This is a genomic window from Thiohalocapsa sp. ML1 (assembly GCF_001469165.1).
In the GTDB taxonomy this organism is placed as follows: domain Bacteria; phylum Pseudomonadota; class Gammaproteobacteria; order Chromatiales; family Chromatiaceae; genus Thiohalocapsa.
This window is the reverse complement of the sequence record NZ_JABX01000032.1, coordinates 1-57,671: the sequence shown is the minus strand read 5'-3', so window position 1 is coordinate 57,671 and position 57,671 is coordinate 1. Positions and strand designations below refer to the sequence as shown.

49 protein-coding genes and 3 pseudogenes (1 of these 52 running past the window's edge) are annotated in these 57,671 nt (G+C 67.0%); 26 read left to right on the top strand and 26 right to left on the bottom strand.

Annotated features, from left to right (window positions below; translation table 11 throughout):
- The 7 genes from ML01_RS18590 to ML01_RS18580 all read left to right on the top strand — a co-directional run.
- Positions 1–1,018 carry the 3' portion of an ABC transporter permease gene (locus ML01_RS18590; RefSeq protein ID WP_058556896.1) on the top strand. The gene continues 797 nt to the left of window position 1, outside the view, so only the last 1,018 of its 1,815 coding nucleotides appear in the window; the start codon falls outside the window, past its left edge; it ends in the stop codon at positions 1,016–1,018.
- A 149-nt stretch (positions 1,019–1,167) separates the two neighbouring features.
- Positions 1,168–3,315 carry an SUMF1/EgtB/PvdO family nonheme iron enzyme gene (locus ML01_RS27585; protein ID WP_162268058.1) on the top strand — a complete coding sequence of 716 codons (2,148 nt, stop codon included), beginning with the start codon at positions 1,168–1,170 and terminating at the stop codon, positions 3,313–3,315.
- A 93-nt stretch (positions 3,316–3,408) separates the two neighbouring features.
- On the top strand, positions 3,409–3,876 hold the full coding sequence (locus ML01_RS28990; protein WP_156427834.1) for a hypothetical protein: 468 nt from the start codon (positions 3,409–3,411) through the stop codon (positions 3,874–3,876).
- 33 nt (positions 3,877–3,909) lie between these two features.
- A complete protein-coding gene (locus tag ML01_RS27580) occupies positions 3,910–4,596 on the top strand; it encodes a glycine zipper 2TM domain-containing protein (RefSeq protein WP_216819226.1) in 687 nt (228 codons plus the stop codon).
- Between the two features lie 241 nt (positions 4,597–4,837).
- A complete protein-coding gene (locus tag ML01_RS28985) occupies positions 4,838–4,981 on the top strand; it encodes a hypothetical protein (protein ID WP_156427833.1) in 144 nt (47 codons plus the stop codon).
- Positions 4,982–5,157: 176 nt separating this feature from the next.
- Positions 5,158–5,682 carry a hypothetical protein gene (locus ML01_RS18585; RefSeq protein ID WP_058556895.1) on the top strand — a complete coding sequence of 175 codons (525 nt, stop codon included), beginning with the start codon at positions 5,158–5,160 and terminating at the stop codon, positions 5,680–5,682.
- A gap of 379 nt (positions 5,683–6,061) precedes the next feature.
- Positions 6,062–8,020, top strand: a complete 1,959-nt coding sequence (locus tag ML01_RS18580) for a tetratricopeptide repeat protein (protein WP_058556894.1) — start codon at positions 6,062–6,064, stop codon at positions 8,018–8,020.
- A gap of 172 nt (positions 8,021–8,192) precedes the next feature.
- Here ML01_RS18580 and ML01_RS29695 read toward each other — a convergent pair whose 3' ends face one another.
- Complete coding sequence (locus ML01_RS29695) at positions 8,193–8,399, bottom strand: hypothetical protein (RefSeq protein ID WP_162268057.1); 207 nt, start codon at positions 8,397–8,399, stop codon at positions 8,193–8,195.
- Between the two features lie 53 nt (positions 8,400–8,452).
- Between ML01_RS29695 and ML01_RS18575 the strand changes: the two genes are divergently transcribed.
- The 3 genes from ML01_RS18575 to ML01_RS18565 all read left to right on the top strand — a co-directional run bounded on the left by ML01_RS18575 (position 8,453) and on the right by ML01_RS18565 (position 12,710).
- On the top strand, positions 8,453–10,381 hold the full coding sequence (locus ML01_RS18575; RefSeq protein ID WP_058556893.1) for a DUF294 nucleotidyltransferase-like domain-containing protein: 1,929 nt from the start codon (positions 8,453–8,455) through the stop codon (positions 10,379–10,381).
- Between the two features lie 100 nt (positions 10,382–10,481).
- A complete protein-coding gene (locus tag ML01_RS18570) occupies positions 10,482–11,183 on the top strand; it encodes a PolC-type DNA polymerase III (protein WP_058556892.1) in 702 nt (233 codons plus the stop codon).
- A 354-nt stretch (positions 11,184–11,537) separates the two neighbouring features.
- Positions 11,538–12,710: a putative zinc-binding metallopeptidase gene (locus tag ML01_RS18565; protein ID WP_058556891.1), complete on the top strand. Its 1,173-nt coding sequence runs from the start codon at positions 11,538–11,540 to the stop codon at positions 12,708–12,710.
- Positions 12,711–12,917: 207 nt separating this feature from the next.
- Here ML01_RS18565 and ML01_RS18560 read toward each other — a convergent pair whose 3' ends face one another.
- The 4 genes and pseudogenes from ML01_RS18560 to ML01_RS18550 all read right to left on the bottom strand — a co-directional run bounded on the left by ML01_RS18560 (position 12,918) and on the right by ML01_RS18550 (position 16,229).
- A complete protein-coding gene (locus tag ML01_RS18560; RefSeq protein WP_058556890.1) occupies positions 12,918–13,331 on the bottom strand; it encodes a globin domain-containing protein in 414 nt (137 codons plus the stop codon).
- A gap of 207 nt (positions 13,332–13,538) precedes the next feature.
- Positions 13,539–15,551, bottom strand: coding sequence for a S9 family peptidase (locus ML01_RS18555; RefSeq protein ID WP_082674424.1), 2,013 nt, complete (start codon positions 15,549–15,551; stop codon positions 13,539–13,541).
- 258 nt (positions 15,552–15,809) lie between these two features.
- Positions 15,810–15,935: pseudogene (locus ML01_RS27575) on the bottom strand (DUF333 domain-containing protein); the annotation flags it as partial.
- Positions 15,936–15,947: 12 nt separating this feature from the next.
- Positions 15,948–16,229, bottom strand: coding sequence for a DUF333 domain-containing protein (locus tag ML01_RS18550; protein ID WP_058556889.1), 282 nt, complete (start codon positions 16,227–16,229; stop codon positions 15,948–15,950).
- A 225-nt stretch (positions 16,230–16,454) separates the two neighbouring features.
- Here ML01_RS18550 and ML01_RS30740 point away from each other — a divergent pair, with 225 nt between their 5' ends.
- The 9 genes and pseudogenes from ML01_RS30740 to ML01_RS18505 all read left to right on the top strand — a co-directional run bounded on the left by ML01_RS30740 (position 16,455) and on the right by ML01_RS18505 (position 23,555).
- Positions 16,455–16,688, top strand: a complete 234-nt coding sequence (locus tag ML01_RS30740; protein WP_058556888.1) for a hypothetical protein — start codon at positions 16,455–16,457, stop codon at positions 16,686–16,688.
- Positions 16,657–17,184: a transposase gene (locus ML01_RS18540; protein WP_058556887.1), complete on the top strand. Its 528-nt coding sequence runs from the start codon at positions 16,657–16,659 to the stop codon at positions 17,182–17,184. The genes ML01_RS30740 and ML01_RS18540 overlap by 32 nt, the downstream gene beginning before the upstream one ends.
- Before the next feature lie 101 nt (positions 17,185–17,285).
- A complete protein-coding gene (locus tag ML01_RS18535) occupies positions 17,286–18,284 on the top strand; it encodes a prenyltransferase/squalene oxidase repeat-containing protein (protein WP_058556886.1) in 999 nt (332 codons plus the stop codon).
- A 56-nt stretch (positions 18,285–18,340) separates the two neighbouring features.
- Positions 18,341–19,381, top strand: coding sequence for an extracellular solute-binding protein (locus ML01_RS18530; RefSeq protein WP_058556885.1), 1,041 nt, complete (start codon positions 18,341–18,343; stop codon positions 19,379–19,381).
- A 3-nt stretch (positions 19,382–19,384) separates the two neighbouring features.
- Entirely contained in the window at positions 19,385–20,920 is a 1,536-nt protein-coding gene (locus ML01_RS18525; protein WP_058556884.1) for an iron ABC transporter permease, read from the top strand.
- Positions 20,921–20,926: 6 nt separating this feature from the next.
- Positions 20,927–21,343, top strand: a pseudogene (locus ML01_RS31435) (ATP-binding cassette domain-containing protein); the annotation flags it as partial.
- A gap of 265 nt (positions 21,344–21,608) precedes the next feature.
- On the top strand, positions 21,609–21,923 hold the full coding sequence (locus ML01_RS29685) for a TOBE domain-containing protein (RefSeq protein ID WP_058556882.1): 315 nt from the start codon (positions 21,609–21,611) through the stop codon (positions 21,921–21,923).
- 194 nt (positions 21,924–22,117) lie between these two features.
- The gene (locus ML01_RS29680) at positions 22,118–22,282 is read left to right on the top strand and encodes a hypothetical protein (RefSeq protein WP_162268051.1); all 165 of its coding nucleotides are present in this window, start codon (positions 22,118–22,120) and stop codon (positions 22,280–22,282) included.
- Positions 22,275–23,555, top strand: a complete 1,281-nt coding sequence (locus ML01_RS18505; protein WP_058556880.1) for a radical SAM/SPASM domain-containing protein — start codon at positions 22,275–22,277, stop codon at positions 23,553–23,555. The genes ML01_RS29680 and ML01_RS18505 overlap by 8 nt, the downstream gene beginning before the upstream one ends.
- A gap of 263 nt (positions 23,556–23,818) precedes the next feature.
- Here the strand turns inward: ML01_RS18505 and ML01_RS18500 are convergent, their stop codons facing one another.
- The 17 genes from ML01_RS18500 to ML01_RS18420 form a co-directional block, all read right to left on the bottom strand.
- The gene (locus ML01_RS18500; protein WP_058556879.1) at positions 23,819–25,204 is read right to left on the bottom strand and encodes an alkaline phosphatase family protein; all 1,386 of its coding nucleotides are present in this window, start codon (positions 25,202–25,204) and stop codon (positions 23,819–23,821) included.
- The gene (gene eboE, locus ML01_RS18495) at positions 25,201–26,454 is read right to left on the bottom strand and encodes a metabolite traffic protein EboE (protein WP_058556878.1); all 1,254 of its coding nucleotides are present in this window, start codon (positions 26,452–26,454) and stop codon (positions 25,201–25,203) included. Before eboE ends, ML01_RS18500 begins: the two co-directional genes overlap by 4 nt.
- A gap of 11 nt (positions 26,455–26,465) precedes the next feature.
- A complete protein-coding gene (locus tag ML01_RS18490) occupies positions 26,466–27,347 on the bottom strand; it encodes a TatD family hydrolase (protein ID WP_058556877.1) in 882 nt (293 codons plus the stop codon).
- A gap of 46 nt (positions 27,348–27,393) precedes the next feature.
- Positions 27,394–28,230 carry an EboA domain-containing protein gene (locus tag ML01_RS18485; RefSeq protein ID WP_058556876.1) on the bottom strand — a complete coding sequence of 279 codons (837 nt, stop codon included), beginning with the start codon at positions 28,228–28,230 and terminating at the stop codon, positions 27,394–27,396.
- Positions 28,231–28,312: 82 nt separating this feature from the next.
- A complete protein-coding gene (locus tag ML01_RS18480; RefSeq protein ID WP_058556875.1) occupies positions 28,313–29,206 on the bottom strand; it encodes a UbiA family prenyltransferase in 894 nt (297 codons plus the stop codon).
- Entirely contained in the window at positions 29,193–30,065 is an 873-nt protein-coding gene (locus ML01_RS18475; RefSeq protein WP_058556874.1) for a sugar phosphate isomerase/epimerase, read from the bottom strand. The genes ML01_RS18480 and ML01_RS18475 overlap by 14 nt, the downstream gene beginning before the upstream one ends.
- Positions 30,066–30,069: 4 nt before the next feature.
- A complete protein-coding gene (locus tag ML01_RS18470) occupies positions 30,070–30,630 on the bottom strand; it encodes a cytochrome b/b6 domain-containing protein (RefSeq protein WP_254045309.1) in 561 nt (186 codons plus the stop codon).
- A complete protein-coding gene (locus ML01_RS18465) occupies positions 30,627–32,993 on the bottom strand; it encodes a VWA domain-containing protein (RefSeq protein WP_162268055.1) in 2,367 nt (788 codons plus the stop codon). The genes ML01_RS18470 and ML01_RS18465 overlap by 4 nt, the downstream gene beginning before the upstream one ends.
- Positions 32,994–33,220: 227 nt before the next feature.
- Positions 33,221–34,552 (bottom strand): hypothetical protein, encoded by a 1,332-nt coding sequence (locus ML01_RS18460; protein ID WP_156427830.1) that lies wholly within the window; start codon positions 34,550–34,552, stop codon positions 33,221–33,223.
- Between the two features lie 254 nt (positions 34,553–34,806).
- Positions 34,807–35,757 (bottom strand): DUF58 domain-containing protein, encoded by a 951-nt coding sequence (locus ML01_RS18455; RefSeq protein WP_058556871.1) that lies wholly within the window; start codon positions 35,755–35,757, stop codon positions 34,807–34,809.
- Between the two features lie 62 nt (positions 35,758–35,819).
- Positions 35,820–36,857, bottom strand: a complete 1,038-nt coding sequence (locus ML01_RS18450; RefSeq protein WP_058556870.1) for a MoxR family ATPase — start codon at positions 36,855–36,857, stop codon at positions 35,820–35,822.
- The gene (locus ML01_RS18445; RefSeq protein WP_216819225.1) at positions 36,854–38,104 is read right to left on the bottom strand and encodes a hypothetical protein; all 1,251 of its coding nucleotides are present in this window, start codon (positions 38,102–38,104) and stop codon (positions 36,854–36,856) included. Before ML01_RS18445 ends, ML01_RS18450 begins: the two co-directional genes overlap by 4 nt.
- Positions 38,089–38,550 (bottom strand): hypothetical protein, encoded by a 462-nt coding sequence (locus ML01_RS18440; protein ID WP_058556868.1) that lies wholly within the window; start codon positions 38,548–38,550, stop codon positions 38,089–38,091. Before ML01_RS18440 ends, ML01_RS18445 begins: the two co-directional genes overlap by 16 nt.
- On the bottom strand, positions 38,547–39,203 hold the full coding sequence (locus ML01_RS28975) for a hypothetical protein (RefSeq protein WP_162268054.1): 657 nt from the start codon (positions 39,201–39,203) through the stop codon (positions 38,547–38,549). The genes ML01_RS18440 and ML01_RS28975 overlap by 4 nt, the downstream gene beginning before the upstream one ends.
- Positions 39,204–40,041: 838 nt before the next feature.
- Positions 40,042–41,181: a prenyltransferase/squalene oxidase repeat-containing protein gene (locus ML01_RS18430; protein ID WP_058556866.1), complete on the bottom strand. Its 1,140-nt coding sequence runs from the start codon at positions 41,179–41,181 to the stop codon at positions 40,042–40,044.
- Positions 41,178–41,918, bottom strand: a complete 741-nt coding sequence (locus tag ML01_RS18425; protein ID WP_156427828.1) for a hypothetical protein — start codon at positions 41,916–41,918, stop codon at positions 41,178–41,180. Before ML01_RS18425 ends, ML01_RS18430 begins: the two co-directional genes overlap by 4 nt.
- A 14-nt stretch (positions 41,919–41,932) precedes the next feature.
- Positions 41,933–43,177: an inositol-3-phosphate synthase gene (locus tag ML01_RS18420; RefSeq protein WP_216819224.1), complete on the bottom strand. Its 1,245-nt coding sequence runs from the start codon at positions 43,175–43,177 to the stop codon at positions 41,933–41,935.
- A gap of 609 nt (positions 43,178–43,786) precedes the next feature.
- On the opposite strand from ML01_RS18420, the gene ML01_RS18415 reads away from it, so the two are divergent.
- From ML01_RS18415 to ML01_RS18400, 3 genes are all read left to right on the top strand, one after another.
- Complete coding sequence (locus ML01_RS18415; RefSeq protein ID WP_156427827.1) at positions 43,787–44,668, top strand: hypothetical protein; 882 nt, start codon at positions 43,787–43,789, stop codon at positions 44,666–44,668.
- 239 nt (positions 44,669–44,907) lie between these two features.
- On the top strand, positions 44,908–47,844 hold the full coding sequence (locus tag ML01_RS18410; RefSeq protein WP_162268053.1) for a hypothetical protein: 2,937 nt from the start codon (positions 44,908–44,910) through the stop codon (positions 47,842–47,844).
- Positions 47,845–48,080: 236 nt separating this feature from the next.
- Positions 48,081–49,034, top strand: coding sequence for a YdjY domain-containing protein (locus ML01_RS18400; protein WP_156427825.1), 954 nt, complete (start codon positions 48,081–48,083; stop codon positions 49,032–49,034).
- 57 nt (positions 49,035–49,091) lie between these two features.
- On the opposite strand, the gene ML01_RS18395 is transcribed toward ML01_RS18400, so the two are convergent.
- From ML01_RS18395 to ML01_RS18380, 4 genes are all read right to left on the bottom strand, one after another.
- The gene (locus tag ML01_RS18395) at positions 49,092–50,555 is read right to left on the bottom strand and encodes a sigma-54 dependent transcriptional regulator (protein WP_058556859.1); all 1,464 of its coding nucleotides are present in this window, start codon (positions 50,553–50,555) and stop codon (positions 49,092–49,094) included.
- Positions 50,552–51,868: a HAMP domain-containing sensor histidine kinase gene (locus tag ML01_RS18390; RefSeq protein WP_156427824.1), complete on the bottom strand. Its 1,317-nt coding sequence runs from the start codon at positions 51,866–51,868 to the stop codon at positions 50,552–50,554. The genes ML01_RS18395 and ML01_RS18390 overlap by 4 nt, the downstream gene beginning before the upstream one ends.
- A gap of 180 nt (positions 51,869–52,048) precedes the next feature.
- Complete coding sequence (locus ML01_RS18385) at positions 52,049–52,666, bottom strand: hypothetical protein (protein WP_058556857.1); 618 nt, start codon at positions 52,664–52,666, stop codon at positions 52,049–52,051.
- Between the two features lie 21 nt (positions 52,667–52,687).
- On the bottom strand, positions 52,688–52,957 hold the full coding sequence (locus ML01_RS18380; RefSeq protein ID WP_162268052.1) for a DUF3303 domain-containing protein: 270 nt from the start codon (positions 52,955–52,957) through the stop codon (positions 52,688–52,690).
- A gap of 441 nt (positions 52,958–53,398) precedes the next feature.
- On the opposite strand from ML01_RS18380, the gene ML01_RS18375 reads away from it, so the two are divergent.
- From ML01_RS18375 to ML01_RS18360, 4 genes and pseudogenes are all read left to right on the top strand, one after another.
- Complete coding sequence (locus ML01_RS18375) at positions 53,399–54,256, top strand: hypothetical protein (RefSeq protein WP_058556855.1); 858 nt, start codon at positions 53,399–53,401, stop codon at positions 54,254–54,256.
- A 130-nt stretch (positions 54,257–54,386) separates the two neighbouring features.
- Positions 54,387–55,628, top strand: coding sequence for a radical SAM protein (locus ML01_RS18370; protein ID WP_156427823.1), 1,242 nt, complete (start codon positions 54,387–54,389; stop codon positions 55,626–55,628).
- On the top strand, positions 55,621–56,640 hold the full coding sequence (locus ML01_RS18365) for a methyltransferase (protein WP_156427822.1): 1,020 nt from the start codon (positions 55,621–55,623) through the stop codon (positions 56,638–56,640). The genes ML01_RS18370 and ML01_RS18365 overlap by 8 nt, the downstream gene beginning before the upstream one ends.
- A 589-nt stretch (positions 56,641–57,229) precedes the next feature.
- Positions 57,230–57,671: pseudogene (locus ML01_RS18360) on the top strand (hypothetical protein); the annotation flags it as partial.

Here is a 57,671-nt window from a genome sequence, read left to right as displayed (position 1 = left end):
AGAACAACTATTGTGGGAGACCGTGGGCAATCGCATTTCGGAGTACGAGATCTCCGAGCTTGCTGATTGGTACGCGGAAGAGGGCTTTGCCGCGGAGCTGGTGCCCTTTATCCATCCCTTCTCGATCGATTTACGGATAGGAACGCGGACGACGTGCGTGCGCCCCGTGATCTTGCCCCAAGATCCCATCTGCACTTTGCGCCAACAGTCGAATGTTACCTTATCTTGCGTGGCGGTGTCCGCCGTGATGGACGGGCCTTCCGGTAAGGACGCAATGATAGCTTTCATGTCTGGCGCTGGCGAGACCATCGAGGTACCTGTACAGCTCATCCATACGCCCGATTTGCACGCGGGCCGCATTGCGATACCACGCGGTCTTGCAGGGCGTCTCAATGCCGCCCGTCAGCGCGATGCCCGGTACGACGCCCCCACTGATCAATTCCACGCCATCGCTTCTGGAACGCGCTTCTTTCGCGCCTACGCCAGCTCGATCGACAGCCTTGAGGAGCTCGTTGCGTTCATCATCAAACAAGGCAAAGACACCGGTGAGCCCGCATTAATCGAGCCGGCCTCACGCATCAAAGATGTTCGCCAAGTACAGTGGGTCGCTGACTCCCTTAACCAACTTTATCTACTCATCGCGGCTGTGTCCGGCGTTTCTGGCTTATTCGCTGTCGTCGCCAACGTCTACGCGGGCATCCAACGTAACCGAGTGGATCTCGCGTACCTGCAGCTTCTGGGACTGCCGCGCATTGTTCTCATTCTTTATCCATTGTTGAAAAGCGTGTTCCTGGTATTCGGTGCGATTCTCGTCGCACTACTCGCCTTCTGGCTGTTCGATGAGTCCGCCTCTCGTGTCGTCGCCAACATCTACCGGGTAAATGCCACTTTGACGCGTCTAGACCTTGGTGCGGCGGGATTGCTGACGGCCGTCATTCTCGTAAGCGCAACAATTTCCTCTCTCTTAGCTGCTATTGCTGTTCTAAGAATCGAGCCAGGCGACTATATCCGCGAATAATGGGTCGTGGGAGAATGCTTCAGACTGCGACTAGACACCACGTCACGAGAGCATGCGCGTTAACGATAGCTGCCTTTGTGCTGCTTTTCGCGTCTTTCGTAGCTAGTGCCTCAACCGACGGCAGTGCATCCATCACGGTCAGCATACCCGTGCCGGGCGCAGACCCCCTCGTATTCAAATCGGTTTTTCTCGGGATCGACGGAAGCCGGATGTTCAACAGTAGGCACATCCGTTTGGGCTCGAGAGAAGAAGGGGACTCCAACTACAAAACAAGACTGGTCGATACCTTGTTAGCGGGCGGGTTCGTCGCCGAACGCGACGGCACCTTGGAATGGCTCTATTACCTCTCCAGCACTGAGGTCCAAAAAGGCCAGTGGCGGGCCTTTATGATAGAGGAAGACGGCGATAGCCCAGATTCGGCGAAGGGCTGGCGTAAACGCCCGAGACCAGTGGCATCAGCCTCGCGGATGGCTGACGACCGCGAACCACAAACCGGCATCACCATCGCCGAGATTCACCTTTTCATTGAAGCACTTAATACATGGATGTTGTCCCAGCGCCGGAACCAATTACCCTCCTATCGTGGAGCGATGGCATTCGCGCGGTTACCCACTGAGGCGGAATGGGAGTTCGCCGCCCGGGGCGGTCTCGTCACGTCAAAGGCGCGTCCTCTACTGTTTGATAGCCGCCATCCCTATGGGGACGCCATTGCGGCGCACGAGTGGCTCGGTCTCAACAGTGGCGTAGGAGCACACGCTCAGGAAGTCGCGAAGAAAGAACCCAACCCGCTCGGCTTGTACGACATGCTGGGCAATGTCCAGGAGTACACGATCAATCTATTCGGTCCTGAGTATCAACAAGGCCGCTTTGGGCAGTACGCGATTCGTGGCGCAAAATACAACGACACGCCCGCTAACGTCTCCGTTGCGAGCCGGACTGAGGCACAGCCGTATTTTGACGACGGTACTCTGCCACGTGAAGACTGGATCGGCTTTCGACTCGCCCTTGGCACCGCGATCTCCGCATCCCACGGCGGCCCTGCCGAATTCGATCGAGCTTTCGCCGCCTACGCCAGAGAGAACGGGTTGCCGCATCCTGGCCCCACAGGCGAGAGCAGTCCAGCGAGCCAAGCGACGCAAGATGCCGTTCGGCTACTTCAAGAGGAACGCGAGCAACTCCGCAGAGACAACAAACGCTTGTCCGCCGAGCTAATGGCACTCCAGCTCGGTGCGTCGGCGGGGCCCGCGCCATCTGCGCAAGCTCATAACGTCGATGCGTTGCGAACCGCAGAACGACGCATCCAGGAGTTGCAGCGTGAAAGAGATGCCTTGCAAGCCACGCTGGGGTCTTCCACCGACCAGCGCCGACGCCTTGAGGCGGCATTGCGCACCGCAAATGAGCGCAATGCCGAAATGGAAGCGGATACTTCTCAAGTAGCCACGCTACGAGACCGCCTATCTGAACGCGAAGAGGAGTTGGCCAGGCTTCGCGACCGCGTTGCACAAGTCGCTACACGTTCGGAGTATGGCAGTGAGGACGTCACTCACCACTCGGTAGAGGAAAAACAGCTAGGAGCACTCGTCGTAAGCCTTAAGTCAGAACTCAAACAACGCTCATCTTCGAACATAGAACTTTCATCCATGAACGATCAGCTGCGGGATACCATCGCCGGCGCTCGTCGGGAGATCTCTCATTTGACTAGAGAACGTGACGCCCTCAAGAGCGAAGTCACCGAACTCTCGGGGCAGAACGCAGCTTTCAGGCCGGATATGGAAATCTTGAACTCCGAAGCGGCAACACGTCTTCTTGCGGATAAGGAGAAGGAGCTTGAGCGTGCGCGACAGAGAATCGCGATAAAGGACCAGGAGATCGTCAAGAATCTGGGTCGCGTTCGCTTCGGAGAGCGCCGGTTAGTCGAAGCCCTGTTGCGCCAAGCCAGCGCCAACGCATACCTGGGTTTTCGATCGTTGGTGCAGGCCGAAGAAATTTTGAAGTTGCGACCATCTCCAGTGCGAGATAAACGGTATCTTGAAAGGCACAACGAAGGGCAGCAGATGGTTCGCGATTATTGGAGGATCGTCGTCGAGATCGCACAAGATACAGATCCTGCTCTATTCGATGCAGTGAAGCGCGAGGTTGAAGATTGGCTCGCGGATAGAGAGGAATCCGGGGATCCGGGAAGACAGCGGCGTTCTCTCGATATGATTGCTAGACACGTGAGTATGGTAAGAGGTGGAGTGACGCTTAGGCCACCGGACTTGGTGAGAAGCTTTACGCAGCAGCCGGAGTTCCGTTAACCATGGCATTGGCTCGGAGAAGGGCTACGGATAAGGGAATCCAAGCAGCGGCTGCGCGAACCTAGGCTCGCGCGACCGCCGAGTCGAGAGCCGGTGCGCTCTTATGACGTTACGAGCGAGAATGAATCCATGCAAAATTGCGGTTTCTCCGGTGCGCACGGTCATCCGATGGTGGGCGCATTTGCTGTTTGCTTAATGCTTGCCGCGTTAGCCGCGTTATCCGGCTGTGCGTATCAGCGCTACATGGACGAAGAGCGTGGACGGGAGACGTCTTTAAATAGCCAGCTTCGCCAAGAGAAGGTCACGACAAGAGGACTTGAAGCGCGTTCATCCGAACTCGAAAGATCAAGAGATCAGAAGCGGCGCGAGCTACAGAAGTCTAAGGCATTACTTGCTGCTAAGCGGGAGCAACTCCGGAGACTTCCCCCGGTTGCTTCGATTCCCGCTGCACCCAATCGGGAAAAGATTGCAGCAGAGAATAGGCGGTTGCAGTCAGATATCGCGACGCTCGAATCAGAGGTCGCCGCCAGGCAACAAGAACTGAATACTTTAACCCACTGACCTTTTCACAACGAAGATACGAGACACCTGACCATGAAAAGTAGATTTGCGATGTCGGCCTCGGTGGCCTTTATGGTGGCGATCACTTCCGCAGGCTGTGTGACCACGGAACTCGGAAGCACCAGCCCGCAGAACCCGAAAGAAGAAGAGATTTTCCTTCAGGCCGTGATGGCGGGAACGGCGATTGGAGCGGCCGCCGGCGGGGCCATCGGTAACCAGGTAGCAGGGAAAGACGAGCGTACGCAAGGAACAATAATCGGCGCGGGCATTGGAGGATTGGTGGGGAATCTAGCTGGTCGAGAAGTAGCGAGGCAGCAACTTTTGACCTACCGCAATCTGCGGCTCAGCAACGATTCGATGGAGCAACTACTCTCCAGCGCCAAGGCTTATAACAGGCAGGTCGCCGATTATAACAAGACGTTAGAACGAGAGATCGCGAGCCTGGAACGCCAAGGCGCAGCGCAACGCGCCGAACTCGCGAGAGCTAATCGCGACGTCGCGGAGAAGCAGCGTCAGGGTGTCTTGGCGCAATTGAACAAGCGTAAGCAGTTGGCGGCGACCTTGGAGCAGGGGCAGCAAAGAGAGTATCGAAGCACCATTAATACTTTGCAAGCTGAAAAGGATCAACTCGATGCCGGCATCCGTCGTCTTGATTATATAGAGGAACGAGTGAAAGTTGGCAGTAGAGTTCTCCTACCTGTTGAGAGGTCACCCGCATAGGCGTCTTCGGGGGCGGTGTTTGTCAAGGTAGTTGGCGCGTAACTATTCAGGACCCTGGCCAGACAGAGTGTTAGGTGCGTGAGCTCGCGCTATGCCTGAGCATAGCGACGCAACCACCAGCGCCGATTCCGTGAACGCGGAAATCGAGCAGCTGCGCGCGCAAGTCGCCGAGCTGGCCGCCACGTAGGGAGGCATTCTCCGCGGCGAGGCCAAGCTGCTGCGCCGCCAACTGGTGCGCCGCTTGGGGCCGCTCCCGGCCTGGGTCGATGCGCGTCGGGATGGCGCGGGCGAGCCGGGGCTGGAGACCTGGGGCGAGCGGGTGCTCGACAGCACCAGCCTCGCGGATGTCTTCGCCGAGCCCAACGGCCCGGGCCCGGCGGATTAGCAGAGTGCGGACCTCGCGCCGATGTCGGCGGCTCGATGGCTGGTGAATGTCGGCGGTCGTCGGCGATACCATAAGCGTCGCTGCGGTGCCGGCAGCCCCGGCAACCGCTGCAACGCCGTACCGATATGACCAGATCAGCTCGCGCCGTCGCTCCGCGGCGCTGACGGAGGCACATCATGAGCGGGATGCCGGCCGCCTATCGCAACATCATTGAGCCGCTGATTGAGATCGCGCGCGGCATCGTCGAGACGGGCGAGACCCTCTCGCACATGGCCTTCGTCGGCAACCTCCGCACCGGGGAGACGAAGATCGTGCCCATGGTCACGCCGTCGGACCAGGCGAAGGATGAGGCGGCTGCCATGCTGCGCCATGTGGCGCACCTGCTCCAGGCGGACTTCGTGTTCGTGATCATGGACGCCTGGACGTTGCCGTCGGACAAGGTGGCACGCTACCAGGAGATCCTGGACGAGTACGGCTCCATCGGTGCCTCTCCGTACCGGATCGATGCCATCGCGTTCAATCTGGAGACGCGGCACGGCATGTGGTGCGCGCAGGTGCCGGTGAAGCCGAAGGGCGTGTCGAAGCGCAAGAAGACCTTCGGCGAGCCGCAATTCCAGCTCTTCGACGGGGTGCAGGGGCGTTTCGCGAACCTGCTGCCGGTGGCAGACGACGACCATGTTGCCGCCGGCAAGCTGCACTGAGCGCATCCGGCACGCTTCTCCAATCCGGCGCTGACGGCCGGACCCCGCGACTGCACCGGGGCGCAGAGCGCCCCGCAGACGCGCGACACCGCCGGAGCGTTGTCGCGAGTGAAAGCCCCGTCGCATCTGTGACGATGAGAGGCGCGATTTCGATTTCGATACCGATTTCGATTTCGATGGAGACGGCAAGGAACCCCTGCTGTAGGCGCGACCGCGGAGTGTGCCACTTGTTTTTGTGAAGCGTTCCTTAGCCTCGGCACTTGGGCTATCGCTCTGCCGTGCCCGTCGGCCGGCGCGTGGATGCGATGGCCCCTGCTCAACCATCGCGGTTTCGGTATCGTAGCCGCCACTCAAGCATCAGTAGAGGTGGTCAGGCCCCGTGGCGAAGAACCGCATTGCAACCAAGTCTCAGGCCAAGGCTCGCCCCGACGCCGCGCAACTGCGGGCGATCGAGCGGTTGCTGGAGGATGGGCAGCACGAGGCCGCCCTGCGCAGGATCGGCGCTGCGTTGCGCCGGTTTCCGGATCATGGCGGACTGCATCGCGCGCTGGTCGAGGCGCTGGAGTACACCAAGGGGGCTCGCGTCGCCGAGCTCGCCGCGTTTGCGTGGGCCGAGCGGCGACCGAACAGCCTGCCGGCACAGGAGGCCATGCTCGGGTTCGCGGCGCGCCACGGTCGCCTGCTGCTCGCCGATTGGACTGCCGAGAAGGTGCGCGCGCTGGGTGGGCGGACGCCGGGCTTTCCGCTCGACCCGGGCCTGATCGAGACCCTGGTCGGTCAGCTCGGCGCCCGCGACGCCGACGTCGATGCCATGGTCCGCTCCGAAATCGGCAGGCTGCACCTCGAAGCCAAGGATTTCGCCGGCACCTTGCACTGGCTGGACGGCGTCGAGATACCGTCCGCACGCAACAACCGCGCGCTGGCGCTGTTTCACCTCGATCGCGCCGCCGAGGCGCTGACGGTCTTTTTGGCCAACTGGGAGCGTGAGCCCGGCAACGTGTTCGCGCTTGCCTGGGCCGCCCGCCTGCGCCTGTATCAGGGCGCTGCCGCCGGCGCCCGAGCGCTGGCTGCGCCGCTCGCCGCGGCCGACGCGCGCCGCTTCGAGGACGCCTTGCCTCAGATCGAGACGCTGCTGATGCTGGGCGAGGATCAGGCGGCCTGGTCGGCGTTCGAGCGCGCGAGAGCGAAGGACTGGTTCGATGGCGCAGCCGATCTGCAACGGGCGACGCTGCACCACCTCGGTGCCAGCGCTGCCTGCCGACTCGGCGACCTCGACGCCGCCCGCCAGTGGTGGCGGGCTGCCCTTGACGCGACAGCGGACTTCACGCCGGCCCGCCACAACCTCAGTCCATCCGCCGACCTGGCGATCGCGTCACGCCTCCCCTGCATTTTCGAGCGCGATTACCTGCCCCTCGCGTGGAGTACGGCGTTGTTCGCCGATGAGACCAACGGGAGCGGTCAGCTCGATAGGCTCACGGCCGCGAACTGCTACCTGGAAGCCATGTATCTGGGCGGCGCCCCAACGCCGTTGATCGGCATCCTGCTCAAGCGCCGGGCCCAGCAGGCCGATCCGTCGGCCGCCGAGCTGCTGCGGGACTTTGCCCGCTTGCCGCTCGGCACCAAGCATGAGCGCGTCGGCTTTATCAGCGCGCTCGGAGAGCTGGGCTGCATCCGGCCGGGTGAGGCGATTCCGTACTTCGATGGCGAGCAAGTGCGGGATGTCAACGTGATGGGCACCGAGATTCATCGCGAACCCAACGAGAGCGGTTTGCCGCCCGAGCTCGATGCGCTGCTGATCGAGGCCATTAGGTGCTTCAACGAGGATAGCTTCGACGCGGCGGAGCGCCGGCTGAACGACATCCTTGCGCAGAGGCCGGAGCATCCGATCGCGCTCATGAATCTGGCCACGGTGCGCAGTGCCCAGGGCAGGACCGAGGACTCGCTGCGCCTGCTCCGGGATCTGGTCGACAAGCACCCCGACTACCTGTTCGGCCGCTGCAGCCTCGCGCAACGGCTGATCGACCAAAGGCTGAACGACCAGGGCGCGCTCGAAGAGGCGCAGCAATTGCTCGACGGGCTCATGGAGCGCCCCCGGCTGCACATCCAGGAGGTCTTTCTGTTGTGGGGAACCCAGGCCATGCTCGCCACCGTCAGAGGCCAAGAGGCCGCCGCCGCGAGCCTCCTGTCCAGCCTCGATATGCTGGTCGTGGACGACGAGGATGCGCGTCGCCTGGATGACATGAAGGACGCCATCGCCGGGCTCAATCCGATGCAGCGCTTTGCGCAGGTCATAGGGAGCGTGCTGAATGCGGCGCCGGCCTCCGAAGAAGAGCCTTAGGCGATTTCTGTCAAAAAACATACCGCCTGGCTTGTCTTTTCGCCCGCCTTCTGCGTCGCGGCAGCGGGTGCATAGTTCGACTATGCACCCGCTGCCGCTCCTTGAAGGCAGACGAAAATCCTGCGCCATTCGGTACGTTTTTTTCCGGCAATCGCCTTAGTCACCGTTCCATTCATCTCCGAAACGCAGGTTCCGCCAGCCGTTCGTCGCAATCCAAATCGAAATCGAAATCGAGACCGAGATTCCACGCCTTGGCGCCGAGGCTCCCCGACCCGGCAGCGAACGCACCGGAAAACGACTGGGAACGGCGTTCCGCCGGCCCCTGCGCGGGTTTCCCTCCCATTTCCTCGGACTTCCTGCGCCCCGGCGGCGCGCGCATGGGCTACCATCCCCGGTTTCCGCTGCCAGCCGGGCCGACCCGCGACCGCCACCTTGAAGACCGCCAGCATCGCCCATCGGGTCATGGACTTTCTCCGCCGGTGGCCGCCTTTTCAGTATTTCGGTGACGACGAGCTGTTTACGCTGGTGAGCGCCGGGCGCGTGGTCTTCCATGAGCGCGATGAGCTGGTGTTCTTGCAGGGGGCCAAGCAGAAGCCGTACGTCTACGTGGTGCAGCAGGGTGCGGTGCGGCTCTTCGAGCAGGGCGAGGACGGCACGGAGCAGCTCCGCGACGTGCGCGGCGAAGGCGATCTGCTCGGCGTCGGGCGCTTTCTCGGCATCGGCCAGCACGTCTACACCGCCCGCACCGAGACCGATGTGATCCTCTACGCGCTGCCGGCGGACCCGTTTTGGGAGCTGGTGAAGCGCCACCCGCGCGCGAGCCGTTTCCTCGCGACCTATTTCTCCGCGACGCTGCTGCCGCCGGCGCTGGAGCTGCGGGAGGAGCGCGGCGATGAGCTCCGCATTGGCCGGCGCCCCGTGGACTGGCTCGGCCGGCCGGTGGATCAGCCGGCGCGGCCGGCGGAGTGCGCACCGGACACGCCGCTGCGGGAGGTCGCGGCGAGCCTCGCGCTGCGCGGTGGCGAGGCGGCCGTGGTCACGAGCCCGGGCGGCGCGCCGCTCGGGGTGATTACGCCGCGCATGCTGAGCGATCAGGTGGCGAGCGGGCGGCTCGCGCTGGACGCGCCCGCCGGCGCGCTGATGCGCCCGGTGTGTGGCGTTGGTGCGCCCGGGCTGGAGGCCGGTCGCTATCTGACGCGGATGCTGGAGCTGAATGTCGAGTACATCGTGCTGACCGCGAATGGCCGGCCCGACGGCCCCTTCGCCGGTGTGCTGACCCGCCGGGACCTGACCCGGGTGGAGGGCGCGGCGCCGCTCGCGATCATCGAGGACATGGCGCGCGCTCCGCGCATCTCGGACCTTGCCGCGCTGCGGGTACAGGCGGAGCGGGTGCTCGCCGCCGGGCTCACCGGGCCGGATGCGACGCGCTGGCTGGCGCCCATGGCCGGAGCCTTCAACGCGGCGGTGCTGCGGCGGGTGGTGGTCCTGGTGGAGGGCGCGCTTGCCGAGCAGGGGCTGAAGAGCCCGAACCTCGACCACTGTTGGGTCTTCTTCGGCGCCGCCGCCCGCAACGAGCTGTTCACCCGCCACGATCTCGATCATGGCCTGATCTATGACGACCCGGACCCGGATCAGGCGCGCAGCGCCCGCGCCTACTTTCTGGAGCTCGGCCGGCGCGTTAGCGCGGCACTCGCGGCCTGCGGCTTTGTCACCACCACCAAGGTCATCAGCGCCGGGCAGCCGAGCGCGTGCCGATCGGTGGGGGAGTGGGAGCAGGCCTTCAGCTTCTGGATCCAGGACCCCATCGAGAGCTGCGTCTATCGCGCGACCTCGATGTTCGATCTGCGTCCGGTGTACGGAGACTGCCGGCTCGTGGAGCGTCTGGAGCGCCACATCTACGGCGAGGAGGCGAAGAGCCCGCAGTTTGTGCCACTCTTGCTGCGCGACTCCATGGCCAACCTGCCGCCGCTTGCCTTCTTTCGTGGTCTGGTCGTTGACGATGGGGGCGGCTATACCGAGGTGCTCGATGTGCAGCGCGCGACGCTCCAGCCCGTGGTGGACATCGCCCGCGCGCTGGCGCTCGACGGCGGGCAGCAGGCGCCGACGACGCTGGACCGGCTCACGGTGCTGAGCCCGGAGGACGACAAAGCGGCGCTCCTGATCCGCGAAACGGCGGCCGCCTTCCGCACCGCGCTGTATCATCGCGCCCGCACCGGCTTCACCACCGGCACCGACGGCAGCCGCGTGGACCCGGCCAAGCTGACGCGGCTGGAGCAGAACCTGCTCAAGACCGGTTTCCGCACCGTGCTGCGGCTGATGGAGTACACCGGGCGGCGCTACGGGCTGACGCCGCGGCGCTGATTGCAGGCGCCGCCCCCGCCGCTTGGCGCGCGTTTTGCTCCAAACACTGGATATTTCCTGCCGTGCGCATCGGCCGCGGCGCTTGGCCTATGGACCTCGCATGACCGAGCTCAGCACAGAGCCGTTGGCGCGCGCGTTGGCCGCGTACCGGGCGGCGTTCGCCGACACCTTGCCGGACACGGCCCCGGACACGGCCCCGGACACGGCCCCGGACACGGCGCCGGCCGCCGACGTGCGCTTCGTCGTGCTCGACTGCGAGTCCACGGGCCTTGACCCGCAGCGCGACCGCATTATCAGCATCGGCGCGGTGGCCGTGAGCGGCGGCGGGATCGACTTGGGCGACACGTTCGAGGCGCTGCTGCGCGTGCTGCACAACACCGCGGCGACGCTCGTGCACGGCATCACCCGCGACGAGACGCGTGCGGGCGTCGGCGAGCCCGAGGCGCTGGCGGGGCTGCTTGAGTATCTCCGGGACGGCGTCATCGTCGGCCATCACATCGGCCATGATCTCGCGATGATCGACGCCGCACTCGCGCGCCATGGCGCGCCGAAGCTCCAGAATCGCCACATCGACACCGGCAAGCTCGTGCTGCTGCTGGAGGCGGACGGCGCCTTCGCCGGCCAGCCTCCGCTCGATGACCTATCCCTGGACGGGCTCTGCCGGCGCTTCGACATCACCCCATACGACCGGCACACGGCCCCGGGCGACGCCTTTCTGACCGCGCAGGTCCTGCTGCGGCTGCTGCGGCTCGCGGCGCGGCATGGGCGGGAGAGCGTCGCGGCGCTGGCGAGCGAAGTTTGAAGTTTGAAGTTTGAAGGTCGAAGGGTGAAGGGTGAAGGGTGAAGGGTGAAGGGTGAAGGGTGAAGGGTGAAGGGGGAAGGGTGAAGGGTGAAGGGTGAAGGGTGAAGGGTGAAGGGTGAAGTTTGAAGGATCGCAGTTCCTGGATTGCTTGACGGCGCCGGATGTTTGAAGATTATTCAAATTTCAACTGGCGTCGGACTGGCGAGGTGCGTCGGGATCGAAATCGAAATCGAAATCGAACCGAGTGCCGACCGATCCCGATCCCGATTTCGATTTCGATAGCGATGAACCCACGACTCGTCGGTCCGAGGCGAAGCCTCGCTAGCCCCTAGCCCCTAGCCCCTAGAACATCCAATGAGAACCTTCAGTTGTCAGGTCTGCGGTCAACCGGTGTATTTCGAGAACACCCAGTGCAATCACTGCGGTGCGACCTTGGGCTTCCTGCCGGATAAGCTCGCGCTGTCCGCGCTCCAGCAGGGTGACGACGGGCTTTGGCGCGTCCCGGTCATTCAGTCGGCCTCGCTGGCGCCGCCACCGGCCTCCAAGGGGCGGTTCGGCGGCTGGTTCGGTGCGCGCTCGGCGCGCCCCGTTGGTGCAGCCCCGCCGCCCGAGCCGGGGCGCGCCTATCGCAAGTGCGCCAACTACGAACAGCACGACGTCTGCAACTGGATGGTGCCGGCGGACACCGACGAGGCCTTCTGCGCCGCCTGCCGGCCGAATCAGGTGATCCCGAACCTGGCCCGCCCGGGGAACCTCGACAAATGGTTCCGCATCGAGCGCAGCAAGCGCCGGCTGGCCTACAGCCTGCTCCGGCTCGGCCTGCCGGTGCGCACCAAGGCGGAAGACCCCGAGGGCGGGCTCGCCTTCGCCTTCTTGTCGAGCCAGGACGCGACGCCGGAGCCGGTCATGACCGGGCACGCAAGCGGCCTGATCACCATCAACATCGACGAGGCCGACGCCGCCGCCCGCGAGCGCATGCGTGTCGACATGGACGAGCAGTACCGCACGCTGCTCGGTCATTTTCGGCACGAGATCGGTCATTACTACTGGGATCTGCTGATCCGCGACGGCGGCCGGCTGGAGGGCTTCCGCGCGGTATTCGGCGACGAGCGCGAGGACTACGCCACGGCGCTGAACGATCACTACGCGAACGGGGCGCCGCCGGACTGGGAAGACCGCTTCGTCAGCGCCTATGCCGCATCGCACCCCTGGGAGGACTGGTCCGAGACCTGGGCGCATTACCTGCATATCGTGGACACGTTGGAGACGAGCGCGCATTTCGGCGTGCGCATCGAGCGCCGGCTGCCGGACGGCTCCGTGCAGCGCTCGGACCCGGACTTCGACCCCTACACCATTGACGATTTCGAGCCGATCGCCGAGAACTGGCTGCCGCTCACCTTCGCGCTCAACAGCTTGAGCCGCAGCATGGGTCAGCCGGATATGTATCCGTTCGTGCTGTCGCAGACGATGATCGAGAAGCTCGGGTTCGTGCACCGGGTGGTGCGGGAGAGCCGGGTACGCGATTGAGGCGGGGCGGTTTGTGGGCCGGCGCGTCGGGCCGGAGAGCCGACCTCCAGGTCGGCTACGCACTCACGCGATCAGTGCATGCCGCTCTGTCGTTGTGTTGACCTGGAGGTCAACACTCCAGTCAAGCGCCCGCGGCTGCGCGACACCGCTGGAGCGGTGTCGCGAGTGGACGAGCTGGAAAGCTCGCTCGGCGCCGGCACCGCGCGGTTAGGCGGCAGGGCCAGCCCCGGCGCGCATGGTGCGTGACAACCGACCGAACAAGGCCCGCCACGCGGCCTCGACATCGGCTGTCCAGCCGTCGCCCAAGCCTTGGCTCAGTGCCCAGTGCATGGCGTCCTCGAACAGCGGGTAGTGCCCGTCCATCACGCCGTAGCCGACGTGCCGCCCGCCGAGCTCGCGGATATCGGGCTCCAGCGCGTCGAGGTCCGCCAGCGACGCCACCGCCGTGTCCAGCATCGCCAGCAGTTTATGCCCCTGCTCGCGGCTGTCGGTGCGGAACATCCCGTGCAGATCCGGGTGCTGCTCGAAGAGCCGCGTGTAGAACAGGAACGCCGTTTGCTCCGAGATCGGGCGGAGCTGCTCCCAGGATGCCTTGACGGCAGCGATGTGTTCGGGGGTCATCTCATCCGGCCCTCGTCTGAGGTCGATGCGGCAGCGTCGGCGGTTCGGTGCCGACTGGTTCTGCGGCAAGTGTATCGGCGAATCGGCGCGTTGCCCGCTGCCGGAGCTGTCTCGGCTGATCCAACTCAATGTTTCGTTCGTAGGTTCAGGCGCTTGAGATAGACGCTCACTCGGGGCGGGCGCCGTCGTCGCCCCGGTGGGGCCAAGTCAGCGCACCTCCGCCGTGCTGCCCTCGATGGCCTGCTCGGGCTCCACCTGGCCGCCTAAGTGCTCGGCCAGGAAGCGCTCGATGCGCGCGTTGGCGTCGAGCCGGTTCTCCGGCCGCGCGAAGCCGTGGCCCTCGTCCGGGAAGACGACATAGGTCACGGGCAGGTCCTTCGCGCGCATGGCGGTGACAATCTGGTCGCTCTCGGCGATTTTCACGCGCGGGTCGTTGGCGCCCTGGAGCACCATCAGCGGGTCGTCGATGCGGTCCACATGGAACAGCGGCGAGAGGCGCCGGTTCAGCTCGGCGTCGTTCTCGACATCGCCGACGCGCAGCACCAGCTCCTTTTTGGCCGGCGCCCAATAGGGCGGGATGGACTCGAACAGCGTGCGGATGTTGGACGGCCCGACGATGTCTACGCCGCAGGCGTAGAGGTCCGGCGTGAAGGCGAGCCCGGCCAGGGCTGCATAGCCGCCGTAGGATGCGCCCATGATGCAGACGCGACCGGGCGCCGTGATGTCCTGCTCGATGGCCCACTGCACGGCGTCGGTGAGGTCGTGCTGCATGGCGCCGACGCCCCACTGGTTGTTGCCGGCATTCAGAAACGCCTTGCCGAAGCCGGTCGAGCCGCGGAAGTTCACCTGCAACACCGCATAGCCGCGGTTGGCGAGCCACTGCGCCTGCGGGTCATAGCCCCATTGATCGCGCGCCCAGGGGCCGCCGTGCACCAGCAGCACCATGGGCAGCGGCTTGGGCGGACGCGCCCCTTCGATGCCGGCCGGCAGGCTGAGGTAGCCGGGCAGCGTCAGGCCGTCGCGGGCGTTGATCTCCACCGGTTGCATGTTCGTGAGCCGGTAGTCCTTGAGCTCCGGGCGCGTGACGAACAACAGCTCCGCCGTCGGCTCGGTGCCGTCAGCGCCGCGGCGGTAGAGGTAATAGCTCATGGGGCCGTCGTCCGGCTGAAAGGCGACGATCCAGCGCTCATCCGCCAGCGTGCGGTCGGCGATGATGATCTCGCCGTCGGCCACGCCGCGCAGATACGCGAAATCCGGCTTGAGGCTGTTATCGAGGAGCCGCCACTCCGGCTTGAGGTAATCGAATTCCACCGCCTGGATGCGATGCTCCGTGGGGTGCAGGATAACGCCCGCCACATCGCTCTTCGGGTCCTGCGCCAGCGTCTGCCGGGTCTCGCCGGTCTTGGCATCGACGGCGAGGAGCCGGGTCGTGTCGCTGCCTAGCGAGCTGGTGACGAAGAGCGTGTCGCCGGACTTGTCGAAGCCGAAGGCGCTGCCGTTCTCGCCGAACGGGAAGCGCAAGAGCTCCCGCCACGGCGCGTCCTCGCGCTCTCGCACCCGCACGATGTCGTCGCCGGTGTCCGGGTCCTTCGCCTCGGCGGCGCGGATGCGGAAGTCGGCGTCGGTGAGCCAGCCGAGCACGTCGCCGGGGTTCTCGGTGTCGAGCGTCACCTCGCCGCTGGCGAGATCGATGCGATACATGTCGAAGACGCTCGGGTCGCGCTTGTTGAGCCCGATCAGCACCTCGCCCGGGTGCTCCGGGTCCGTGGTCAGGTTCTCCGCGCGCACGCCCTCAAACGGCGTCAGATCCCGCGTGCCGCCGCCGTCGAGGTCCACCGCGTACAGGTGCCAGTTCTCGTCCCCGCCTTGGTCCTGGAGATAAAACACCCGCTTGCCGTCCCAAGACCAGCCGTGGAAGCGGATGCCGCGGACCTTGTCGTCCGTGATCTGCCGCGGCTCGGCCGAGCGGTCAACGGGCTGCACCCAGACGTTCAGCACCCCGTCCGCGGACGGCGCGAGCCAGCTCAAGTGCTCGCCGGTGGGCGCGATGCGCGCCTGCGCGCGGGTCGGGTTGCCGAACAGCACCTCGAGCGGAATCAGCGGCGGCTCCGCGGCCCCGGTGGATTCGGTTGCGCTGCCGGCGGCGTGGACGAAGCTCGCGGCGGCGAGCAGCAGGGCGGTGAGCAGCAGAACGAAGATGACGAAGCGCGCTGTTCCCATTACGGGGCTCCAAGTGGTGTCGGCCCGAGCGGCCGGGTGCGCGCGGCAGTTTAACCGCTGCCGCGGCGCTGCCTGAGGGCGGCGCGGACGGTCGCTCGACGGGCGGCGGTGCCGGCTCGGTACCCGGACTGATGGCCGGGTCCCCAGGCGGCCGACTGAAGTCGGCGGCCCCAAACGCGAGCGCGGAGTCGGCTACGAGTTGTAATTGGACCCTTGCCCGGGCGCTCAGCCGGGCCAGCGCCCGGGTTGGGTGGCGGGTCAGCGCCCCTCGGTGTGCCGGCTGCGGAAGTACTCCCAGGCGTCGACGGTGGCACCGTCCGGCAGCGTGCAGGTGCTCGCCGTCAGAGCGTGCACGCCCTTTTGCTCTTCGCAGAACACCGCCGCCGGGTTGGCGAGCTACGTCGTGCTCTGGTGCTCGCCGCGGTAGCGCTCCCAGGCGTTCACGCGAGTGCCGTCCGGCAGCCGGCACTCGTCGCTGTCGCGCAGGTACTCGCCGCCCTGCTCGGCGCAGAACACGGCCGCAGGATTGGGCAGGCCCGTCGGTGCGTCGGTTGCGCCGGCGGGGGCGGCAACGCCCGCGCCGACCCAGATCGCTCCGGCGATGATGGAAAGTCTGACCTTGGCTGTTATGTGTGACTCCAGATGGTTGATGCCGCCGCCAAAGTGCCTGCGTCTCACTGAGCCGGCTGCGCAGTCTCCGCAGTCTCTAAGCTCCTGAATTCAATGAGGCGACGAGAGCGAGCGTTTTTGTTTACCCCACCGCGCGAGGCAGAATCAAGAGCTTGCATGCGCCGCTTGGGCGGCGGCGGAAAAATCCACCCCAAGGGCGTTGGCGGGGATGAAAAAGGGCGGTCACCAGGGGATCATTGTCGTTGTCGAGGCGACCCTCAGAGAGGAGACCCCATGGCGGCCATGACACAAACGAACCTGTTCTCTTGGGACGCGATCGAGGCGCGCAGCGACCTCGACCGGCTCAAGCTTGTGGTTGATCATCTCCCCGACGAGCGCTTGGTGCAATCCCTTGAGGTGATGCGCGCACACGGGCGCGATGACTACCCGGTGCGTGCGATGTGGCATGCCCTGCTCGCCGGCATCGTCTTCCAGCATGCGAGCCTGGAATCGCTGCTGCAGCGGTGAGACCTCCGACCCCGATGCCGATTGGGGCCATCACGAAACCCACGGCATTGATGCCCACACCGGCAAGGCCTGGACGAAGCTCAAGCGCTGGTTCGGCTATGGGCTGCACCTGATCGCCGATACCCAGTATGAAATCCCGGTCGCGTTTGCACTCACGCCCGCCTCGGTGTCGGAACAGCCCACCCTGCGCGCGATGCTCCGCACGACCTTCAGCGAGACCCCGGAGTTGGCCGAGCGCTGCCGCGATTTCAGTGCTGATCGGGGCCTGGACAGCGCCGAGACCAAGGCGCTGCTGTGGGACGACTACGGCATTCGCCCGCTGATCGACACCCGCGCGCTGTGGCGCGAGGAGAAAAGCCTCCCCGACTACGATGCGTCCCAGCCCATCACCCGCCCGCTCGACCCCGCGCGGGCCGACACCATCGTGCATACCGAGAAAGGCTCTCTGCACTGCATCTGTCCAGTGACGCAGGAACAACGCGATCTGGCCTTGTAGGGCTTCGAGGCCGATCGCAACACGCTGTCACTTGTCCGCGCTTGTCCGCAATTTGCGTCTTGCGTTAGTATTCCGCGCGTCTGGCGCTATACGACAGAACGATGCCGATTGCACGCCTCGCCAACCTGCTGCTCCTCCTCCCTCTCCTGGCGCCCCATTGGACGGCGGCACAGCCGACGATGGACCGGGCACTCGCCATCCAGTGCCTCCAGCACACGGACTACGGGCTGCGCTATCTCCGGCTGCAGCAGTCCGAGGACGGATCCTGGGGGGGCTCGGTTGCCCTCACCGCGCTCGCCATACACGCCTTCCTGCGCTCCTACCAGGGGTATGGCGAGGCCGACGGCGCCTTCATCACCCGCCCGGTGCGCTACCTGCTCGGCCACGCCCGGCCCGACGGGGCCATCACCGCGGCCGGGGATGCCGATGCGGTGCGCGAGACGGCCCTCGCCCTGCGCGCACTCAAGGCGACGGGCAATCCGCAGCACGCCCCGGTGGTCGATCGAGCCATGGCCTATCTGGTCGCGGCCCAGGCGGACGAGGCGGACGGCATCGCCCCGGACGACCCGGCTTACGGCGGCATCGGCGCCGGTCCGGGCAGTGCGGACCTCGTCACCCACTTCCACGCGGCGGAGGCCCTGCACGAGGCAGGCCTCGACCCGGCCCATCCCCTGTGGGAGCGGGCCGCCCGCTTTAGCGGCCGCCAGCTGGACGCGGGCCCCGGGGAGCATCGCGAAGCGTCCGCCGACTACGCGATCCTGGGGACTCTGCTCTACGCGGGTGCCGACCGGACCGACCCGCGGATGCGCGCCGCCTGGGACCGGATCGCCGCCGGCCACGACCCGGCTGCGCTGGCCGTCGTGGAGGCTGTGGAGCCATTCCTCACCCAGGGCCTGTTCGCGGCGGCGATGGCCGCTTACGGCGAGAACCTGATCACCGCGCCGGACGGGACCACCCACCCCTGGCGGGAGGACGTCGCGACCGCCCTGCTCCAGCACTACCGGCCCGACGGCTCCTGGGGCGACGAGGGTGCCGACCGTCTGCTGCCCACCGCGCGAGCGGTGGGCGTTCTGAACCGGGTGGCGCACTCCCTGCGCTGAGGGCGCCGATCCCGCGGCTCCGTCCGAAGCCCCGTCAACTCACGCCGGAGACTGTCATGCCCGTCAAGCCCCTGCTCCCGCTCATGGCCCTGTGTCTCGGTCTCGGTCTCGCCGCAAATGCCGTTGCGGAGCCGATCCGGGTGATCTCCGATCGCACCCCGGCCCACCTCACGGGCCTGTTCGAGCACTATGAGAAGACCCGCGGCGTCGACATCGAGGCCGTCTTCGTCGACAAGGGCCTGCTCGCCCGGCTCCAGTCGCGCCCGACCGAGGCCGATCTGGTGGTCACCAAGACCGCCGACCTGCTCGAGGAGGCGAAGGCTGCGGGCCTGCTGCGGCCGTTCGCCTCAGAGACGATCGGCTCGGGGATCCGCCCCGAGCTCCGTGACCCGGACGACACCTGGGTGACCCTCTCCTATCGTCCGCGGGCGATCTTCGTCTCCAAGTCGCGGGTGAAGCCGGGCGAGATCAGCACCTACCAGGACCTTGCCGACCCCAAGTGGCAGGGGCGGGTGTGCATCCGCTCCGGCTATCACGATTACAACCTGAGCCTGTTCTCCCAGATGGCCGCCGACAAGGGCCTGGAGGAGACCCGCGCCTTCATCGCCGGGCTGCACCGCAACCTGGCGCATGCCCCCAACGGCAACGATCGGGCCCAGGCCCGCGGGCTTCACGAGGGGGTGTGCGACCTGGCGGTCGTCAACTCCTACTACATGCCCATCATGATGAGCACCGAGGAGCAGCGCCCCTGGGGCGAGTCGGCGACCGTGATCTTCCCCGACCAGGGCCAGGGCGGTGCCTACATCATGCGCGGGGGGGCGGCGCTCACCACCGCGGACGACCGCGTGGCGGAGGCCACCCGGCTGCTCGAGTTCCTGGTGAGCGACGAGGCCCAAGAGTTCATCGTCAACACCACCTTCGAGTACCCGGTGCGCGACTCGGTGGCGCTGCCCGAGGCGGTCCGCGCCCTGGGCGAGGGGCAGCCCGGCGTCAGCGAAGGCCGCTTCGAGGCGCGCTTCGTGCCGCTGGCCGATGTGGTGAAACAGCGGGACGCGGTGGTCGGCATCCTCGACGAGATCAACTTCGACGGTAGGTAGAGGGTGTCGCCGCTGCCGCGCTGGGTGGCGGGCGCCCTGCTGGGGCTGCTGCTGGCCCCGGCGCTGTTCGTCCTCCACCAGGCGGTGGCCCCCGGCGAGACGGCGGCCCTGGCCCGACTCGCCCGCACCGTGCTGCCCGACTCCCTGGGCAGGACCCTGTTCATCGCCGTCACCGCCGCCGGCCTGGCCGGCGCCCTCGGGGCCGGGGCGGCCTTCCTGATCACCTTCTTCGACTTCCCGGCGCGGCGGCCGCTGGACACGGCCCTAGTGCTTCCCCTGGTGCTGCCCCCCTATTTGGTGGCGATCGTCTACCGGGAGATGTCGCACCGGCATGACTGGTCGCCCCCTGTGGACTCGCCCCTGGCCGTCGCGGTCCTGCTTGCCCTGACGCTCTACCCCTACGTCTACCTCCTCACCCGGGCCTCCTTCCGCCGTCAGGCAGCCGCCTACATCGAGGTTGGCAAGGCCCTCGGACTCGACCGCCTGCGTATCGCCACCCGGGCGCTGCTGCCCCTGGCGACGCCGGGGATGCTGCTCGGCGCCCTCCTGGTGGGGGTGGAGGCGGTGAGCGACTTCGGCACCGCCAGCGTGCTGGGGGTGCACACCCTGACCACGGCAGTGCACCGGGCCTGGTTTTCCATGTACGACGGCACTCTGGCCGCCCAGCTGGCCCTGATCGCCGCGGTCGTGCCCTTGCTGGCGGTCGCCGCGTACGCCCTGGCGACCCGGGGGCGCGGCTTCGAGACCCCCACCAACCGGCCGCGCCCGCCCCGGCGCAGTCCCCTGACGGGACCCTGGCGCTGGGCGGCTGCGGTCTTCTGCGCCCTGCCGGTGGCCCTGGGCTTCGCCTGGCCGCTGCTGGTGCTGGTGCGGTGGGCGGCGGATGCCTTCGGGCGCTTCCGGCTGGAGTCGCTCTCCGGGGAGCTGCTGCATACCCTGGCCCTGGCCGGCGGGACGACGGCGGCGACGCTGCTGCTGGGGCTCTTCCTGGCCTTCACCGTACGGCCCGCCCGCGGCCCGGCCTGGTCCCTGGGGGCACTGGGCATCGTCAGCCTCAACTACGCCCTGCCGGCGATCGTTCTCGCCATCTCGCTCCTGGTCCTCACCGGCTGGAGCTACGAGACCCGCCTGGGGGGCTGGGCTGCGGACAGCCTACTGCTGGTCCTGCTGGGCACCACCCTGCGCTTCCTCGCCTTCGCCTACTTCAGCGCCGAGAATGGCCTGCTGGGGGTCTCGCGCCGAGTGGACGAGGCCCTGCGCTGCGTGGGCCGCCACCGGCTCCATGGCACCCTGCGGGTGCTGCTGCCGCTCATCCGCGGCCCGCTCCTGGTCGGCGGTCTCCTGGTCTTCGTCATCACCGCCAAGGAGCTGACCCTGTCCATCGTCCTGCAGCCCTTCGGCTACGGCTCCCTGGCCCTGTCCGTGTTCCACTTCGCAGACATCGACCTCTATCCGCCGGCCGCCCTCTATGCCCTGTGCCTCGCCCTGGTCGTCCTCTACCCGGTGCTCTCCCTCAACCGCTGGCTGGGCGGGAGGTAGGCGGCCGTGCTGAGGGCGATCGGACTGACCAGGGCCGTGCGGGGTGGCCACATCCTGCGGGACGTCTCCTTCGAGGCCCAGACCGGCTCCACCACCACACTGCTGGGCCCCAGCGGGAGCGGCAAGACCAGCCTGCTGCGCCTGGTGATGGGGCTCGACCGACCCGACGCGGGGGAGCTGCACCTGGGGGAGCGCTGCCTGTCACGGGGCCGGCTGCACGTCCCGCCGGAGCAGCGGGAGATCTCCCTCGTGTTCCAGGAGTTCACCCTCTTCCCCAACCTGGACGTCGAGGAGAACCTGGCGTTCGGCCTGCGCCGCCCCGCTGCGGCGGGGGCCCTGGTGGAGGAGCTCCTGGAACTCCTTGAGATCCCCCACCTGAGGCACCGGCGCATCGACCGGCTCTCCGGCGGCGAGCAGCAGCGGGTGGCCCTGGCCCGGGCGCTCGCGGTACGCCCGCGGGTGCTCCTCATGGACGAGCCCTTCAGCAACATCGACGCGATGCTGCGCGGGCGCCTGTTCCGCCGCCTGCACCGGCGCCTGCGGGCGGAGGGCATCACCACCCTGATCGCCACCCACGACCACAAGGAGGCCTTCTACTTCAGCGACGCCATCCTGGTCCTCAAGGACGGGCGCCTGATCGACCACAACCCCCCCCCGCCTGATCTACGAGCGCCCCGCCGACGCCTGGGTGGCCGAGTTCTTCGGCGACACCAACCTGCTGACCGGCGCCGAGCTGGCCCCCCTGGCGCCTCGCCGCGACCTGGACCCCGCAGCGCGTTACCTGGTCCGCCCGGAGGCCCTCGTCCTCGCCACCGCCGAGGCGGCCCCGGTCAAGGCCAGCGTTACCGCCGTCGAGTACTATGGGGCCTACCAGGATGTGCACCTGGCCTTGGACGGGGGCCTGCGCCTGCACGCGCGCAACGCGGGCCTGCACCGGCTGCGGGAGGGGGAGCGGGTGGGCGTCGCCCTGCACCCGGACGCCTCTCCCCACCCGCTGCCCTGAGCTCCTGCCTCTCTAGCCTGGCGGACACCATGAAGATCCTTCGCCTTCGCCGCGGGTACACCACCAACTCCTCGGCCTACACCGAGTGGCTGCCACCGCCGCCCCAGGCGCCGGCCGCGGGCCAGACCCAGGCCGCGCCCGGCGCCCCCGCCACCGCAGCCCTCCCCACCCCGGGGACGCCGGCCACTCCCGCGGTGGCCGCCCCCGCCCCGCACGGGGTGTCCGCTCCGCCGCCGAGCCCCGCCGCGGGCAACAGCCTGGTCATCGGCGGCCTGGTCGCGGCCCTGGTGGCGGTGTTCGTGGGGGAGCGGGTGCTGCGCCGGCGCAAGCGCAGGCCGCCCTCCGACGCCGATGAGTAGCCTCGCCGAGCTGCCCCTCCTGCTCCGGGCCGAGTCCTTCGGCGGGGTCCTGTTCGACCCGGCCGACGCCACCTTCCTGGAGGTCGACCGGGAGGCCTTCGAGCTGCTGCGCGGCTACGCCGTCGACCCGGGCCTGCCCCTGGGCCCGGAGGAGGCACGCCTCCTCGGGGAGGTGCGGGAGAGCGTGACGCGGCTGGACGGGCGGCCCATCCGGGTGGTCGACCTCGCCAGGGACGGGCCCGGCCCGGTCCCGACCCTGTCCGCCCCGTCCCTGGTCGACTTTCAGATCACCGACCGCTGCCACCTGGGCTGTCCCCACTGCTACGCGGACTCGACCCCCCGCGGCGCCCACGCCACCCTGAGGGACGTGGAGCTCGCCCTGGAGCAGATCGCGGAGGTGGGCGCCTTCCAGGTCGCCCTGGGCGGCGGCGAGCCCCTGCTCCACCCGGAGCTCCCGCGCATCCTCGCCCGCTGCCACGCCCTCGGGCTCGTGCCCAACCTCACCACCAGCGGGTTCGGGCTCGATGACCGCACCCTGGGGTTGGTGGGCCGCTACTGCGGAGCCGTGGGCCTGAGCCTCGAGGGGGTCGGGGAGCCGTTCGACCGCTACCGCGCCACCGGCTTCGCCTACTTCCGGCGGACCCTCGCACGGCTCCGGGCTCAGGGCGTGCCGACGGTGCTCCAGGTCACCCTGAACGCGGAGACCTTCGCCCGTCTGGGGTCGATCGTCGAGTTCTGCCGCCGGGAGGAGGGGCTATACGGGGTCATCTTCCTCGCCTTCAAGCCGGTGGGCCGGGGGGCCTCCTTCGGCGAGCCGCTGGCGGCCCTGCCCGCCCGGGCGGTCCACGAGCGGCTCCAGGCCGCCTTCTTCAGCCTGGCCGATGTCACCCGGGTGGGCTTCGACTGCTGCCTCACCCCGGCGGTGACCGGCACCGGAAGCGACTTCGACGCGCACGCGGCGCGCTACCTGGAGGGTTGCTCCGCCCTGCGCTCAAGCGTCGGCCTGTTGCCTAACCTGGACGTGCTCCCCTGCACCTTTACCCCCACTCACTGCGTGGGCAACCTCCGCCGCCAGCATCTCCGGGAGATTTGGTCGGCGCTGGCCGCGCGCGGTTTCCGGGAGGACATGGCCGCCCGGGCGAGGGGCCGTCACGCTTGCGGGTCTTGCGCCAAGTACGATTACTGCCTTGGAGGCTGCCCGGTGATGGACCTGGTGGACTGCTCACGGGGCTATTTGCGAGCGGGGCGGGAGGGGGGGCGGGTGGGGCACTGACCCGGCCTCGGCCGAGCGACACACGGGGCTCCCGGTCCGGCCTCGTCGGACTCGCCGGGGGCCACGGGATTGCGCAGAGACCGTGCGCCGGGCTGCCCCTGCGTCCGGAGTTCGGTCAGCGATGATGCGGGATTCGGTCACCCACAGGCAGGGAAGTTGCGTGGAACCGGTCTTGGCCTCGCGGTGAGAGCGCCGGGGCGCCGTGGATCTCAGGTGCAGAGGTTGGTTTAGGCACTTCCACCAAACCGTACCCCAATCCGAAATCAGACACGAAAGTGGCGCATGATCAATTCGCGCACCGCAGTCATGGGCAAGCTGTCGGTGGCGAGGCGGGCGTCCGAGCCGATGACGACAGGACCCTCGTCACGCCGTGTCGGCAGCCGCCCATGGCTGCCTTTGACCAGCGCAGGGTCCAGCGGGATCACGTCCATTAGCATGCGCAAGCCGAGACGTTTTTGCGCGAGCCGCCAGGCGACCTTGAGCTGCGGCAGCATCAGGAACGGGTCGACGAAGAGCTCTACCGGGTCGTAACCGGGCTTGCGGTGGATGTCCACGGTGCGTGCAAAGTCGGGCGCGCGGCTGTCCTCCAGCCAGTAGTAGTAGCTGAACCAACACTCGGGCTCCGCGATGGCGACCAACTCGCCGGCGCGGGGATGGTCGATGCCGAGGCTGGATTTATCTTGCGGGCCAAGTACGCGTTCGATGCCGGCGGTTGCGGCGAGTAACTTGCGGACCGATTCGATTTCGGTCGGGTCTGCGACATAGACATGCGCGACCTGATGATCGGCCACCGCGAAGGCGCGGCTTGCACCGGCATCCAGCAGCTCCCAGCCGAGGGTCTCGCGGACCGCCAGCAAGCCCGCCTCGCGCAAGATCCGATTGATGTGCAAACAACCGCTGACAGCCTCGATGCCGTACTCGGAGACGACCAGCACCTCGCCGCCGGCGGCGCGGACGCCTTCGATGAGTCGGCCGGCAACCGCGTCGATCGCGGCGATATCCCTGTCGATGGCCGGGTCATCGGGGCCGATGCGCTGCAGGTTGTAATCGAGGTGCGGCAGATAGACCAGCGTGAGGTCCGCCGGCTGGCGCCGAAACTGCCAGAGGGCTGCATCCGCAATCCAGCGAGACGACGCAATATCCGCCTTAGGTCCCCAAAAGTGGAAGAACGGAAATGGGCCGAGTGCTGCCTCCATCTCGGCGTGTAACTCGGCCGGGCGTGAATACAGACCGGGGATCTTGCGTCCGTCCGCCGAATAGATGGGCCGAGGCGTGACCGACCAGTCAGCGCTGGAGTACATGTTGTACCACCAGAAAAGCTTTGCGCAGCTAAAGCCCGGTCGCGTGCGGCGTAGGGTCTCCCAGACCTTCTCGCCCTGCACCAGACGGTTGGATTGTCGCCAGAACCAGACCTCGGCGAGGTCACGGAAATACCAACCGTTGCCGACGATGCCGTGGCCGGCGGCGTCAAGTCCGGTCAGCATGGACGCCTGCGCTGTTGTCGTGACGGCCGGAAAGACGCCGTCCATTGGCGCCATGAAACCATCGCGGGCAAGTGCCGTAAGGTGCGGCGTGCGCGCGCCGATCATCGTCGGTGTGAGGCCGACGATGTCGATGACGACGAGGGGGCGATCACTGTGGGTGGTCATCGGGGTGCGCGCTCGTGGGCTTGGTTGCGCTCCGCGTCAAGCAGTCGATGTGTGGTCATGCGTGTCTCCAGCCAGTCGAGCTCAGCGGCGAGCCCTGCCACCAGCGATGCCTCATCGTGCGGGCGCTGCGCCTCGGGCAGTACCTGCCACGTGTAAGTCTCCACTTCGAGCTGCGGCCGTGGTTGCCTTTGCGTGTCGCGCCTGCTGGCAGCAGACGGGGTAGAGGGTTGCGCCAGATGTAGCAGCATCGCGTCAATGGCGTCGGTCGTGGCGCCAAGCCCTGCGGTGCCCGGTGTCGTTTCTTGGATGGGCACATGAAAGTGAACGCGCCACCGGCCACTGCGCGGGAAGCCGGGGTCTGCGAGTGCGGTCTCGAGATCGGGGCTTGCGCTGACGCCTCCGTCGGGCGCCCGACAACGCACCTGATGCAGGTAGCGCGGTTCCGCGAAGGGTGCCAGCGCCGCAGCAGCATGTGCCGGATCTTCGACGTCAAGCGCGCTCGACACCTGCATCTTGCCGATCACGACCCCAGCCGCGTCGAGGTCAGCCAGCGATCGACCGATGTCTTCGAACTGGACGGCCTGGTGGCAAACGTCGAAGCAGAGGCCCAGGTGAGCGCTCAAGTCGTCGAGGGCAACGCCGGCGCCGCGTGCCGCGGTGGGCAGGCGCTCCGTGAACAGCGCCACAGCCTGCGCGGTCGTTTGCAATGCGCAGTCCGGCTCCGGCTCCAAGCAGACACGAATCTGTCGGCCCGTCTCGTCCGCGAGCTTGCCCAATTCCGCAGCGAGCAGGCAGAGCTGCGCAAGCGCTGCGGCATCGCGCTCGGCATTCCACCCTTGCGCGTAGCCCAAGGGCAGTGTGGAGATGGTCCCGATGGGCGCGTCCGACGGGAGGCAGCGAGCGAGTATCTTGGCCAACGCGAGCGTGTACTGGCGGCGCTGCGACAGGTCCCAGCCCGGCCGGTAGACGCCTGCCTTGACCCGCGCCGCATGGAAGTTGCCGAACGGGAAGCCGTTCAGCGTGACCAGATCGACCCCGGCCTGTGCTAGGGCATCGCCGAGCGGCGCCGGGTCCGAAGCCAGTTCCGTCGCGGCCGCCGCGGAGAGCCAGAGCCCTGCGGCCATGCGATCGAGACCGCGACGCTCGCGCACGGCGCGGACAGGTTCCAGCAGGTTGCGCCGAACCGCCTGCCAGTCCTCCCCGGCATGTACGTTGCTGCAATAGCCCAGGTCGTGCGCGCGGTAGAGCACGGGGCCGCGGGTCAGGATTCCACCAGGGGCGTTTGGCCGCGCAGCACGGAGTTGTCCTTGAACAACGCCGTTTGGTCAATGCGCGGGCGGGTCATCTCGTCCAGCGAGATCTGCCCGCTCTGGGCGTAGTAGTTGATGGGGTTGCGGAACAGAACCAGGTCGACGTCATCCTGGCTGAAGCCGGCGGCGAGCATGGCCTGACCAGTTTTAGGTACCTTTAGTGGATCGGATCGACCCCAATCCGCGGCGCTGTTGACGATCATCTTTTCCGTACCGTACTGCCTCAGCAGGGCCACCATGCGCTCCTCGGACATCTTGGTGTTCGGATACACTGAGTGGCCACGCCAGCAGCCGGTTTTCACTACCAGCGGCAATGTCAGTTCATTCAGGTGATCGATGACCACCAGTTCCTCGTCGATGCCTACCTCGCGTACCAACGCCAGGGTGCGCTCGGTGCCGGTTAGCTTATCCCGATGCGGCGTGTGCACCAGTGCCGGCAGCCGGTGCGCCTTTGCCAGTTCCAATTGTTCGGCGAAGAAGCGTTCTTCCTCCGGCGTGATGTCGTCGTAACCGATTTCGCCGACGGCGACGACACCATCCTTCTCCAGATAGCGTGGCATCAGTGCGACGACCTGTTCAGCGAGTGCTACGTCGTTGGCCTCCTTGGGATTCAGTCCAATGGCGCAGAAGTGTCGGAGGCCGAACTGGCTGGCGCGGAAGCGCTCCCAACCCACGAGCGAGTCGAAATAATCGATGTAGGTGCCGACCTGGGTGCGCGGCTGGCCCTGCCAGAACGCGGGCTCGACGACGCCGAGGATGCCCGCCGCGGCCATGCGCTCATAATCGTCCGTGGTCCGCGAGAGCATGTGGATGTGGGAGTCGAAATAACGCATTTTGAGGATGCCTCGTTGGTGTTCGTGGAAAAGGTTTGGAGGCGGTTTATTGCCGTTGCGCGTAGCCATCGAGGGCTTGGCGCACCGCGGTGATATCGCGGCGCCCCGACAAGGCTTGGGCAGCATAGGTCGCATGGCCGGGCGCGTTCGCATCTAGTTGGCGACACGCGAGCGCCAGTCCGCGGTCCCCGGCGTGCGGCACCAGCGCCAGCCAGATGTCTGCCGGTAGCGTGCGGCCGGCCGCGATTCGCTCGTCGTGATAATCCTCGCACATACGCGACAAGCTTGGGTTTGCTCGCGATTGGAGTCCGGTCACGCGGCTGATGGGTAGGCCGCTGAACAGGCATTTGAGGATGACCTGATTAAAGTCCCGCTCATCGTAGCAGCAAGCGGGATAGGGGTTCTCCAGCGCCAAGGCCGCGTACAACAGCATGCTGTTGCTGCGGCCAGCGGCGCGCGCGGTTGCGAGCGCCCGTGCGGGCTCCGGCAGCAGACACAGGGCCTTTATCAACGCGGCACGTTCGCGCTCGTCACCGGCGCGAAACAGGGCGTCCACCAGCGCCGGCGGCTCCGCCCCGGTGTCGAGCGCGGTCAGGAGCAGGCACGCGCGGGCGGCGTCGTCGCGGCCCCATCCGGCGGTCGCGATCGCCCCGCACGGGGTGGCCAGGCGTGGACCGAGGTCGCACAAAGGGGCGTTGCCGACGCGGCGGCGGGCGCCGGCGAACGGTCGCGCCAGGGCGTCCGCAACCTGATCGGCGGATGTTGCGGCAACGGCTATGCGTGCGTCTTCGAGCCAGTCGAGGCCTGCATTGCCGCCAGCCGAGAGGGCGGCGAACAAGTGGTGGCTCAGCGCCTTGCGGGTTGGGGAGGTGCTCGGCTGCATAAGGTTTCGTCGGTGTGTGGATTCGCCTGCACAGAGCTTGGACCCTGCTGCCGGCTCGCGGCGTTGTCCTGGAATCTGGCCGTCAGGTGATCTGTACCCGCCGGGCGAGGATCCATCCGGGCAACAGCAGCAGCAGCAAGCCAAGCGCAGCGAGGCGTTGGCCGTCGCCGGCGAGCAGCAAGGCGTCCAGCGGGATCATACACAGCAGCATGAGGCCAACGCTCGCGCGCACGCGCGCCGCAGGAGGGTCGTCCATGAGGCGCAGCAGGCGGCGAATGAGCAACGCGCCCGCGACCACCGTCAATGCTAGGGCATAAGGGTCCGTCAGCAGTCCCACGAGGTAAAGGCCGACGATCGCCGCCAGCGTGACCCCCAGTGCGATGGCTGCGTGACGCACGGCAAGGCGGTTGCCGCTGACCGTCTCGGCTCGGCTCAGGAGCGTTACGGAAAGGGTGTACAGAAACACCGGCAGCGCGAGCAGGAGCTCCGGCACCAAGAGCAAGCCGACGCTGAGGCCAAGCAGCCAATTGAGCCAGCGGCATAGGCCCATGGCTGCCGGCCCGAGCAGGCCGTTCTTAAACCAGGCGTCGTAGCCGACAATGGCGAGCGCAAGCAGCATTGAGATCAAGAAGGGGTGCGGACCAGCGACCCCGCCGAGGGTGACGCCGGCGACCAGCAATCCAAACCCGACCGTCCAGGCCGCACGCGGCGCGATGCGCCCGGACGGCAGCGGTCGCTCCGGCCGCTCGATACGGTCGTTGTTGAGGTCGAAGCAGTCGTTCAGCACCATGCCGGCCCAATACAGGGACGTGGTAATGGCAAGCTGCAATGCCAGCAGGCGCCAATGCGGACTGCCGGTGGTGGCAATCAGATGTGCGGCGAGAATGTTCGACCAGGCCGAGAATACGGCCGGCAACCGAACCAACTCGACCCAATCGCCAAGGCGCAGCTGGGTTGCAAACTTACTGACGGTCATTTACCTGTCCCTGCCGTGTGCATTTTGCATAACGATCGAGCCAAGCCAGCGATCGAGCTCCCGCAGCATCGGGTGTTGCGGTATAGGTGTAGAGCTCGACCGTGTTCCAGCCATCGTAGCCGTTCTTGCGCAGCGCATCGAGCCATTGCTGGAGCGGTAGCTCACCGTCGCCGGGAATCAGATGGAAGTGCTTGCGCCCGGCGATATCCTCCAGGTGGAGGTTCCAAATCCGCTCGCGCAGGAGCGCGATGGTCGCGTCTGGCGTCTCGCCCGCGAGCCAGGCATGGCCGATGTCCAGGTTGGCACCTAGCAATGGCGAGTCGACACGCTCTATAACCTCGGCGAGTTCCGTTGCTCGCTCTACCAATAGTCCCGGCTCGTATTCGATGCCGACGCGTACGCCGAGCCGGTGGGCTGCATCGCAGAGTCGTTTGAGGCTGTCCACGAACAGGTCGAGCCCCTGTGCCGGCGTGCCGCCGGCACCGGGTAGGCCCGATGTCACGCTGATATTGGCGCAGCCGACGCGAGGCGCCAGTTCCAGCGCTGCTATGCTGTAGTTTAGCCGCCAGCGGCGCCGCTGCGCATCGGCGCTTGATAGAGACGGTTCGAAGACGGTCTCCGGCGGCATTGGATCGAAGTAGCCGCATGCGGTATTGGCGTTTAGGTTGCTTACGCCGAGGCCGAGTGCAACCATCCGCTCCGCGAGTCGCTGTGCGTCCGCTGGCCGGGTTTCGCTCGGGAACCAGTGCGGACGGTCGCATAGGATCTCGACACCGTCGTAGCCGAGTGCCGCGATACGCTCCACGGCCGTGTCGATGTGATATCGCGTATAGGCGTTGGTGCTGTAGGCGTTGCGCATGGGTTCAATCCGGCTTCCGCTTCCGTCCCGTGATCATGGCGCCGACCAGGTTCTCTCGGTGCAGCCAGGATGAACCGGCGACGCCGAGCATATGCAGGGCGATGAGCGCCAGGCCAAGGTCCGTCGTGATTTCGTGCGTGTGCTTGATCAGGTCGCCATAAAGGAACATGCGGGTACCGCCGAGCGGCCCGGCGCGATTCTCCGCTGCATCCAGCGCGACACCGCTCAGTGCGATGATGGACAGGTCTGTGAGCAACGCCAAGACCATCCACCCGCCCAGCGGGTTATGCCCAGTGCTGCGCGGCGGCGTTCCGCGCAGCATTGCGCGCGCATAACCTGACACGCGACGGGGACCGGCGACGAAGTCGGCGAATCGTGCATGCCGAGTACCCACGAAGCCCCAGAGCAAGCGCAGGGCGATCAGCGCGAGCACGGCGTAGCCGCTCCACACGTGCAGCCCGTAGTGTTCCTCTGCGCTCATGTAAGCGAGTGCGAATGCAAGCACCAGTCCCCAATGGAATAGGCGAAGAAAGGCGTCCCAAACGCGGATGCTGTCCTCGATCAAGCGTCTCGCCTCGTGAGCCTCCAAGGCCTTATCCACCATCGTAGCGCCTGGTGCAGCGCCCGCAACAAATCTTCGCGCCCCAGTCGCTCCATAACGACGAGGCCCAGAAACAGCAGCAAGGCAGCGGCTGCCAAGACACGACCGGCGCCTTGCGGCCGCGCGGGCCAGTCGGCTGGGGGCCAATCGGCTTCAGGGGTCCAACGCGGCAGCGTCAGCAACGCATCCAGGGATGCTCGTGTCACCGGCGAGGGCAGCCATTCGACCCTCGGTTCGTACCAAACTGAGCGCCGCTGCTCACGACCATCCATGAACAGCGCCATATCATAGCGGCCCGCTTGCGGTGCGGACAGCTCGGCTTCGAATCGCCCGGGTGCGATCGCTGCGACGCGTCCCCGCGCGTCGGCTCCCAGGGGCGATGGGCCGGGCCGGTCTATTCTCCAGTCCAGCTCGCGTGTGGTGGACCAAGCGCCTTCGCTGTCTGTCATGTCTACGGTGAAGCGGATGCCGCGGGGCGTGTGCTCGGTTTCCATGAAGAGCGGCGACCCGGGGTCGTCGCCACTCAACCAGGCCAGCATCGCGCCGAGCAGCGTCGGCAACGCGTCCCACCTCCGCCAGTCCGGCGCGAACTCACCGAGCCCCGCGGGCAAGGCCACGACCCGCCCGAGCCCGGTCCGTTGCCAGGCGAGCAGCGGGTCTTCGTCGCCTGTGATCACGACAGCGCTTGCATGCTCGCGCAGGCGTGTCGGCTGGAAGGCGGCTACGGCAGGCCAGCGTTCGATCCGCTGCGGCGTCGAGAATGGCAGTTCGTCGGCGCCGAACGCAAGGAATGGCCCAAGGTGCGGCGCCGTGCGTCGCGCCTGCAACCGCTCGGCCACGAAGGCGGGGAGCGCCGAGGCGCGCGGCACCTGATGGAACCGACCGCCGCTGGCTTCTGCCAGTAGTCGCAATGGGACGGCGCGGTCCGGGTCACCGATGCCGATGGCGATGACCTCAATACCTGATGCAGCGAGCCGCGCCCCCAGCGCCGCGGGGTCCATGTCGTCGTCGTTGTCGGCGAACTGACCGTCACTGAGGACTACCAACAGACGCATGGGTTTGTCCGTCTGCACCGACCCGCCGGGGAGCTCGCCTGCGGCACCCGGCGGATGGTCGATTGCAGAATCACGCCCGGCCAGCTGCGTCAGCGCCATGGCCAGCAGTGGGCCGAGGCGCGTGCCGCCGCCGGGGATTACGGACGTTGCGGTGGTGATTGCGAGTCGCTGATCCTGACGCCGCCTTGGTGCCAGCACGAGCTCCGCCTCGGCACCGAATAGCACTAGTCCTACCTTGTCTTTGGCGCCCAGCACGGCGGCGGCGTCCGCCGCGGCAATACGCGCGAGTGCGTGCCGCGTGAGCCCGGTGCTGATCGGCTGACCCATGCTGCCGGAGTTGTCGATCGCGAACAGTGCTGTCGCCGCGGGCAGGCGGTTCGGTGGCTCCGACAGCAGCGGCAGTATCTGCTCGATCGTCGAATGTCGATAGCCGCCAGCGGCGAAGCTGTGGCTCCCGCCGAGCACCAGGAGCCCGCTGCCGCGGCCGATGACGGCGTCGGCGAGTTGCTGCCAATGCCGTGGGCCGAGCGCCGCTACCGGGACATCATTCAGGATGATGACCGAGGGCTCGGCCAACTCGGTGGCCCGTAAATCGCCGGGACCGCGCGTCTTCACCGCCCAGCTGCCGGCGGCGAGGGCCGAGGCGAGATCCTTGGTATCCTCGCCGATCAGCAGCACCGATGCCCCGCCATCGACCCGCGTCAATGTCGACGCCTGAGCCGCTGGTGACGCCGTCGGCGGGGCGCCCTGGCTGCGCTCGGGCAGGTCGCTGAGCCGTGCGCTGACATGGTGCACGCCGGCGGCGAGTGCGGGGAGCTTCATCTGCAGCACGAGGGGCTCGGTCGTCGGCACCGACACCTGGCGCCGGCGCTGTACCTGCCCATCGACCGCCAGCGATAGGAGGCGAGTGGACACTTTGGCGGCGCCGAGGGTCAGGGTCACCGGGATCGCCGTGTCCGCCGCGACTTGAGCCGGCGCATCGATGGACGAGATCCAGGCATCCGGCAGGACGTCCGGGAGATGCCACCAAGACACCGGCGTGCCGGTTACTGCGAGTCGGTCCAAGGCCGAGGAGAGGCCGGGCGTCGTACCGAGGCCATCCGAGGTCAACAATACGCTCCCGCCAGCGGGGATCGCGTTGATCGCCGCGGCGATATCTGAGCCCGCATGCGAGATCGGCCGAGCGCGGGGTAGTAGCGGCGGTAACTGATCCCGTATTGGCTGCCGGTGAAGCTCAATCACCGGCTCGACGCCGAAGCGGATCAGCGTCAAGGTGCTTCCCGCGGGCAGGCGGCGCAGCAGTGGCAGCAAGGTATGCCAAGCGCGATCGGCACCGGCGGGGCCGAGGCTCGATGAGTCGTCCATCACAAGGATCAGCTCGACGCCTGATTCGCTCCAGGGGATTGGCGGATCGAGCATCGCGAGCACGAGCAGCAAGGCTACGGCCAGCATGCCGCCGCGGCGCATCGCCGGGAGGCGCCCCATGAGACGCCCTTGCATCAGCCGGGTGCCGCCGAGCTGAAGGCGGGTTTGCTGAACCGGCCCAGCTCCGGCAGCAGCAGGAGCAGCGCGGCGATCAGTGCCGCCAACCTCGGCCCGTCATGCGGTTGCTGCTGCATCCGTGCGCCCGCGTCCGCGTCGGGCGACGGTAGTGGCCCGGGTGCGATCCGCATCTGCTCAATGGGGATTGCGGCGGTGATCGGCCCGGCGCTGCCGACGTGCGCGACGAGGTTTGATCGGGGAAAGGCGCGCGGCACTTGATCTAGCAGCCAATCCAGCAGCAGCGCAGGCAGGCCGGCAGTGACGCCCGTTAGCGCGAGGCCGCAGTCGATGCGCTGCGCCTCCGGCAAGGCTCGGACCAGCGGCGCGGCGGCTGAGCCGGCGAGTGGCCCGGTCTCGGCTCGCCCCGCAGCCAGCGGTGTCGCGCGTGGTGGCGCAGACATCGCGTAGCGGCGACGCAGCTCAGGCGGCAACGACCCGAGCGGGACTGCGCGTGTCGATGACGCAGCAGCTTCGGCCTGGAACCAGATCACGACCGCTGCGCCGTCGGCGGAGGGCGGTGCAGCAGCGCAGTGCAGCAACAGTGCCGCGTCCGCCTCCGCGCTCGCAAGCGCGAGCCGAGAATTCGCCGCTGCGGCTGCGACCAGGGCTGCCGGGCAATCCGGCCCGACACGGGTCGGCAGCGGTGTGAGCGGCGCTGCATCGAGCCGTAACGCGTCGTCGCTGGTCAGGGCGTCCGCCGGGCTTATCCGGGCGCTCAACGTTGCGGCTGCTGACGCGCCTCCCGGCACATCGAAGACCATGGCCTCGGCCTGTTCGGGTGGGATCTTCACCCGCCAATCCCCGATCGGCACGTCGCCGGCGCGCACCACGACCCGGCGTTGCGCCAGCGCTCTACCGGCGTTGTAGACCTGTACGCTGCCCTGCATGCGCCCGTCCGCCGCACGGCGCAGAGACAGGGCCGCGATGCCGCTGTTCTCCGTGCCCGTGCCCACGCCGATGACCTGCTCATAGCCGAGCGCCGCTGCGCCGAGGGCGGCGGCTCGTGTGCCGTCCGCGAGCAACCACCGGCGCGCCTCGCCGGTGCTGATCGGGGCTGCAACGATCGATGCAGCGTTGTCCATCGCGCCGATGCGCCGGGCGAGCTCGCTCACGCCGAGCCCTGTGATCGGCATCGGCCGGGTCTCGCCGTCCAGTGGTGTCAGCACGGCGGGCGGGTGCCCCGAGTTGGCCAGGGCTGCCGCCAACGCGGCTGCTGCATGTTCGGCGCGGCTCTGCCCGTCGGCCTCCATGGTCCGCCAGGACATGCCCGGTATGAGCTCGACTTGCACCGGTACGCTCGACCGTGGCGTGTGCCAGCCGATACCTGCCAGCGCGACAAGCAACAAGCTCACGAGCAGCGCGCGACGGCGCCAGCGCGGCTCCGGACGATCCTGACGCATCCTACCGTCCGGTTGGGAGTCCGTTTGCGGCCAGATGAACAACGCAGACACCGTCGCCTGCGTCGGGTGCCCTCGTCGGTGCAGCGCCCGCAACAGTGGCAAGACTGCGATGCCAAGCAGCCACCACGGGTTTGCGAAGGCGATCATGGCGTCTCGGCGTGCGCGTCGGTGTGTGCGTTGCCGAGCGGCTGCGGCTGCCGATTGCCGCATCGTTCGAGCAGGTGCGACAGCAGCGCGTGCTCCCAAGGCTGTCCGACGTCGGCCACCGTGAGCGGGATGCCGAGCCGGCGGCAGCGCTCGCTGAGCGAATCGAATAGCCGCATGCTGTTTTGCCTTGCGGTTTGCACGACGTCAGAGGAGCACAGCAACCTCCGGCGCTCGCCGGTCTCCGCGTCCACCAGGAGCCGGTCGCCAGCCAGTGCCGGCAGCGGCGCAGCGATCCTGATCAGCTCGACGCCCGCAGCCGCCGCCGAGAGCACCGCCAGCGCGTCGCTCATGCCGTCGGCGCGCAGGCAATCGCTGATCAGCAGCATCCGACGTCCACGCGTGAGAGATAGGCAGGACTCGGGTCTGGAGCCGGCCGGAATGCCGTCGGTCCCCGCGCGCAGCGGGGTGTCCTTGTCGGTGCTGGCCCGGACTGGCCGATGGTTGCTCGGCGGCTTTGGCGAAGACGCTCGCAGCAGGGCGTAGACGGCGCCGAGGGTCTGTGGGCAACGACCCGGACCCGCGGTTCCGTCCAATCGATCGCTGAACAACGCCAGCAGTAACCGATGCCCGTGCGCCGTTAGCACAAACGCCGCTGCGGCGGCGAGTTGCACCGCCAGCGGCCAGGTGCCGTCGACACCCATGGAAGCGCTGCGGTCGAGTGCGATGAGCCAATCGCTCGCGTGCTGGTCCCGATAGCGTCGCACGACCGGTTCCTGCCGGCGCGCGCTTGCGCGCCAATCGATGCGGCGCGGATCATCGCCGGCGACGAAGGCGCGATGGTCCAGGAAGTCCTGTCCGCTGGCAGCCTGCTGCCCCAGCAGGGAACCGCCCAGGTGCAGTGGCCGCCCAGCGAGGCGGTCCGCCGCCAGCGCCGAGAGCCGCTGCAAGCGGCCAAGATCTAGCGCATCCAGAGGGTCCGGCGCCTGCGGCGACGGCCGTCGTATCGGTACTAAGCGGCGCGCCATCGTGCTCGCCAAGCGTCGAGCAGGCTTGCCAAGACGCGTTCTCGGTCGGTGCCGGCCAGGACGGCGTCCATGTTCAGGACCACGCGGTGGGACAGGCAGGGCAGGGCGACGGTCTCCAGGTCGTCGAAGCATACCTGCACCCGGCCATTGAGCAGCGCGTGAACCCGCGCACAGCGCAGCAGCGCCTGCAGCCCGCGTGGGCTGGCGCCGTACCTGATGCTATCGACGGCGACGTCGCCGTTGGCTCCACGCGCCGCCGCTCCGGGCCGCTCAGCGCGCCCGTGGGTGGCGAGGATCAGGTCCACGCTGGCGAGCTTGAGGGTGTCGGCGATGACGGGCGCACGGGCGAGCTCCAGCAGGCGGGGCAGCCGACCGGGTGCGAGCACGGCCGGCACCTGATCCGATGGTTCGGCATCCAACGCGACATTCACCATGGCCAACAGCGTATCCGCATCCGGCATCTGAAGTCGCAAATGCATCGCAAAGCGGTCCAACTGCGCCTCCGGAAGCGGATAGGTGCCCTCGATCTCGATCGGGTTCTGGGTAGCGACGATCCAGAAGGGCCGCGGCAGCGGATGTCGCTGGCCGTTATAGGTGACCTGACTCTCCTGCATCGCCTCAAGCAGCGCGGATTGCGTCTTGGGGGTCGCCCGGTTGATCTCATCGACCAGCACCAGGTTCGCGAACATCGGGCCGGGAAGGAATTGCAGCGACTCGACGCCGTGCTCCCGGCTCCAGACCTCGCTGCCGGTCAGATCCGCAGGCATTAAATCAGGCGTGCACTGGATGCGATTGGCGGCGACGTCCAGCGCGCGCGCAAGCCCCTTGACCAGATGCGTCTTACCCAGGCCTGGCAGACCTTCGAGCAGCACATGTCCGCCTGCAAGAAGGGCGCAAAGCAGCTTGTCGATGACCTCGCGTTGACCGATCAGAACCCCGCACAAGGTATCGCGCAGCGTGGTGAGATCGGCCGTCGCTTGTGCAAAATCTTCCTCGGTCAGCGTGTCTGTGTTGTCGCTCATCGACTGGTACTTCTGGTCGGCGTGGTGGCTGCGTCATGCAGCCGCGCATGATAGGTCCGCAGCAAGGCCCGCAGCCGAGGGCTTAGGCGCGTGTCCGGGGGGCTATCCGTTTGCGGTCTTGGTATCGGCGGCAGTTCGGCAGGCGCCTGCTGCGGCTCCCCGGTCCGGCCGATCGGTGGGGGCGGCGGCTGCATGTCGCCCTCACCTGACGCTGCAACCACCGGGGATGCGAGGTGGCGTGGCAAGCCGATACGTCTGTCTGCATCCGGCTCGGTGAGGTTCCCGACGCGATCCAGATCTTCGCTGCCGCGCCGCTCCGTGACCCGTCGTGGCGCTTGTTCCCACCCGGCGCCGTCGCTTCCGATCGTGCCGAGTGCGGTGCGCGTTCCAGCGGCGGCGCGGACGTTGCGGCCATCGTGCGCGGCGTCGTCTCGCTGGCCGACCTGCGGCGGTAGGCCCGCGAGCCCCTCGATGTCGGACGCGGGCGGATCGCGGGACGCTCCAGGTGCGGAGAGATCGTCCAGTCTGTTCGGCGGGGACATCGCGCTGTTGCTCGGTGGCGTTGTCTTGTCCGCGCCATGCGGCTCGACCCTCGTCAATGCCGCCGCGCGAGACATTGCCTCGCGCAGCTCATCAAGCGCGGCCGCGCTCGGCAGCGTCCCCGTGTGGCTTGCGTCCGCAGTCCTGCGTCCTTTGTCTGGCGCTGTTGCGGGGTTGGTCAGCAGTAGCAGCATGCTTGCGGCGACCACCGCCAGCAGCAGGCCCGGCAGGCCCTGCGCACGCGGGTGCATCTGTATACGTCTGGCCCGTACCTGCCAATCCGGCAGCGCGCGACGCGCCCGAGCCAGCACGATGGCGTCGCGGGCGCCTGGTGCTGCGGTGCGCCGCTCGGCCTCCCACGCGCTGAGCAGCAGGGCATCGGCGTGCAGCAGATCATCGGCAAGCCGGGCGCTTGTCGGCAGCGTCGTGTCCGGCAGCGCTGCGCCGCGCAGCCAGTGGTGCGCCGACAGCATGCCGCCGAGCGTCGCGGCGGCGAGAACCATCCACATCTCCGGTGGGGCAAGCGGCAGGTCACCACCCCACGACTGCCAGCCGAGCCGCAGCAGCGTCCCGATCCCGAGCACGAGGGCAGTGGCGGGCAGCGCGCGCTGCAATATTCGCCCAGCCTGAGCCCGCAGGCGTCTGCGGTGCAGCCGTCGCAAGAGCTGCTCAAGCTCGCCGCAATTGGCCTTCATCCGCCCGCCCACGCCAGGAGCGGTGCGGCGACCAGCAGCAGCGCGAAGAGTGCGATCGCCTGCAGGACGGAAAGCGGGTTCAGGCCCGAACCATCGAGGCCGCGGTCCACGAACAGCGCCAACAAGCGAGACGCCAGATAGAGCACTGCCACGAGCAGCAGACCGGTGATCTGTGCAAGCGCGGTAAAGCCGGCCCCCGCGTCGTCGGCGAGCACGATGGGCACGGCGAGCGGGGCCGGGATGAGGAACAGCAGCAGGTGCGGCGACAGCGCGGCTGCGGCAGAGCTAAACGCCTGCAGCGTTAGAATCACGCCCAGTAGCTGGAGCAAGACGAGCACTAGGGCCGCTTGCCTTAACTGCGACGGCTCCGGGGCCGCCGCGAGCAGCGACAGGATCCAGCCACCGATGGGCACGCCGAACAGCAATCCGGCGAGCAGGGCAAGCCGAAACGGGTTCATTCAAGTGCGCCTGCGAGCGAGACGACCAGGCTGCCGCACTGGGCGAGCCTTGGATCACCGCCCGGCAGATCCGGCAGCGGCAGCACCAGCGCCGGGAGCAACGCGAGCGGCGGCGCTTGCGGTTCGGGCGTCGGCGGCGGGGTGTCGGTTGCCGGCGAGGCCCTTTTCAACCTCGCCTCGAAGTGCCAGCCGGTGCCCGGCTCCAGCGCCGGTGTTGGCGTACCGGCGATACGCCCGGGGCGTTCAGCGTCTTCCACGAACAGCCAGGCAGGCGGCGTCGCACGATCGCCCTGGTTGGCGATGTGGATGTCGTCGGCATTGCGCTCCAGGCGCAGACGCCAGGGCGCCGTTGCGTTGCCGGACAGATCGAGATCGCGCCGCTGAGCCAGGCCATGCGGCAAGGGCAGGCGGAGCTGCCCATCGGCTGTTTGCAGGAAGAGCGTGATGTCCCCGCCGTCCGCCGGCACCGGCAGTTGGGTGCGCGCCGGCAAGCGCAGCGCGGCCATTGTTCTGCCGCCGCCGGTCGCGCTAACACGGCCCCGCCAGCGATACTCGACATCGGCTGCGGTCATTAGGCCGGTGAATTCCATGTGCGCACCTGCGAGCGTCGGTGGCAGCAACCATAGGAACAGCAGCGCAGCGATGGGCGGCACCAGCAGCAGCCAAGGGCCGAGCCGCGGAATCGTTCTCGCAACCGGTCGCTGACCAGGCAGTGCCAGTAAGCCGAGCAACAGGAGCGGGTAACCGACAAGCAGCAGCCCGCTTAACCCGGGTTTCGTTGGGCACTGCGTGTTCGCCACTATTGGTACCTGCGGCGGTGTGCCCGGTGGTAGCGCGCCCGCTGGCGCGGCCCCGTGGCGGTGCGCTGCGCTCACGAACGCGCCGCCACAGCCGGCCGCGGCCCGAAGCGCTTGTAGCACCGCGGCGTCGGCGCCGTGAACCTCCAACCGGCCGCAGCTCGCAAGGTACTCGGCGAGCGCCTGAGCTTGCGCAGCGGGCAAAGATGCAAGCACTGCCGCCCCGATGCGCAGGCTTGCGACCGGTCCATACCCGGCCGCTGTCTGTGGCAGTGTATCGACATCTGCGTCCACTGCGATCGGGCCGGACAACGGCGCGAGCCGGACCTGTTCGCTGCTGGTTTGCCCGCTCGCGTCGCGAAACAGCAGCGAAACCGCGCCGTCGGCATCCGGACGCAGAGGCACGACATGCGCACCGCGGTTGGTTGCATCGATCGGTACGATGAGCCGATAGCCGCCGGATCGAACCTCCAGGGTGCCGGGGACTCGCGACGGATTCAGCGCGGGCAGATGCAGCTCCGTCGTCATGCCGGCTAGGAACACTTCGCCCCAGGGGGTCGTCGCGGCAATGTCCGGAGACGGGGAGGCGCGCGTGTCGGGTTGGGCACCAAGTGCGAGGATGCAAAGCGACAGCGGCGGCGCCAAGCGCGGCCAGCGCCGGCATCGGCACCGCTTCGGCTTCACCGGCCGGGCCTCAACTGTCGTAGACGTGGTTCAGCGCAATGATGCTCCATGCCGTGACCAGATTGGGATCGCCCTCCCACCAGCGGTTGGAGATCGTGTTGACCCAGGCCCCATCCTTGCGCTGCAGCGACAGGAGCTTCTCGGCAAGGTCGCGGCGCCAGTCGTGGACCTTGCCGTCGGTATCCGTCACCGTCGGCTCGCCATAGGCCGCCATGGCCTTGGCGAAGGCGTTGTAGTAGTAAAAGAGCCCCTGGCCCTCTTTGGCGTTCGGGTTCGTCTCCAGCGTGTAGTTTGCGCGAATCCAATCGTAGGCGGCCTGCACCCGGGGGTCGGTCTTGTCGACACCGGCAAACAATAGGCTCAGGAGTCCAGCGCTGGTCATGCCGCCGTAGGACTCGCCGCCGCCATGCGGGCTGTAGTTCGGCATATAGCTGAAGCCGCCATCGTCCACGCTGATCTCCACATCGTTGGTCTCGCTGTTGTTCTGGTTTCGAGAGACGAACACAAGGGCCTTTTCCCAAACCGGGTCGTCCGGGTCGAAATCGGTCGCCTTCAATGCCTCCAGCGCCATGTACATATTGGATAAATCCGGTCGCTCGTCGCCGCCGTAGCCGATGCCGCCGTAATACTTGTGGTCGCGCTCGTAGCCGTCGGCGTCGTCGAGCTGCAGCCCGGCCAGGAACTGCTGCGCATTGGCGATGCTGTCGGCAAATTTGTCGTTGCCGGTGGCGGCCAATGCCGTGATGCTGACCGCGGTGTTGTAGTTGCGATTGTGATTGGTCTCGCTGATGGAACCGTCGTCCTTGACGTGCGCCAGCAGATACGCAATAGGGCGGGTGATGAAGGGCCCATCCGCCTCGGTGTAACCCCGCGGGCTTTCTAGGTAGGCGCGCAGGGCCAGCGCCGTGACGCCGACGGAGTCGGACCAGGAGCCGTCGTCCGCCTGGGCCTCGCGCAGGTAACGCAGCCCGTCGTCGATGGCGCGTTTGACTTTCGACCTCAGCTCGGCAGGCAGGGCGGGCGACGCCGCCGCAGGCGCCGCGTTGCTTATCGGTTCGGCTGGCGTCGCCGGTGCGTCTTCGGCAAGTGCCTGCGGTTGGATGACAGCGCAGATGAGAAGCGCAAGTAGGCTGGAAATGACGAACTTCATGGTGCGATCTCCGCTTCATTGCTTTGGGGTATGTGAAAAGCCCTGCCTTTCGGGTGACGCCGAGTAGCGGCGCGACGGAGTGCGACACCGACCCACAGGAGCGCCACGCCAGCCATCCACACGGACAACAGCATCAACGCCTCAGGGTAGTCGTACCTAAGACTACCGATCGGTGAATACCGGTAGAACCACTCCGAGCGCAGATAGTCAACGCCCGTGCCGGCTGCCAACAGTGTCAATGGGTTCATGGCTACGAGGCCGTCGATGAAGCCGTCTGTTCGGCGCATCGACGCGAGCCCTTCCGCGAGCCAGACGGGCGTCAGCGTCAGCGCGACCAAAGCCGACAGCGAGAGGGCGTGCACTGCCGCGATCGCTCGAGGTGGCGCCAGCAGGCAGATTGCGCCAACGGTCAGAAATAGCGTGCCCACAGCGAGCGCAGCGCTCGCCCCAGCCTGAAAGCCTGCGCCATCGAGCCAAGCGAGGGCGAGTGCCAGCGCCGCAACGCGCAGCGCCGCGCGCAGCACGGCGGCGATCGGCGTCCGATGACCCAGTGCCGCGGGCAGCGCCAACAAGAGCGCGGCCGCCAACACGGCAAGTGGGGCTGCGCAGGGCGCTAGCAGCGGATCGAGCAGCCGCCGCAGCGTCATCCAGACCAGTAGGGCGACGAGGCCGGTTGCAGCAGCGGCGGCGTACCGTCTGTGCTGGTTTGGTCCGGCTGGGGCGTGGTTGGCAGGCACCGTGCTCGCCGCTCTCAGCCCTGTCGCCGGTGCGTCTCGATGTACTGCATCAACATACCGAACTGACGTTGCAGGTCCATTTCGTCGACGTGCAGGGGATGCTTGAAGAACGCCGCCAGATGGGGCATCGGGCCGTGTTCGCCCTGGCGGGCGGCGAAGTCTGCGAGGCGCGCCAGGTCCAACACCAAAGGCGCGGCGAGGATGGAATCGCAGCCCTGCCAGGTGAACTGCATGGTCATCGGCACGTCCATGAAACCCTCGAAGTGAATCAGGTCCCAGGCCGTCTTCCAGTCGCCGAGCGACGGCACATAGTTGATCGTCACGCCGGCATGGGGACTGTAACCGAGGATGTTGTCTAGCACGCCGCGCTTGTGCCGGAGCTTCATTTCACGGTTGCGCGGGTCTTCCAGCGCACGGCCGTCGTTGTTGCCGAGCAGGTTGACGCCCTCCCAGCTCAACACGCGCAGATTGCGCAGGGCAAACATATGCGCGAGGGCGGTCTTCAGCAAGGTCTCGCCGGTCTTGCCGTCATCGCCGTAGAAGGGCACGCGCCGGCGCTGCGCAAGCTCGGCGAGACCGCCCCAGTCGGTGCCGGCATTCGGGGTGAAGTTGATATAGGGGCAACCCTCGGCGACCGCGGCCCAGGCATAGCAGGCCGAGGGCGGCATCAGGTCCTTGCGATCCTGCTCGATCAGGGACTCCACCCCGGCCGCATGCGCGCGCAGCGGTGACGGCGGCGGCTCCGGCGCCGCCGACATCAGGTTGACCACGACCACCCGCTCCAGGCCGTGCCGCGCCTGGAACGCGGCAATGGCCTCGCGGATGCGGCTAACGACCGTCTGCAGATGCGGCAGGTCGGCTGCGGGTGCCGCGGTATCCCAGGTCAGCGCCGCATCCCGCAGCACGTCGCTCTCGTACCCCGCGATATCCGGCAGAACGGCATCCAGCACATCGCGATGGACGGTCCTGGAGCCGCGCGACAGCGACATTGCGACGTCGCGGAGACTGGTTGCGCCGATGTCGACACCGCCGAAGCGCAGGGCGTGGATGGGGCGCAAGCGCAGCGGCGCGAAAGCGGCCTCGGCCGTCGTGAGCCCCGTCGTCGAAACGAGGCCGCGCGTCAGCGCCGACGCGCCGACCATGGCGGTCGCGGCGATCTCGCCCGCCGCACCGACGAGCCAGACGCCCAGCTCTGGGCGATCCGTTAGAGGCATATCCGACACTGCACTGTTCCTGCCTGCCGCTGGGCGTGCGTCCAAATGGACCGATAGGTTAACCGAAACGCTGCCCGACGCCGTAACCGCCGGTTGCGGGCGGCGCAGCGCGTCGCGGCGCGATCGCCGTGCGCCGCAGCGAACTTTGTGTGCCCGTCCGTGCGCAGAGTAGTACAACTCGCGTGCCAGTCCCGGATACGCCGGGTTGACGCAGCCAAAACCATTGCTTGATCCGATGATTAGGCCCGTTTTGGGTGATCGCTGCAGACGTCGCCCGCGCGTCACGGCGCTCAGACGTTGTACAGCAATACCGCACAGACGCCGCTTTTGTGCTATACATCAGGGTGTTGAAGGTGAGCGACACGTCGGCATAGCTGTACAGATTCGAGACAGGCCGAGTGTAAAGCAGGATTTACGGCGGATGCCGGTGCCGACGATCGGGAAAATGCTCAATCCCTCAGTAGCTTGTGGTTGTAGTGGCGCGGCCCGCACGGGCCGTGGACGCCGGGTCGGGCCAGCACCCGGCCGCAATCGCCAGCCGCGAGGCGCGGGCCGCGCTGCAAGTGTCGGGAAATTTTACAGTCTGCGCGGCCGACTGCCGAGGCGGCTCGTTTGCCGCCGCTTACGGGGGCCTTGCGACTGTCACAGAAGGCTATGGAAAACAGCTTATTAGGGGTAAAGCGTCGTCGCGTTCCCGAAGCCGCTGGTCATCTTTGGTTTGAATATTGCAGTGGCGTTCAGCGTTGGCTGCATGTGTCACGGTCAGCCGTGATGCGTCAGCCGACTGCAATAAGCCAAGCAAGACCCTACTCAGGCGCCGGCCTGGATCAACTCTTTCAGGAGGCTGTCGACAGAATGAAGCGTCTATCGATCATCCGACCAGCGAGCGTCGCCCTGTGCGCTGCCCTTGCGACCTCGGCGGCGCAGGCCGCCGAGGTCATCAATATCGACTTTTCAGGGGTTCCGCTGTTCACGCAGGACCCCGTCATTCAAGGCGTCAGCTTTGTCGCCGGCGCTGCGGCTGACTTTGCCGACACCATTACTGACGACTCCGCGACGCCCGGCAATCCGGCTCTTCTCGCCGGCCTTGACGACTCGCCGACGAACTACACGCCGTTCAACACCACCGCCTTTATCGGCGCCGCTTTGTCGTCTGTCCTCGGCAGTGCAACCGACACCACCACCATCGACCTCTCCGCCAGTTTTCTGTCGCCGTTGCCTACCGGCGCGACGATCTTGGCGGAGGCATTGCTCGGCGGCGTCGTGCAAGGCAGCGACAGCTTCACCACCAGCGGCACGACTGCGCTGCCGCTCCGTGTGGTGCTTAACGCTCTGGCATTCGATGCGCTGCATGTCTACGTCCCCGCGAACTTCGGCAGTGTGTTCTTGATCGACGACTTACGCGTGGACGTGACGAGCAATGGTCCAGGGCCGGGGCCGGGGCCGAATCCGGCACCGGCACCGGCTACCCTGCTGCTGCTCGGCCTCGGTGCCGTCGCCATGCGCTTGTCTCGTCTCATGAACCGGGTCGCTTGAGTTGGAGGGCCGTTGACCGGGCCGGCGCGCTTGCCGTCTTCAACTCGCAAAGAACGGCAAGCCGGTGGGGAGCGGCATCAGCGAGGGCTTAACGCGGCATACGCCCGAGGGGCCAAAAGGGGGTGCCGTCGTTTGCGAGGGTGATTCGGTTTCGGGCGTTGCTCGCGCCCACACTTGTATGGAGGGTTTCATTGATGTCCCGCTCGTCCCAGCGTTCGATCAGAACAAACGTAGTGCGCGTGGTCCTGCCCATGACGGCGGTGTCGCTCATCGCCCTGTCCGCGTCGCTCTGTGCCAGCGCGCCCGCCGTGGCTAGCGCGGTCGAAGTGCGCACGCAGCCGAGCGGTCCTGAGATCGCCGACGCCTATGTGCTGGCCGGGGAGACCCGGACCTATTTCGGCAACGTCGAGGGTGGCAGCGGGGCTTATAGCTGCCGCTTCACCATCGACGGCGTGCCGGGTGCGCCGTTTTCACCCACGGATCCGACCTATATCGCGACGACCCACAGTTTCCCGGGGGCGTCGGGCGCTAAGACCGTGAGCCTCTACTGCGAGGATCAGGCAGACCCGAACGCCAACGACAATTCCGTCATCTTGGTACGCGTGTTGGGCGCTGACACGGACCTGAGAAAGAAAAACTCCGCCATCGACAACGGCCTGCGCTACATCTACCAGCAGCAGACCAAGACCAGTGGCTGTTTCAGCGGCAGCGGCCAGCCGGTGGCCAGCACCGGCCAGGCGCTCATCGCCTACGAGAACCACGGCCACAACCTGGATGCCGATGACCAGGACATCTACAAGTGGTCGCTGCAAAAGGGCCTGCAGTGCCTCTACGACAACTCCACCACGGTGAATATGACCGAGCAGCCCTGCATCGGTGATCCGGAGGCGGGTGATGGTGACACCGATGCCGATGGCAAGGGCATCCGCTTCGGGTCCACCGACCAGTACTACGGCCCTTTCGCAGTCCTGGCCATCGTCAACTCCACCGATGCGACCACCGCCCAGGGCATCTTCCCGACCACCACGTCCGGCTCGGACCTGATCAACGGCAGTAACAGCCTCTACGACATCATCGTCGACGCCAAAGACTACCTGGCTTGGTCCCAAACCGACGAAGGTCCGGGCGGCGACGGCAATCTCGCTTACTGCGAGCTGTACACGCCGGAGGGTTCTTGGGCAGGCGAGATTTATGGGGACACCCAGGATGGAGTGACCTGGAACTTCGATGGCTATGCCAATCTCTGGTACGCCATCGGCGCAGGCACGGTTTGCGGCGACGGGCCCTGGCCCTGGGGTGTCGACTTCGGCGATGGCAGTACGGCCGGGCGGCAGGACAGCGTTTGTCCGTACGGTGACTTCTACAGCTATGCTTACACGGATGGCTGGCCCGATGGCTCGACGGGCGAGCTCATGCACACCTATGCCACGCCCGGTACCTACAATGTTGAGGTCAGCTTCAACGACACACTGAGCTGCACCATGCAGATTGAAGTGACCGAAGACGGTAACAACTGCGGCCGCAACGGCTGGCGCTACAGCGAGAACGACTCCAGCATCGACAACTCGGTGGCGCAGTGGCCCGCCTTGGCCCTGTTGGAGACGGAAAACCGCTGGGGCATCGCCACCAAACAGGCGGTCAAGGACGAGCTGGACGGCTGGCTCGACTACAGCGGCGACGATGGCTCCTGCGGCGTTGCAGAGGGCGGCGGCTCCTATGGCTACTCATCACCTTGTAGCTGGCTGAATTACGCCAAGGCCGGCGCCGGCCTCATCATGCGCCATTGGACGGGCTATGGCCCGGCCGACCCCATCAACCAGTTGTCGCTGGACTATCTGGGCAACACCTACAACCGCGACGGCTCTGGCTCTGACGACAACAGGGGCAGCTTCTATGCCATGTATGCCTTCTACAAGGGCATGAAGCTGTACGGCCTGACCAGCCTGGCGGTGCCGGCCGGCGGCAGCAGCATCGACTGGGAGCAGGACTACAACACCTGGTTGGTGGCCAACCAGAACGCCAATGGCGCTTGGAACAGCGACACCTGGATGGACGCGCGCATGGCGACGAACTTCGCGGTCTCCATGCTCGCCCCCGAGGTGGCGTCCCTGCCGCCGGTGGCCGTTGCCGGCGGTCCCTACCCGGACGTGAATGCGGGACAGCCGACCCGAATGGACGGTAGCCAGTCCTTCCATCAAGACCCGGCCAAGTCCATCGTCAAGTACGAATGGGATTTCGATGCGTCCAACGGCCTGTGGTGGGAGACCTTGCAAGTGCCGCCTGCCGGCGAGGGTGCCACCGGTCAGGTCGTGACGAACCCGGGTTATATGGACACGGGTGCAGATGCAACCTACACCAGCACGCTGCGCGTGACGGACAACTCGGAGCCGGCGGCGACGGATACCGATACGGCGACCATCCGCGTCACCACCGGCAATGTGCCGCCGACGGCGATGACCAATGGCCCTTGGGCGGGCGTGCCGAGCCTGGATGCTGCTTGCAACCCGGCCGACCCGGTGGCGGTGAACAACACGGACTGCTTCCCGATTACCTTCGACGCCAGTCGCTCGACAGACCCGAACGCGGGGCCGCCGCTGGACGACGCCATCGTCAGCTATGAATGGGATATCGACGGCGATGGTCAGTTCAACGAGGCAAACGGCGACGACGGCTGGCCGCAGGGTGCTCCCGGCACAGCGGACGAGTGGAGGGTGACCAAGAAGCTTTACACACAGCCCACCTCGGGTCTGGCGACGCTGCGGGTGACAGACAGCTTTGGGCTGCAGAACTCGGCGTCCAACGAGTTCGTGTCGATCGCCTTTGTCTTCGCCAACAACTACCAGGCGTGCTACAGCCGGCGGACCTCGCGTTTCACGCAGGAGCAAGGGGTCGCGGTGACCTTCGGCAATATCGGTGACGGCGTTGCCGAGAATGTGGTCATGACGCTGACCGGCACACCCAATAACGTGACGGCCTTCAAGAATAGAGCGATGCTCGGCGACATCGCTCCGGGAGAGGGCAAAGCCTCCGCGTGCGACGGAAGCCAATCGGGCAGCGAAATCGTCCTGCGCACCCAGCTCAATGTGCCACCCGGCGGCATCTACACCTGGCGTGCGGAGTTCGATTTTGATGGGAAGAGTTACATCATTCCCGACCTGCCGGCCATGGCCCCTTAGGCATGGCTTGAGTCCCGCCGCCGGTCGGCGGCGCGGACCCGCTGTCTCGTTTGCGCTGGGCCGACCCTTTTCGGGGTTGGCCCTTTTTGCATGACATGGTCCGCCTGCGCGTGGCCCTTACTCCCGGCTGGCGTGCTGCCGAGCTTGGCGGATATCATGCCGCCGGAGTGTTGGCGCCCGCTGCGCGTGCATGCGCTGCCCGGGATCGGGGGCAGCGCAACCCCGGAGGCTGTTTGATGAAGTCGCGAGATCCCAGAGCTACGCATCCGCGGTTATCGCGCGGCGTGTTGGCGCTCCTGATCCTGGCGTTGGCGGCAGCCGCCCCAGCCGCGCTCGGCGATGATGCTGACCAGGGGCTCGAACAGGGCCAGGGAGGCGCTGCGGTGGTCGTGACGCCCGCCGTTGGTCAGGGCGCCGTGGATGGTGTCGTTGCAGGCGCGCGTGCGGCCGGCAAGGGTCCCCCGCAGCCGCCGCCAATCGAGCGCATCGACCAATATCGCGCCCGCATCGGCACTATCCTGTTGGATCGGCAGGCACGCCGGTTCACGGTGCCGGGCCGGGTGATCTGGGAGCAGGGCGCGCTGGAATTCCTGGCTGTCTCCCGCGGTGGGCGCAAGGGCTACGAGAGCGTGTTGGAATTGGACGTCAGCGCGCGCGAGTTCAATCTGGCCTGTCTGCTGATCGGGCTGCGCGCGGATAGGGGCAGGACACCGCGCTTCCACTTCGATCCCGAGCCGGTGGAGGGTACGGCGGTCGCCATCAGCCTCGGCTGGCAGGAGGATGGCACCCGCGTGGAGCTACCCGCCCACGAGCTATTCGTGGTGGAGGGCGAGACCGCGCCCTCGCATCGGTGGATCTACACCGGCTCGCGCTTCGCGTCCGGCCGACGTTTTCTGGCGGAAGAAGACGGCACCCTGATCGGTTTCGTGCATGCACCGTCGAGTGTGATCGAACACCGCGAGGGCCTCGGGCTCGGCGACTATGGCTCGGTTGGGATCAAACCGGACCGACTGCCGGCCCTCGGCACCGCCATCGATATGACGGTGCGGTGGATGTCGCGCACTGAGGCTGGCCTCGGTGAGATGACCGATCCGCGCCGCGAAACGCCAGCCGCAACCGACGCGCCCGAGCCGTCGCCGGCGCCGCGTCCTTCTGCCCCGGCGACACCGAACCCGCCGCCGCATTCCTGAACAGCGTCGTTGGACGGTCGTCAGGGCGCGTCCCGCGGGCACTCGCAAGGCACAGGGTCAACCGTTCTTGTGAGTTTCATCATCCCCACCCATGTCGCCGCCCGTCGTGCGCATCTTCTTGCGCAGGGTGGTGCGGTGCAGGGCGAGCAGTCGGGAGGCTGAGACCTGGTTACCGCCGGTCAGGTGCAAGGCTTCCGTGATCAGTTCCTGCTCCACAAAGGTCACCAGGCGGTGGAATGGACCATTGCCGTCGGCGGCGTCGATGGCACCTCCCTGCGTTGCCTGGCGCAACGCTGCCCGCGCAGCCTGTCCCAATCGTTCCAGTAGGCGGTGGCCGTCGGCGATCTCCGACCCGGGGGCGGTGGGCAGCTCGACGTCGTGGACGCTCAGCACGGGTCCGCGCGCGCCGAGCACCGAGCGCTTGATCAGGTGTTCCAGCTCGCGCACGTTCCCCGGCCAGGCATAGCTCTTGAGGTGGTCGAGGGCAGCCGGCTCGATGCCGATGAATCGCTTGCCGAGCTCCGCGGCGGCCTGCTGCAGGAAGTGGCTGGACAATAGGCCGATGTCATCGACGCGCTTGCGCAGCGGCGGGATGCGCAGCGTCACTAGGTTCAGCCGATGAAACAGGTCCTCGCGAAAGCGTCCCTGCTCGACCTCTGTGCCAAGGTCGCGGTTGGTCGCGGCGATCACGCGCGCGTTCAGCTCAAGCGGCTGATGGCTGCCGACCCGCTCGAATTGTCGCTCCTGCAGCACCCGCAGCAGCTTGCCTTGCAGTGTCAGCGGCAGCTCGCCGATTTCGTCCAGGAACAGGGTGCCGCCTGCCACCGCCTCGAAGCGTCCCACACGCCGCTCGGCCGCGCCGGTGAAGGCCCCGCGTTCATGCCCGAACAGCTCGCTCTCGATGAGAGGTTCCGGGATGGCGGCGCAATTGACGGCGAGGAAGCGCGCCTTGCGCCGCCCGCTGTAGCGGTGAATGTCGCGGGCGACCAGCTCCTTGCCGACGCCGCTCTCGCCGGTCACGAGCACCGCGAGGTCGTTGTCCGCCAGTAGGGCCATGAGCTTGAACACCTCCTGCATGGCGGCGCTCTGGCCGATGAGCTGTGCCGCAGACCCCGGCGCCGCAGCATCGGTCAGCGCGGCTTGGGGCAGTGTCTCCGGCGCCGGCCTATAGAGCGCGCGCTGCAGGAGATCGCGCACCCGCGTCAGTTCCAGCGGTTTGCCGAGGTAGTCGAAGGCGCCCAACTCAAGCGCCCGCTTGGCGGTGTCCATGGTGCCGTAAGCGGTCATGACGACCACCGGCAGTTCCGGGTAGTCGGCGCGGATGCGCTCCAACAGGTCGAGGCCGTTCATGCCGGGCATGCGTACGTCGAGGAAGACTGCATCGACCCTGTCCGCGTGCAAGTGCTCCATTGCCTGCTTGGCGTTTGCGGCCAGTAGTGGCCGATGTCCCGCCTGCCGCAGCATCCGGGAAAAGGCCATGCAGATGGCATGCTCATCGTCTGCGACCAGGATGTTGCTCACTCGGCCTCCGTGTGCGTGGCATCCAGCGGCAGCCTGACGTCGGCCTGCACACCGCCGAGGGTGCTGCGGCCGAGGATCAGGGTGCCGCCGTGGGCCGCTACCAGCTCGCGGCTCAGCGGCAACCCCAAGCCAAGCCCCATCGGCTTGGTGCTGGTGTCGGTGCCGACGCGCAGGGCGCGCGGCGTCGGGTCAAGGCCCGGGCCGTCGTCTGCCACGGTGATCACGATGTCTGCCGTGTCGGGGTCATGCCGGCAGGTTACCAGCACCCGCCCGCCGTCGGGCAATGCGTCGCGGGCGTTGACCAGCAGATTCAGAAGCACCTGCTTGAGCCGGTCCGGGTCGAGGCGGGCCTCGGGCAGCGGCTCCGCCAGCCGTGTCTGCAGGTCGATTCCTTGGTGTTTGAACTGCGCCTCGAACAGTGCAGTCGTTTCCGAGACCAGACGTCCCGGATCAATCGCGCAGCGTTCCAGGCGCGTCGGGGCGCCTTGTGCCTGACTCAACACGCCTGCGACGATCAGCTCGAGGCGGTCCATTTCGCGCTCCAGCGTAACGACGGTTGCACGCCGATCCGGCGGCAGATCCTCTGTCAGCAGTTGAACGTTCAGCTTGATCGCGGTGAGGGGGTTGCGAATCTCGTGGGCGATGCGTGCGGCCATGTTGCCCAGTGCCGCCATGCGGTCCTGTCTGACCATCTCCTGTTCGTAGCGCGCCAGGCGCTCCGTCATGGCGTTCAGCGCGCTGGCCACCTCGCCGAATTCGTCATCGCGCTCGACGCGAACGCGCACATCTCGCTCCCCGCGCGCGATCGCTTCGGCCATGCGCGACAGTGCCTCGACGGGCTGCGTGATGGAGCGGCCGATGCGATGCAGGAGCCAAGTCAAGCCGACGACGGCGGCCATTGCGGCCAGCCCCAGCCAGAGTGCGCTCCGGCGCGAGGCGCGGCGGATGTCCGACAAGTCTGCTGTGATCAAGATCGCGCCGTAGCGGTCGTCGCGCCCCGCGGGCAGAGCCCGCCGCACAGCCACGAATCCAGCGGCCTTGAACGCGACGACGGGCGCTGCCGGCCCGGCGTCGGATGCCGGCAGGGTGCGGAAGAGCGCGGCGGGTATGGGCGCGGTGCTGAAGGTTACGCCGGCATGGTCTTTGCCGAGCAGCGCGATGTTCGCCCGCAGCAGGCGCGCCAGCCGCGCCAGCAGGCCGGGGGTGAGCGGAAGGGCGCCGTCCGCCAATACGCCGGCCGCGTGCTCGAGTTGGTCGGTAAGCCGCCGCTCCAGGGTGGCCGCGTACATCAGGTTCCCGAGCAGCCAGGCCACCAGGGCGCCGGAGACGATGAAGGCGATGAAGGGCCACAGGAAGCGCCGGTGTATGCGTGGACGTCTCACCAGCGTTTTCTCAAGGATTCCGGCGCGCGAGTCATAGGCGCTGCGCTGAACCGCGCGGCCCTTTCTCCACCAGCCCCAGATACACCGATCGCCTTTCCGTGTGCGCTGCGGCTAACGCCGAGGGTCCTGCCCGCTATCGACCGCACGGCGCCAATGGCGCCAAGTGAGCCACGCGAGCACCGGCATCAGCATGGGCAGCACCAGGCCGGGTCCAGCCAGGGCGCCGGGGAGCAGGGCGGCGCCGTTGCCGGTCAACGCGAGGGCATAGAGCGCGTTGCCCGTGGCGGTCACAGTCAGGAACTGGATCACCGGCATACGCTCGGCGCCGGCGGTGAAGGTCACCGCCTCGGCGAACACGGGGACCGGCCGGCTCAGGAACAGGGCCACCAAGGTGGGCGACTCGGGTAGGCGAGCGCCGAAGCGCGACAACAGCAGTCGGCCGGCGGCGTAGCCGATCAGATTACCGAGCACGAGGCCGGCCCAGCACCAAAAAAATCCGCTCATGAAACCCAGCCGGGCGCCCAGCATGGTGCCGACGATGCTCGACGGGATGGGGATCAGGACATCGGCCGCCAGCAGGCCAGCGCCCGTCAGTCCGAACAGAAAGGCGTTCCCATCGCTGGCCGACAGCCACTGCTCCCCCGGCAGCTCCCCGATCACCGCGAACGGAACGATGGGGATGAGCAGCGCGATCAGGATGACCAGCATGCCGCGCGTTTTCGGGCCCATGTCGCTGCCGAGCCTCGGCCTTCAGCGCTTGCCCCAACCGGTCACGGCCGTCACTGGTACCACCTCAATGTCGACGAAAGCGCGAAAGGGGGCTTGGAGGTCGTCCAACAGAGCAGGGTCTTCCGTCTCCAGGAGCGCGAAGGTGCGCGAGCGGTCGTTGGCAGCCCAGTCGCCGTGGAGTCGCACAGCCTCGGGGATACTGTCATAGAAACCCTGCGCGAGCTGGCCGAGCTTGGCGTACTGCTCGGGGGTGAGATCGCTGCGGGTGCGGTTGATGAGCATATAGAGCATGAGGATCACCTGGGCGGCTGGCGCTGACTGTACCATCGTGGTCGTGCGCGTCCCTGCTAAGTAGCACCGTGCCGTGTGCACGGCCAAAGACGGGTGCTAGGCGTGACGCGATGCCGGTGCGCGCGTCGCGTCAGAGGATACCCTGCGCTGAGCGGCATTCGGTAACCTCGTGTGACGTGGGAGCAGGTCGGGGCGGCCCGCGCTGTTTCCGCAGAACAGGCCGCAGAACGCGCGGCATTGATGCGAGTGCGGTCATGACCGATGAATCCCGCGCGCTCTGCCGCCTTGCGTTCGCCGGGATGGATGGGCAGATTATACTGACTGGGACAGGATTGTCCGCAGGCTGTGAGCGTGTGACAAGCCTTCGGCCATCCGCTGCAGCCCTGCAGGTGACCGCCTTGTCGCTCAATTCCATCCTTGTGCCCCACCGGAGGCGACCGAATGATGCCGAACCGATCCGCCAGCGCCTTGCTTGTTGTCGGTTTGTTGGCGGTGCATGGCCTGCCGGCCCAAGTGTTGGAGGACGCGAGCGCCGTCGCGGTGAGCACGTCGGCGCCGACTGTGCACGACTTCGTGGTGACGGGGATCTTCGGCCGTGAGGCGGACGGCTATATTGCGCTCGTCGAGTTTCTAGACGGGCGGCATCTGCGCGTGCGTGTCGGCGACAGGATCGGCACCGCGGCTGTCGAGGAGGTGACGGCGCATCACATCCGCATCCGTATGCCTGGCGCGCTGTCGCTCCAGACCATTCCACTGAAGGGGACCGGCAGGCAGATCGAGGCAACGGCGCTGGCAGCCCCGACGACGTCGGGCAGATCGAGCAGCCGGCGGCCGTCCGACGAAGCAACCAGTCAGCCGACGCAGGAGGGCGCCGACAGCGAAGCCGCGTCACCGATGGCCGGGGCGCCTGACGCGATGCAGGACGATGTAGACGGTCCCGGCACGCCGTTGCCGCACGATTGGGCGATGGGGCAGTTGGCACAGGAGCTCGATCGGCTGCTCTCGGAGCTCCCGGGGGAGGGGCCACCGGATGAGCTCGGCACCTTGATCGGCCCGTTGCTCGGTTTGCCGGCTGACGCGCAGGTCGTCGAACTGCAGAGCGCGCCGCTGCGGCATATGACCGAAGGGCTCCGGTACATGCAGAGTACGGCGCAAGACAACGAGATTATCCGGCTCACCATCGAGACCGGCGGAGAGCGGCAGCGGGTGATGGTCATGCCGGGGTCCGAGGGTGCGCCGGCGCGTGTGCATACCTTCACGATGGGCGCGGCTTACTCTCCGCTTGTGTCGTCACCGTAGCCGGGCGGCCAGCGGAGGTTGGCATTGCTCGGGTGCGTTGGCAGGCCCCGGGCCGGGCTCTCTTCTCCCGCTGGTCGCGAGGCTGTAGCATCCGGCGCTGGTTCAAGACCATCCTCCCGCGAGGCCGACCATGTCTGACGCTGAACTGCCTGCCTCTGCCCGCCTGAAGGTCGAGCTCATGTTCGAAGGGGTGCGCTACAGCCCCGCGTTGGGCGCGGCGAGCGAGCATGCGTTCCCCAATTTTTACCCTTACCGCTTTAGGCCGGGTGAGCCCAATCCAAGTGGCCGGGACAAAGTGGCCATTCCCTATCTGATGACACTGCGTGATGGCACCCTGATACGCGTCAAGGGCAGTGCCGATTCTCCGTGGCGTGTCGAAGGCGACCGCACGGTCGGTTATCGGATCGAGAGCGACGATGGGCGAAGTCTGCCGATCGCGTTCGAGCCTCTGCCGGCCTGGATGCAGGGCAAGACCGACGACGGCTTTCCGATGGCGCAGGCCGGGGTGAGCCTGCATGGCGACATGGCCGTCATCAACATCGCCCCGGGCTGCGAATACTTCCTGAGCCGCGCTCAGGATGGCGACTCGTTGCGCTGCACCTTCTGTGCCTATGGCGCGCCAAACGAGCGGATCAAGCACTTTGAGCAGCGCATCGGCGAGGCGGGGCTGGCGTCGATCGCCGTGTCGCGGATGCAGCAGACCCTGACCGCGGCGCTCGACGAGGGCGGCATTCGCCACATCTACTTGGTCGGCGGCTCGATGACCGACTGGGATCAGGAAGGGGCGCGCTTCATCGCGCTCGCCGGCGCCGTGCAGCAGGTCAACGACCACCGCCTGCCGGTGGCCTGCGGCTCGGGTGCCTTGCCGGAGGCCAGGCTCGATCGCCTGCACGGCGATGGGCTGGTGGACCAGATCTGCTTCAACCTGGAGGTCTGGTCAGAGGCGCTGTTCGCCCGCGTGTGTCCGGGCAAGCAGCGCTACGTTGGCTACGACCGCTGGCTGCGCGCCCTGGAGCAGGCGGCATCGCGCTTCGGACGGGGCAACGTCTACAGCGCCATGGTCGCCGGCATCGAGCTGGAGCCCGAGCACGAGATGACCTGGGAGCAGGCGGCGGCGCTCGGCGTCGATGGCGCCGTGCAGCTCTTGAACCGGGGCGCGATACCAGTCTATTCCCTTTACTGGCCCACCGGCGGGCGGGACCATCCGGACTACTTCAGCCGGCTGCAACACTATTTCGAGGCGCTCAACCTCGGCTATGCCCGCATTCGGCGCGAGCGGGGCATCCGCATTTCGGAACGCTTCCTGACCCATCGTTCCGCCTATATGCAGTTGGAGTGCGATATCGACCGAGCGGAGGTCGCCGGTGCCTGAACCAAGAGCCCCCACCAGCGCCCCGGACCCGGCGCCGTTGATGGCGCTGTCCACTGCCCACTGGGGCGCGCAGGTGCTGCTGACCGCAAACCGACTCGGGCTATTCGGGCTGCTCGCGGATGCGGCGTGCGGTGCGGACGAGCTTGCCAAGGCTCTGTCGACCGAGCCGCGCGCAACTCGGCTGCTGCTCAACGCCTGCGTCGGGCTCGGCCTGCTCGCGGCCGACCGCGATCGCTACGGCTTGAGCCCGCTCGCCGCCGCTTATCTGGTGCCCGGCCGGCCTGGCTACCTTGGTGATGCCTTCCGCTACAGCGACGACCTCTATACCGCTTGGGGCCGACTCGGCGAAGCGCTCGCGAGCGGCCACCCGGTGGTGGCGGCGGCGGACTACACCGGTGGTGAGGCGGAACGGACGCGGCATTTCGTCTACGGCATGCATAACCGTGCGCTCGGAATCGGCGGGGCGCTGCTGAGTCTGGTAGACCTTGGCGAGCGGCGCCGCTTGCTGGACGTCGGCGGTGGCCCCGGCACCTATGCCGCGCTGTTCGCCCGGCGCCACGCGGACCTCAGGGCGACGGTCCTGGACCTGCCCGGCGTCGCCGAGATCGGCGTCGAGATCGTCGCCGCCATGGGTGTCGGCGACCGGGTTCATCACCAGAGCGGCGATTACAAGACGACCGCGTTTCCGGTTGGCCATGACGCCGTGCTGATCTCCGGCGTCTTTCACCGCGAGACCGAGGCCGGCTGTCGCGACCTGATCAACCGCGCCGCTGCGGCGCTCGCGCCTGGAGGGCTGCTCATCGTCAGCGATGTGTTCACGGACGCGGGGGGCGCGGAGCCGGTGTTCGCCGCCCTGTTCGGGCTCAACATGCTGCTTACCGCTGACGACGGTGGTGTGCACGCGGATGCTGATGTGGTGCAGTGGTGCTCGGACGCGGGTTTCACGCGGGTGCAGCGGTGTTCATTTCCGCCGCCGATGCCGCATCGGGTGGTGACGGGCGTTCGGTCTTGAGCGCTGGGTGTCGCCCAGACTCGGCCTGTGCGTCGCAGTGGCCCGGCATCAGCCCAAGGCAATCTCCATTAGGCGGCCGACTCTGCCGAACTTCGACTCGGGGCGGCGACTGATCGAGGTTGAGAAGACTGCGCACTGTTGCTGGCGGTGCGGCGGTCTAGATACGGTCTTGCCAACATCACGCCCGATACCGGACTCGAAACCTGGATAAACGCTCGGGGGCTTTGCAATGCGAAATTGCACCGCCCGTGTTCGAGTTCTGCTCCGCAGTCGGCTCCCCAGCTCCACTCCACAAATCGAGTGGATATCGTTGGTGGAATTTCCTATGCTTATCGGGCTGCGGCCGACAAAGGTCGACGGACCACAATGCCGGGTACAGGCAGCGGTAATCGTCGCGCGCACGCGCCCTTTAAGGCCTTGATCATAACTCCGACCAAAACCCAGTAGTGCACTGAGATATCGCCTTGAGGGAGGGTGGCAGAACCTCCGAAATTTCCTACCCTTGGAAGTGCAAGCTCACCGAGGGTCAAGAAACATGTTCGAAGGTTCTACCAACTCAGACTTTAGTCCAGCGGCAAGCGCTTCGCCAGTGGCAGCCCGAGCGAAGCCGGCGACGCGCTTGGAGCGGGCGCAAGCGCTCGCGGCGGCGGCGCGCTGCCGGGCGGCGGGGCAGAGCGAGCGTGCCGCGGCTGCTGGCATCGGGCGCCCGCGCAGCACCTTGCGGGACTGGTCGCAGGCGGACGTGGTCTCGCCCGAGGTGCCGGCGGCCTTGGCCGCGTTGTTCGCCTCCGAAGCGGGCGTGCGGTGGCTGCATCGGCTGGTCTTGGCCCTGCAGTTCGTCATCACCCTGCGCGCCGGCGGCGGCGTGCGCTTGGTCTGCGAGTGCTTGGAGCTCAGCGGCTTGTCGGCGTTCGTCGGCGCCGCTTACGGCAGCCAGCAGGGGTTGAACGCGGCGCTCGAGCAGGCCGTGGTGGCGATTGCCGCCGAGCAGCGCGCGGCGCTGGCCGCGGGCATGGCGCCGCGGGCGGTGA

Coding starts and splice junctions, on each gene's coding strand:
- ML01_RS27580 (WP_216819226.1), top strand. CDS start 3,910: ATGAAAAGTAGATTTGCGATGTCGGCCTCGGTGGCCTTTATGGTGGCG.
- ML01_RS18585 (WP_058556895.1), top strand. CDS start 5,158: ATGAGCGGGATGCCGGCCGCCTATCGCAACATCATTGAGCCGCTGATT.
- ML01_RS29695 (WP_162268057.1), bottom strand. CDS start 8,399: ATGCGCGCGCCGCCGGGGCGCAGGAAGTCCGAGGAAATGGGAGGGAAA.
- ML01_RS18570 (WP_058556892.1), top strand. CDS start 10,482: ATGACCGAGCTCAGCACAGAGCCGTTGGCGCGCGCGTTGGCCGCGTAC.
- ML01_RS18565 (WP_058556891.1), top strand. CDS start 11,538: ATGAGAACCTTCAGTTGTCAGGTCTGCGGTCAACCGGTGTATTTCGAG.
- ML01_RS18560 (WP_058556890.1), bottom strand. CDS start 13,331: ATGACCCCCGAACACATCGCTGCCGTCAAGGCATCCTGGGAGCAGCTC.
- ML01_RS18555 (WP_082674424.1), bottom strand. CDS start 15,551: ATGGGAACAGCGCGCTTCGTCATCTTCGTTCTGCTGCTCACCGCCCTG.
- ML01_RS30740 (WP_058556888.1), top strand. CDS start 16,455: ATGGCGGCCATGACACAAACGAACCTGTTCTCTTGGGACGCGATCGAG.
- ML01_RS18540 (WP_058556887.1), top strand. CDS start 16,657: ATGCGAGCCTGGAATCGCTGCTGCAGCGGTGAGACCTCCGACCCCGAT.
- ML01_RS18535 (WP_058556886.1), top strand. CDS start 17,286: ATGCCGATTGCACGCCTCGCCAACCTGCTGCTCCTCCTCCCTCTCCTG.
- ML01_RS18530 (WP_058556885.1), top strand. CDS start 18,341: ATGCCCGTCAAGCCCCTGCTCCCGCTCATGGCCCTGTGTCTCGGTCTC.
- ML01_RS18505 (WP_058556880.1), top strand. CDS start 22,275: ATGAGTAGCCTCGCCGAGCTGCCCCTCCTGCTCCGGGCCGAGTCCTTC.
- ML01_RS18500 (WP_058556879.1), bottom strand. CDS start 25,204: ATGACCACCCACAGTGATCGCCCCCTCGTCGTCATCGACATCGTCGGC.
- ML01_RS18490 (WP_058556877.1), bottom strand. CDS start 27,347: ATGCGTTATTTCGACTCCCACATCCACATGCTCTCGCGGACCACGGAC.
- ML01_RS18485 (WP_058556876.1), bottom strand. CDS start 28,230: ATGCAGCCGAGCACCTCCCCAACCCGCAAGGCGCTGAGCCACCACTTG.
- ML01_RS18480 (WP_058556875.1), bottom strand. CDS start 29,206: ATGACCGTCAGTAAGTTTGCAACCCAGCTGCGCCTTGGCGATTGGGTC.
- ML01_RS18475 (WP_058556874.1), bottom strand. CDS start 30,065: ATGCGCAACGCCTACAGCACCAACGCCTATACGCGATATCACATCGAC.
- ML01_RS18450 (WP_058556870.1), bottom strand. CDS start 36,857: ATGAGCGACAACACAGACACGCTGACCGAGGAAGATTTTGCACAAGCG.
- ML01_RS18440 (WP_058556868.1), bottom strand. CDS start 38,550: ATGAACCCGTTTCGGCTTGCCCTGCTCGCCGGATTGCTGTTCGGCGTG.
- ML01_RS18430 (WP_058556866.1), bottom strand. CDS start 41,181: ATGAAGTTCGTCATTTCCAGCCTACTTGCGCTTCTCATCTGCGCTGTC.
- ML01_RS18415 (WP_156427827.1), top strand. CDS start 43,787: ATGGAAAACAGCTTATTAGGGGTAAAGCGTCGTCGCGTTCCCGAAGCC.
- ML01_RS18400 (WP_156427825.1), top strand. CDS start 48,081: ATGAAGTCGCGAGATCCCAGAGCTACGCATCCGCGGTTATCGCGCGGC.
- ML01_RS18385 (WP_058556857.1), bottom strand. CDS start 52,666: ATGGGCCCGAAAACGCGCGGCATGCTGGTCATCCTGATCGCGCTGCTC.
- ML01_RS18380 (WP_162268052.1), bottom strand. CDS start 52,957: ATGCTCTATATGCTCATCAACCGCACCCGCAGCGATCTCACCCCCGAG.
- ML01_RS18375 (WP_058556855.1), top strand. CDS start 53,399: ATGATGCCGAACCGATCCGCCAGCGCCTTGCTTGTTGTCGGTTTGTTG.
- ML01_RS18370 (WP_156427823.1), top strand. CDS start 54,387: ATGTCTGACGCTGAACTGCCTGCCTCTGCCCGCCTGAAGGTCGAGCTC.